Source organism: Amycolatopsis sp. lyj-23 (assembly GCF_046549135.1).
Classification (GTDB): domain Bacteria; phylum Actinomycetota; class Actinomycetes; order Mycobacteriales; family Pseudonocardiaceae; genus Amycolatopsis.
In genome coordinates this window covers 110,268-165,732 of sequence record NZ_JAJPWN010000003.1, presented here as the reverse complement: position 1 = coordinate 165,732, position 55,465 = coordinate 110,268, and the positions used below count along the sequence as shown (strand labels likewise).

General features: G+C 69.7%; 54 protein-coding genes, 4 tRNA genes and 2 pseudogenes (2 of these 60 only partly in view). 31 read left to right on the top strand and 29 right to left on the bottom strand.

Going from position 1 to position 55,465, the window contains the following annotated elements; genetic code table 11:
- A protein-coding gene (locus tag ACLJPY_RS06835) for an SAM-dependent methyltransferase (RefSeq protein ID WP_410587167.1) crosses the window boundary here: on the bottom strand, nt 1-558 show its 5' portion. It extends 285 nt beyond the left edge of the window; only the first 558 of its 843 coding nucleotides appear in the window; the start codon lies at nt 556-558; its stop codon lies off the left edge, out of view.
- 37 nt (nt 559-595) lie between these two features.
- Nucleotides 596-1,045: a MarR family winged helix-turn-helix transcriptional regulator gene (locus tag ACLJPY_RS06830; RefSeq protein WP_410587166.1), complete on the bottom strand. Its 450-nt coding sequence runs from the start codon at nt 1,043-1,045 to the stop codon at nt 596-598.
- A 150-nt stretch (nt 1,046-1,195) separates the two neighbouring features.
- Between ACLJPY_RS06830 and ACLJPY_RS06825 the strand changes: the two genes are divergently transcribed.
- Nucleotides 1,196-2,158 carry an alpha/beta hydrolase gene (locus tag ACLJPY_RS06825; protein WP_410587165.1) on the top strand — a complete coding sequence of 321 codons (963 nt, stop codon included), beginning with the start codon at nt 1,196-1,198 and terminating at the stop codon, nt 2,156-2,158.
- 144 nt (nt 2,159-2,302) lie between these two features.
- A complete protein-coding gene (locus ACLJPY_RS06820; RefSeq protein ID WP_410587164.1) occupies nt 2,303-3,511 on the top strand; it encodes an alpha/beta hydrolase in 1,209 nt (402 codons plus the stop codon).
- 6 nt (nt 3,512-3,517) lie between these two features.
- On the opposite strand, the gene ACLJPY_RS06815 is transcribed toward ACLJPY_RS06820, so the two are convergent.
- On the bottom strand, nt 3,518-4,378 hold the full coding sequence (locus ACLJPY_RS06815) for a hypothetical protein (RefSeq protein ID WP_410587163.1): 861 nt from the start codon (nt 4,376-4,378) through the stop codon (nt 3,518-3,520).
- 190 nt (nt 4,379-4,568) lie between these two features.
- Between ACLJPY_RS06815 and ACLJPY_RS06810 the strand changes: the two genes are divergently transcribed.
- Nucleotides 4,569-5,258: a DUF4383 domain-containing protein gene (locus tag ACLJPY_RS06810; RefSeq protein ID WP_410587162.1), complete on the top strand. Its 690-nt coding sequence runs from the start codon at nt 4,569-4,571 to the stop codon at nt 5,256-5,258.
- Nucleotides 5,259-5,265: 7 nt separating this feature from the next.
- On the opposite strand, the gene ACLJPY_RS06805 is transcribed toward ACLJPY_RS06810, so the two are convergent.
- Nucleotides 5,266-6,270: an SCO0930 family lipoprotein gene (locus tag ACLJPY_RS06805; protein ID WP_410587161.1), complete on the bottom strand. Its 1,005-nt coding sequence runs from the start codon at nt 6,268-6,270 to the stop codon at nt 5,266-5,268.
- Between the two features lie 475 nt (nt 6,271-6,745).
- A complete protein-coding gene (pcaB, locus tag ACLJPY_RS06800) occupies nt 6,746-8,167 on the bottom strand; it encodes a 3-carboxy-cis,cis-muconate cycloisomerase (RefSeq protein WP_410587160.1) in 1,422 nt (473 codons plus the stop codon).
- 50 nt (nt 8,168-8,217) lie between these two features.
- On the opposite strand from pcaB, the pseudogene ACLJPY_RS06795 reads away from it, so the two are divergent.
- A pseudogene (locus tag ACLJPY_RS06795) lies at nt 8,218-8,403 on the top strand (TMEM175 family protein); the annotation flags it as partial.
- Between the two features lie 8 nt (nt 8,404-8,411).
- On the opposite strand, the gene ACLJPY_RS06790 reads toward ACLJPY_RS06795, so the two are convergent.
- Together ACLJPY_RS06790 and ACLJPY_RS06785 are read right to left on the bottom strand one after the other, a co-directional pair.
- Nucleotides 8,412-8,837 carry a hypothetical protein gene (locus tag ACLJPY_RS06790; RefSeq protein ID WP_410587159.1) on the bottom strand — a complete coding sequence of 142 codons (426 nt, stop codon included), beginning with the start codon at nt 8,835-8,837 and terminating at the stop codon, nt 8,412-8,414.
- A 43-nt stretch (nt 8,838-8,880) separates the two neighbouring features.
- Entirely contained in the window at nt 8,881-9,423 is a 543-nt protein-coding gene (locus ACLJPY_RS06785; RefSeq protein ID WP_410587158.1) for a DinB family protein, read from the bottom strand.
- Between the two features lie 214 nt (nt 9,424-9,637).
- Between ACLJPY_RS06785 and ACLJPY_RS06780 the strand changes: the two genes are divergently transcribed.
- Both ACLJPY_RS06780 and ACLJPY_RS06775 read left to right on the top strand, forming a co-directional pair.
- The gene (locus ACLJPY_RS06780; RefSeq protein ID WP_410587157.1) at nt 9,638-10,486 is read left to right on the top strand and encodes a hypothetical protein; all 849 of its coding nucleotides are present in this window, start codon (nt 9,638-9,640) and stop codon (nt 10,484-10,486) included.
- Nucleotides 10,487-10,837: 351 nt separating this feature from the next.
- Nucleotides 10,838-10,910, top strand: a tRNA-Lys gene (locus ACLJPY_RS06775).
- Between the two features lie 81 nt (nt 10,911-10,991).
- Here the strand turns inward: ACLJPY_RS06775 and ACLJPY_RS06770 are convergent.
- Nucleotides 10,992-11,417: a contact-dependent growth inhibition system immunity protein gene (locus tag ACLJPY_RS06770; protein WP_410587156.1), complete on the bottom strand. Its 426-nt coding sequence runs from the start codon at nt 11,415-11,417 to the stop codon at nt 10,992-10,994.
- Between the two features lie 109 nt (nt 11,418-11,526).
- A complete protein-coding gene (locus tag ACLJPY_RS06765; RefSeq protein ID WP_410587155.1) occupies nt 11,527-11,871 on the bottom strand; it encodes a hypothetical protein in 345 nt (114 codons plus the stop codon).
- 431 nt (nt 11,872-12,302) lie between these two features.
- On the opposite strand from ACLJPY_RS06765, the gene ACLJPY_RS06760 reads away from it, so the two are divergent.
- From ACLJPY_RS06760 to ACLJPY_RS06745, 4 genes are all read left to right on the top strand, one after another.
- Nucleotides 12,303-13,088 carry a hypothetical protein gene (locus tag ACLJPY_RS06760; RefSeq protein WP_410587154.1) on the top strand — a complete coding sequence of 262 codons (786 nt, stop codon included), beginning with the start codon at nt 12,303-12,305 and terminating at the stop codon, nt 13,086-13,088.
- A gap of 157 nt (nt 13,089-13,245) precedes the next feature.
- A complete protein-coding gene (locus ACLJPY_RS06755; RefSeq protein ID WP_410587153.1) occupies nt 13,246-14,070 on the top strand; it encodes a hypothetical protein in 825 nt (274 codons plus the stop codon).
- Between the two features lie 103 nt (nt 14,071-14,173).
- Entirely contained in the window at nt 14,174-14,683 is a 510-nt protein-coding gene (locus ACLJPY_RS06750; protein WP_410587152.1) for a SixA phosphatase family protein, read from the top strand.
- 100 nt (nt 14,684-14,783) lie between these two features.
- Nucleotides 14,784-16,085, top strand: a complete 1,302-nt coding sequence (locus ACLJPY_RS06745) for an alginate lyase family protein (protein WP_410587151.1) — start codon at nt 14,784-14,786, stop codon at nt 16,083-16,085.
- 46 nt (nt 16,086-16,131) lie between these two features.
- Here the strand turns inward: ACLJPY_RS06745 and ACLJPY_RS06740 are convergent, their stop codons facing one another.
- The 3 genes from ACLJPY_RS06740 to ACLJPY_RS06730 form a co-directional block, all read right to left on the bottom strand.
- Nucleotides 16,132-16,848 carry a S1 family peptidase gene (locus tag ACLJPY_RS06740; RefSeq protein ID WP_410587150.1) on the bottom strand — a complete coding sequence of 239 codons (717 nt, stop codon included), beginning with the start codon at nt 16,846-16,848 and terminating at the stop codon, nt 16,132-16,134.
- Between the two features lie 167 nt (nt 16,849-17,015).
- Nucleotides 17,016-17,402: a hypothetical protein gene (locus tag ACLJPY_RS06735; RefSeq protein WP_410587608.1), complete on the bottom strand. Its 387-nt coding sequence runs from the start codon at nt 17,400-17,402 to the stop codon at nt 17,016-17,018.
- Nucleotides 17,403-17,424: 22 nt separating this feature from the next.
- Nucleotides 17,425-17,790, bottom strand: a complete 366-nt coding sequence (locus ACLJPY_RS06730) for a hypothetical protein (RefSeq protein ID WP_410587149.1) — start codon at nt 17,788-17,790, stop codon at nt 17,425-17,427.
- Between the two features lie 442 nt (nt 17,791-18,232).
- Here ACLJPY_RS06730 and lanKC point away from each other — a divergent pair, with 442 nt between their 5' ends.
- Entirely contained in the window at nt 18,233-20,800 is a 2,568-nt protein-coding gene (lanKC, locus tag ACLJPY_RS06725; RefSeq protein ID WP_410587148.1) for a class III lanthionine synthetase LanKC, read from the top strand.
- A gap of 638 nt (nt 20,801-21,438) precedes the next feature.
- On the opposite strand, the gene ACLJPY_RS06720 is transcribed toward lanKC, so the two are convergent.
- Both ACLJPY_RS06720 and ACLJPY_RS06715 read right to left on the bottom strand, forming a co-directional pair.
- Nucleotides 21,439-21,852, bottom strand: coding sequence for an acyl-CoA thioesterase (locus ACLJPY_RS06720; RefSeq protein ID WP_410587147.1), 414 nt, complete (start codon nt 21,850-21,852; stop codon nt 21,439-21,441).
- Nucleotides 21,846-23,126: a hydroxyacid-oxoacid transhydrogenase gene (locus ACLJPY_RS06715; protein WP_410587146.1), complete on the bottom strand. Its 1,281-nt coding sequence runs from the start codon at nt 23,124-23,126 to the stop codon at nt 21,846-21,848. The genes ACLJPY_RS06720 and ACLJPY_RS06715 overlap by 7 nt, the downstream gene beginning before the upstream one ends.
- A 135-nt stretch (nt 23,127-23,261) precedes the next feature.
- Between ACLJPY_RS06715 and ACLJPY_RS06710 the strand changes: the two genes are divergently transcribed.
- The 10 genes from ACLJPY_RS06710 to ACLJPY_RS06665 all read left to right on the top strand — a co-directional run bounded on the left by ACLJPY_RS06710 (nt 23,262) and on the right by ACLJPY_RS06665 (nt 34,682).
- On the top strand, nt 23,262-24,920 hold the full coding sequence (locus ACLJPY_RS06710) for a thiamine pyrophosphate-dependent enzyme (RefSeq protein WP_410587607.1): 1,659 nt from the start codon (nt 23,262-23,264) through the stop codon (nt 24,918-24,920).
- A 170-nt stretch (nt 24,921-25,090) separates the two neighbouring features.
- A complete protein-coding gene (locus ACLJPY_RS06705) occupies nt 25,091-25,306 on the top strand; it encodes a hypothetical protein (protein WP_410587145.1) in 216 nt (71 codons plus the stop codon).
- A gap of 207 nt (nt 25,307-25,513) precedes the next feature.
- Entirely contained in the window at nt 25,514-25,717 is a 204-nt protein-coding gene (locus tag ACLJPY_RS06700) for a cold-shock protein (protein ID WP_013222289.1), read from the top strand.
- 64 nt (nt 25,718-25,781) lie between these two features.
- On the top strand, nt 25,782-26,006 hold the full coding sequence (locus tag ACLJPY_RS06695; RefSeq protein ID WP_410587144.1) for a heavy-metal-associated domain-containing protein: 225 nt from the start codon (nt 25,782-25,784) through the stop codon (nt 26,004-26,006).
- Between the two features lie 193 nt (nt 26,007-26,199).
- Nucleotides 26,200-27,234 (top strand): ATP-NAD kinase family protein, encoded by a 1,035-nt coding sequence (locus ACLJPY_RS06690; RefSeq protein ID WP_410587143.1) that lies wholly within the window; start codon nt 26,200-26,202, stop codon nt 27,232-27,234.
- Nucleotides 27,231-27,974 carry a thiamine pyrophosphate-dependent enzyme gene (locus ACLJPY_RS06685; RefSeq protein WP_410587142.1) on the top strand — a complete coding sequence of 248 codons (744 nt, stop codon included), beginning with the start codon at nt 27,231-27,233 and terminating at the stop codon, nt 27,972-27,974. Before ACLJPY_RS06690 ends, ACLJPY_RS06685 begins: the two co-directional genes overlap by 4 nt.
- 95 nt (nt 27,975-28,069) lie before the next feature.
- Complete coding sequence (locus ACLJPY_RS06680; protein WP_410587141.1) at nt 28,070-29,332, top strand: GAF domain-containing protein; 1,263 nt, start codon at nt 28,070-28,072, stop codon at nt 29,330-29,332.
- 277 nt (nt 29,333-29,609) lie between these two features.
- Nucleotides 29,610-31,028, top strand: coding sequence for a hypothetical protein (locus ACLJPY_RS06675; RefSeq protein WP_410587140.1), 1,419 nt, complete (start codon nt 29,610-29,612; stop codon nt 31,026-31,028).
- Nucleotides 31,025-31,999, top strand: coding sequence for a glutamate ABC transporter substrate-binding protein (locus tag ACLJPY_RS06670; RefSeq protein ID WP_410587139.1), 975 nt, complete (start codon nt 31,025-31,027; stop codon nt 31,997-31,999). The genes ACLJPY_RS06675 and ACLJPY_RS06670 overlap by 4 nt, the downstream gene beginning before the upstream one ends.
- 55 nt (nt 32,000-32,054) lie before the next feature.
- Entirely contained in the window at nt 32,055-34,682 is a 2,628-nt protein-coding gene (locus ACLJPY_RS06665; RefSeq protein WP_410587138.1) for a tetratricopeptide repeat protein, read from the top strand.
- A 47-nt stretch (nt 34,683-34,729) separates the two neighbouring features.
- Here ACLJPY_RS06665 and ACLJPY_RS06660 read toward each other — a convergent pair whose 3' ends face one another.
- The gene (locus ACLJPY_RS06660) at nt 34,730-35,323 is read right to left on the bottom strand and encodes a PaaI family thioesterase (protein ID WP_410587137.1); all 594 of its coding nucleotides are present in this window, start codon (nt 35,321-35,323) and stop codon (nt 34,730-34,732) included.
- A gap of 201 nt (nt 35,324-35,524) precedes the next feature.
- Here ACLJPY_RS06660 and ACLJPY_RS06655 point away from each other — a divergent pair, with 201 nt between their 5' ends.
- Nucleotides 35,525-36,892, top strand: coding sequence for an MFS transporter (locus ACLJPY_RS06655; RefSeq protein WP_410587136.1), 1,368 nt, complete (start codon nt 35,525-35,527; stop codon nt 36,890-36,892).
- A gap of 68 nt (nt 36,893-36,960) precedes the next feature.
- On the opposite strand, the gene ACLJPY_RS06650 is transcribed toward ACLJPY_RS06655, so the two are convergent.
- The 4 genes from ACLJPY_RS06650 to ACLJPY_RS06635 all read right to left on the bottom strand — a co-directional run bounded on the left by ACLJPY_RS06650 (nt 36,961) and on the right by ACLJPY_RS06635 (nt 39,688).
- The gene (locus ACLJPY_RS06650; protein ID WP_410587606.1) at nt 36,961-37,440 is read right to left on the bottom strand and encodes a hypothetical protein; all 480 of its coding nucleotides are present in this window, start codon (nt 37,438-37,440) and stop codon (nt 36,961-36,963) included.
- Between the two features lie 5 nt (nt 37,441-37,445).
- Nucleotides 37,446-38,000: a SigE family RNA polymerase sigma factor gene (locus ACLJPY_RS06645; RefSeq protein ID WP_410587135.1), complete on the bottom strand. Its 555-nt coding sequence runs from the start codon at nt 37,998-38,000 to the stop codon at nt 37,446-37,448.
- A 4-nt stretch (nt 38,001-38,004) separates the two neighbouring features.
- Entirely contained in the window at nt 38,005-38,310 is a 306-nt protein-coding gene (locus tag ACLJPY_RS06640) for a hypothetical protein (protein WP_410587134.1), read from the bottom strand.
- Nucleotides 38,311-38,476: 166 nt separating this feature from the next.
- Nucleotides 38,477-39,688, bottom strand: a complete 1,212-nt coding sequence (locus tag ACLJPY_RS06635; RefSeq protein ID WP_410587133.1) for a L,D-transpeptidase — start codon at nt 39,686-39,688, stop codon at nt 38,477-38,479.
- A 456-nt stretch (nt 39,689-40,144) separates the two neighbouring features.
- Here ACLJPY_RS06635 and ACLJPY_RS06630 point away from each other — a divergent pair, with 456 nt between their 5' ends.
- Complete coding sequence (locus tag ACLJPY_RS06630; protein WP_003097368.1) at nt 40,145-40,348, top strand: cold-shock protein; 204 nt, start codon at nt 40,145-40,147, stop codon at nt 40,346-40,348.
- A gap of 134 nt (nt 40,349-40,482) precedes the next feature.
- Here the strand turns inward: ACLJPY_RS06630 and ACLJPY_RS06625 are convergent, their stop codons facing one another.
- On the bottom strand, nt 40,483-40,926 hold the full coding sequence (locus ACLJPY_RS06625) for a hypothetical protein (RefSeq protein ID WP_410587132.1): 444 nt from the start codon (nt 40,924-40,926) through the stop codon (nt 40,483-40,485).
- Nucleotides 40,927-41,731: 805 nt separating this feature from the next.
- Between ACLJPY_RS06625 and ACLJPY_RS06620 the strand changes: the two genes are divergently transcribed.
- The 5 genes from ACLJPY_RS06620 to ACLJPY_RS06600 all read left to right on the top strand — a co-directional run bounded on the left by ACLJPY_RS06620 (nt 41,732) and on the right by ACLJPY_RS06600 (nt 43,302).
- Nucleotides 41,732-41,986, top strand: a complete 255-nt coding sequence (locus tag ACLJPY_RS06620) for a hypothetical protein (protein WP_003097372.1) — start codon at nt 41,732-41,734, stop codon at nt 41,984-41,986.
- A gap of 149 nt (nt 41,987-42,135) precedes the next feature.
- On the top strand, nt 42,136-42,930 hold the full coding sequence (locus ACLJPY_RS06615) for an SCO6745 family protein (protein ID WP_410587131.1): 795 nt from the start codon (nt 42,136-42,138) through the stop codon (nt 42,928-42,930).
- A gap of 99 nt (nt 42,931-43,029) precedes the next feature.
- A tRNA-Glu gene (locus tag ACLJPY_RS06610) sits at nt 43,030-43,102 on the top strand.
- A gap of 21 nt (nt 43,103-43,123) precedes the next feature.
- Nucleotides 43,124-43,197: transfer RNA gene (locus ACLJPY_RS06605), tRNA-Asp, on the top strand.
- A 31-nt stretch (nt 43,198-43,228) separates the two neighbouring features.
- A tRNA-Phe gene (locus ACLJPY_RS06600) sits at nt 43,229-43,302 on the top strand.
- Nucleotides 43,303-43,486: 184 nt separating this feature from the next.
- On the opposite strand, the pseudogene ACLJPY_RS06595 reads toward ACLJPY_RS06600, so the two are convergent.
- From ACLJPY_RS06595 to ACLJPY_RS06560, 8 genes and pseudogenes are all read right to left on the bottom strand, one after another.
- Nucleotides 43,487-43,594: pseudogene (locus ACLJPY_RS06595) on the bottom strand (tyrosine-type recombinase/integrase); the annotation flags it as partial.
- Between the two features lie 48 nt (nt 43,595-43,642).
- Entirely contained in the window at nt 43,643-43,819 is a 177-nt protein-coding gene (locus ACLJPY_RS06590) for a hypothetical protein (RefSeq protein ID WP_410587130.1), read from the bottom strand.
- A 23-nt stretch (nt 43,820-43,842) separates the two neighbouring features.
- Entirely contained in the window at nt 43,843-44,703 is an 861-nt protein-coding gene (locus tag ACLJPY_RS06585; RefSeq protein ID WP_410587605.1) for an IS5 family transposase, read from the bottom strand.
- 163 nt (nt 44,704-44,866) lie between these two features.
- Nucleotides 44,867-45,484, bottom strand: a complete 618-nt coding sequence (locus ACLJPY_RS06580; RefSeq protein WP_410587604.1) for a hypothetical protein — start codon at nt 45,482-45,484, stop codon at nt 44,867-44,869.
- 17 nt (nt 45,485-45,501) lie between these two features.
- Entirely contained in the window at nt 45,502-45,750 is a 249-nt protein-coding gene (locus tag ACLJPY_RS06575; RefSeq protein ID WP_410587129.1) for a hypothetical protein, read from the bottom strand.
- Nucleotides 45,751-46,410: 660 nt separating this feature from the next.
- Nucleotides 46,411-46,542: a hypothetical protein gene (locus ACLJPY_RS06570; RefSeq protein ID WP_410587128.1), complete on the bottom strand. Its 132-nt coding sequence runs from the start codon at nt 46,540-46,542 to the stop codon at nt 46,411-46,413.
- A 632-nt stretch (nt 46,543-47,174) separates the two neighbouring features.
- Nucleotides 47,175-47,552 carry a hypothetical protein gene (locus ACLJPY_RS06565; protein ID WP_410587127.1) on the bottom strand — a complete coding sequence of 126 codons (378 nt, stop codon included), beginning with the start codon at nt 47,550-47,552 and terminating at the stop codon, nt 47,175-47,177.
- The gene (locus ACLJPY_RS06560; protein ID WP_410587126.1) at nt 47,545-51,111 is read right to left on the bottom strand and encodes a tetratricopeptide repeat protein; all 3,567 of its coding nucleotides are present in this window, start codon (nt 51,109-51,111) and stop codon (nt 47,545-47,547) included. The genes ACLJPY_RS06565 and ACLJPY_RS06560 overlap by 8 nt, the downstream gene beginning before the upstream one ends.
- Nucleotides 51,112-51,732: 621 nt before the next feature.
- Between ACLJPY_RS06560 and ACLJPY_RS06555 the strand changes: the two genes are divergently transcribed.
- The 3 genes from ACLJPY_RS06555 to ACLJPY_RS06545 all read left to right on the top strand — a co-directional run bounded on the left by ACLJPY_RS06555 (nt 51,733) and on the right by ACLJPY_RS06545 (nt 53,597).
- Complete coding sequence (locus ACLJPY_RS06555; protein ID WP_410587125.1) at nt 51,733-52,302, top strand: class I SAM-dependent methyltransferase; 570 nt, start codon at nt 51,733-51,735, stop codon at nt 52,300-52,302.
- A 119-nt stretch (nt 52,303-52,421) separates the two neighbouring features.
- Nucleotides 52,422-52,772: a YciI family protein gene (locus tag ACLJPY_RS06550; protein WP_410587124.1), complete on the top strand. Its 351-nt coding sequence runs from the start codon at nt 52,422-52,424 to the stop codon at nt 52,770-52,772.
- Nucleotides 52,773-52,805: 33 nt separating this feature from the next.
- The gene (locus ACLJPY_RS06545; RefSeq protein WP_410587123.1) at nt 52,806-53,597 is read left to right on the top strand and encodes an arylamine N-acetyltransferase family protein; all 792 of its coding nucleotides are present in this window, start codon (nt 52,806-52,808) and stop codon (nt 53,595-53,597) included.
- Here the strand turns inward: ACLJPY_RS06545 and ACLJPY_RS06540 are convergent.
- On the bottom strand, nt 53,591-55,465 hold the 3' portion of the coding sequence (locus ACLJPY_RS06540) for an EAL domain-containing protein (RefSeq protein WP_410587122.1). It continues 447 nt past the right edge of the window; 1,875 of the gene's 2,322 nt are visible here — the last part of the coding sequence; its start codon lies off the right edge, out of view; its stop codon occupies nt 53,591-53,593. The two genes, ACLJPY_RS06545 and ACLJPY_RS06540, sit on opposite strands and share 7 nt — an antisense overlap.

Here is a 55,465-nt window from a genome sequence, read left to right as displayed (position 1 = left end):
CTCGCGGTAGAAGGCGAGCAGCTCGTCCGGGTTCTGCTCGTCCTTGACGAAGTGCATGACCGCGTTGATCACCAGCGCGACCGGCTCGCGCACGTTGATGATCGCCGAGGCCCGCACCCGCTCCCAGAGGTCGTCCGGCTGCAGGAAGTCCGCGGCAATCGCGTGGTGGCGCTCCGGGTCGGCGGTGTCGGCGAGCAGCAGCGTCGAGTGGGCCAGCGCGATCGGCTCGTTGTCGATGTAGAGCACCCGCGTGTCCAGCTCGGGCCGTGCCTCGTCGGCGACCTCGTGCACGTTGCCCGCGGTCGGGAGACCGGACCCGACGTCGACGAACTGCCGGATGCCTTCGCGCACGCACTGCCGGACCGCGCGGCCGAGGAACTGACGGCTGGTCAGGCAGTAGTCGCCGATGAGCGGCAGCCGCGCGCGGACCTTCTCGGCGAACTCGCGGTCGATGGCGTAGTGCGTGTCCCCGCCGATGAAGTAGTCGTAGATCCGCGCGGCCGACGGCCGGTCGAGACTGCTTTCGACGGCCTTGAGCGCGTCGTCGTGGTTGATCATGGCCACCCCTTCGGCGCCCATGCTGCCACGGGCGCGATCACGCCGGGGCCAACGCCTCCCGATAGGCGTTCACGGACTCCGTCAACCGGTCCAGCTCGGCGCGCATCCGGGCGAGCCCGGCTTCGTCCAGGTTCATCGCCGCGCCGATCACGTCGGGAACGCCCTCGGCCTGCTGGTGCAGCGCCTTCCCGGCGTCGGTCAGGCTGACCCGCACCGAGCGCTCGTCGTCGGCCTGCCGGTTCCGGACGACCAGGCCCGCGGTCTGCAGCCGCTTGAGCAGCGGCGAAAGCGTGCCGGAGTCGAGGTTCAGCTCGGTGCCGAGCTCCTTCACCAGCCGGTGGTCCTGCTCCCAGAGCGCCAGCATGACGAGGTACTGGGGGTAGGTCAGGTCGAGGTCTTCCAGGACGGCCCGGTACAGCGACGTCACCGCGCGCGACGCCGAGTACAGCCCGAAGCAGAGCTGGTCGTCCAGTCGCAGCGATGCCATGGCGCCTCCCTCTTCTCGTAACTCTCCATGATCCCCGACTCGGCTCCGGCCGGCAACTTAAGTGCCCTGAATCTCATTGGGCTCAAATAAGTTGTGCACAACTGAGTTGCGAGCTACCTTCAAGGCATCAGCCACCCCGAGGAGGACGACATGACCGCCAACCCGCACAACCTGGCCCTCGAACCGGCCGCCCAGGCGTTCGCGGAGGCCACCGACCAGCCGCCGTACCTGTTCCAGCTCGCCCCGGAAGAAGGTCGCAAGGCCGTCGACGGCGTCCAGGACGGCGAAGTCACCATGGCCGCCGCCGAGATCGAGGTGCTGACCGTCCCGGGCGGCCCGAACGGCGACGTCGAGACGCGGATCGTGCGCCCGGCCGGGGTATCCGGTCCGCTGCCGGTGATCGTTTACATCCACGGCGCCGGCTGGGTGTTCGGCGACTTCCACACCCACGAGCGGCTGGTGCGGGAGCTGGCCGCCGGCGTCGGTGCCGCCGTCGTCTTCCCCGAGTACAGCCGCTCGCCCGAGGCGCGCTACCCGATCGCCATCGAGGAGAACTACGCGGTGGCGAAGTGGGTCGCGCAGCACGGCGCGGAGAAGGGCCTCGACACCTCGCGCATCGCGATCGCCGGCGACTCGGTCGGCGGGAACATGACCGCGGCGCTGACCATCCTGGCCAAGCAGCGCGGCGACGTCACCTTCAAGCAGCAGGTGCTCTTCTACCCGGTCACCGACGCGAACTTCGACACCGAGTCGTACCTGGAGTTCGCCGAGGGCTACTTCCTCGGCCGCGAAGGCATGAAGTGGTTCTGGGACCAGTACACGACCGACCCCGCCCAGCGCGCGGAGATCACGGCGTCGCCGCTGCGCGCGTCGCTCGACGAGCTCGCCGGGCTGCCGCCGGCCCTCGTGATCACCGGCGAAGCCGACGTGCTCCGCGACGAAGGTGAGGCGTACGCGGCGAAGCTGCGTCAGGCCGGCGTTCCGGTCACCGCCGTCCGGTACCAGGGGATCATCCACGACTTCGTGATGGTCAACGCGCTCCGCGAGACCCACGCCGCCGAGGCCGCGATCACGCAGGCCGTCACGGTGCTTTCGCGGGCGCTGGCGAAGTAGTTGAGAGAACGCTGAGTGCGTGACGCGTTGCGGCCCTGAGACGGAGGTCACAGGGCCGCAACGTGCATGGGGGCTCAAACGTGATATATACGCGAGTCCCGCGATCCGGGCGCGCACTTCTGCCCGCTCGGAAGGACCCTTGCCATGCACCTCAGCAGCATCCGGCTCGACTCGCCGATCACGATCGTCATCGTGGTCGTCGTGACGCTGCTGGCGATCATCGCCATCCCGCTGTTCTGGGAGCGGTGGAAGCGGAAGCTGTTGTGGCGCACGGTCACCATCCTCTGCGCGGTCGTCTCGATCGTCGTCACCACCGGCCTGGCCGGGAACATGATCGGCGGGTTCTTCCCCACGCTCGGCTCGCTGCTCGGCACCGGCGTCTACGCGGCCGACAGCATCGACGCCGAGACGACCCAGAACGGCGAGAACCTCGAAGTCGTCCGCGACGTCGGCGCGGCGCACGCCAAGGACGGCAAGGGAACCGTCGTCCACATGAAGGTGACCGGACGGCGCACCAAGCTCACCCGCGACGTGACGGTGTACCTCCCGCCGCAGTACTTCGACGCGGCGTACAAGAACCTGCGGTTCCCGGCCGTCGAGTGGATCCCGAACTACCCGTCCGGGCCCGAGGTCGTCACCGACGGGTACAAGCTCCCGGACCAGCTCGACGCGGCGATCGCCAAGCGCGTGCTGCCGCCGGTCGTGGTGATCATGCCGGACCCGACGGGGGTGCCGAAGATCGGGCACGACACCGAGTGCGTCGACGAGGTCAACGGCACCGCGAACGACACGTACCTGACCGCGGACCTGCGGGAGTGGGCTCTGCAGAAGCTCGGCGTCGCGGCGGACCGCAAGGCCTGGACCTTCGCGGGCTGGTCGTCCGGCGGCTACTGCGCGATGAACCTGGTGACCCGGCACCCGCAGTGGTACGGCCAGGCGGTCAGCGTCAGCGGGTACGACCGTGCCCAGGTGGACGCCGAGACGGAGAACCTCTACAAGGGCCGTCAGGACGTCGACGACGCCAACAACGTCGGCATCACCGTCCGCCTCCACCCGTCCCCGGTGGACATCCTGGCCATCTGGGGCGAGAAGGAGAAGTTCGAGGGCGCGGCGGCCGACCTGATCCGCACCGCCGTCCGGCCGCCGGTGCGCTTCCAGTCGTGGCGCGTCGCGGACGCGGGCCACAACATGAACACCTTCAAGTCCCAGATCCCCGAGATCCTCGCCTGGATCGGGGCGCACACGGTGCCGCCGGCCCTGCCGGGGCGGCAGGTCGAGACCACCGGCGGGGTGCAGCCGTGGCCGCTGCCGCGTTCGGGCGCGCCGGGCGCCCTCGTCGACATCGACCAGTGACCGCGGTCAGCCGAGCAGCTTGGCGACGACTTCCGTGACCCGCCTCGCCGCGGCCGGGTAACCGACCGACTCGGGGTGTTCGGTCAGCACCACCACGATGCGCTGGCCGACCACGCCGGTGGTGTGCAGCGTGCGCGTCGGCCGACGGCACGCCCAGCCCTGCTTCACCGCCCACGGCCGCCCGCCGGCGGCGTCCGGGATGCCGAAGTACTGCCGGAACCCGTCCGAGCCGCGCTCGGTCGCGCCGCGCAGCGCGGTCAGGATCGCGGTGGACTTGTGGTCCAGCAGGTAGCGGTAGATCTTCACGACGTCCGACGCGGTGGTGCGCGTGTCGCCCCAGCGGCCGGGATCCGCCGGCGGCCGGGTGCCGGCCAGGCCCAGCTTCGCGGCCCAGCGCGTGACGATCGACGTCCCGCCGTAGGCCGTCCAGAAGCGGCTCGCGAGGTCGTCGTCGCTGCGGGACAGCATTCGTTGCACGTCCGCCACCGGACCGTCCTGCTCGAGCACGGAAAGCGCGATCAGCAGCTTCACGAGCGACGCGGAGGTGTACCCGCGGTCCGCCCCCACGGAGACGGTCGTCTCCCGGCGGTCCCGGTCGTAGACGACGGCGCTGACTTTGCCGTCGCGCACGATCTCGGCGAGCGCGGCGGCATCCACCTCGGGCGTCGTGGCGGGCGTCTCGGTCGGCGTCTCGGTCGGTGTCGGTGTCGGTGTTGCCGGGGTTTCCGGCGCCGGAGCCGTCGTGGCGATTTGCGTCACTGCGAGGGGTTGGGGCGTTGCGGCGATGCCGTGCCCCGCCGTCACCACCACCGCGCCGATCGCCCCCAGGCACAGCCCCACCAGGAAGGTGCCGCTCAGCTTGCGCATGCCGTGGATTGCCGGGAAGGCCGCGCGCTGTTCGCCCGAACGGGCCACTTTGTGGGGTAGGTCTCGCCGGAGGGCCGATCCCGGAACGCGGAGGGGCCCTGCGGGCAAGCACCATCGTTTCACCGACCGTGGTCGTGGGGTACTCCAGCGCGGTGACGATCGTCACCACCCGCTGGGAAGGACTGGAGTCATGGTTCACGCGAAAGGCGCCCGCATCCGGGTCCGGGGCCTGCAGCCGGCGCAGGTACTGGCCGGACTGGCCGGGATCGCGTTCCTCGTCGTCGGCATCATCGGATTAACAAGGACCGGCTTCGGCAACTTCGCCGGGCACCACGACGCCGGGTTCTGGCGGTTCTCCGCGAACCCGCTCATGAGCCTGGTCCGCGTCGTGACCGGTGTCCTTGGCCTGCTGCTGGCGTTCGGCTCGGGCCGCGCCCGGACGTTCGGCTGGCTGCTGTTCATCGGCTACGGCCTGCTGTTCGTGTGGGGCCTGATGATCGACGGCCTCATTTCGACCAACCCCTTCGCCAACGCCGGCAACCCGATGGACCTCGGCCGCGCCGACACGTGGCTGCACCTCGGTGTCGCCGCGCTCGGTCTGCTGATCGCGGTCCTGCCGGCCCGCCGCACCATCCTGCTGCCCGAGGACGAGACGACCGAAGAGCCGGCGGTGGCCGAGCAGCGCACCGAGGTCATCGACCGCGGCCCCCGCACTGACGTCGACCGCACTGAGGTCATCGACCGCGGCCGCCGCACCGACGTCCACCGCACCGACGAGGTCGTCGAGGAGCCGCGGCGCCGGTCGTTCCTGCGTCGTGACCGCACGGAGCGAGGCCCGGAGGTCACTCGCGAAGAGCGTCCGCCGGGCCTCGCCCACTAGCAGGAGTTCAGTAGGTGGTGCCGGTGCCACCCGAGTTGTCGTTGCTGCTCCCAGTACCGCTGTTGGCCGCCGGAGCCTGACTGGCGGTGCTGGGAGTGGTGCCGACCTTGCAGCCGTTGGGCTCGATGACGAACCAGGTGCCGTTGACGCCCATGCCGTTCGCGTCGCCCGGCTTCAGGTCCTTCGAGAAGTTGTAGACGGGCCAGCCGCCGATGGTCACCTGCTCGGTGCCGTCCTGGCGCTTGATGCTGCCGAGCAGCTTCGAGTCGATGCCCTGCAGTTCGACCTTGCCGTTGCCCGACAGGACCGGCGGCCAGGTCTTGGCGCAGTCACCGTTGCAGGCGGACGTCTTGGCCTTCTTGGTGTCCTTCTGGAAGAGGTAGAGCGTCATGCCGTTCTGGTCGACGATCGCGTCACCGAGGCCGTCGATCTTGCTGGCGCTGAGCTTGACGACACCGGCCTCGGAGCCTGCCGCAGCGGCCTGCCCGGCCTTGCCACCCTTGGCGTTCGCCGCGTACCAGGCACCGCCGACGCCCTGGCCGGTCGCGTCGCCGGGCTTGGTGTCCTTGGCGTAGCGGTAGAGCGCCCACCCGCCGACGGTGATCTGTTCGGTCCCGTCGGAGCGCGTCACCTTCCCGACCACGCTCTTGTCGACCCCTTGGACTTGGACGTCCCCGGTGGCCAGCAACGGCGGCCAGGCCTTGGCGCAGTCACCGTCGCAGTTGGACTTCGGCGGCTTGGCGGTGTCCTTGTCGAAGCGGTAGAGGGTCATCCCGTTCTGGTCGGTGAGCACCTGCCCGATGTCGGCGACGTCCGCGACGACGAGTTTGCTTTCGTTCGACGCCGGTGCGGCGTTCCCGACCTGCCCGTTGGCGGCCTGACCGCCCCCGGTGCCCCCGGCCGCCGCAGGAGCGACAACCGGCTGGGCAGTCTCGGCACCCGAGCAAGCGGTGAGCACTGCCAGCCCGGCTGCCGCCGCGGCGACGGAGACGGCGATGCGCGTGCGAAGCATGGAAGTTCTCCTTGTGTCCGTTGGGTTTTCCCGCCGCTCGGTGCGGCTGCCTGATACCCACTACACGGACCCCCGCCGGGGGCGGTTCAAAAAACTTTCCCCAACCTCGTCGAGCCCGTCGGCCAGCGCCAACGGGCCGCGGCTCAGCGGCGCTCGCGCGAGTTGGCAGGTCGCCGAGCCGCGACGACGGGCTACGGCTCGCTGTGCTCGCGGCCGGGCTGTCAGCGTCGGCGGGCCCCGGCTCGCTGTGCTCGCGGCCGGGCTGCCGGGTCGTGCTCGCGGCGGAGTTGCCAGTGCGCCAGGCCGCGGCTCAGCCGCGCCCGTGCGAATTCCCAAGGCCGCCGGGCCGCGGTTCAGCCGTGCTTGCGGCCGGGTTGCCAGCGCCGCCAGGGTCGCGCGTCCGAGTTCCCGCAGGGCATCGCCCGGACGTTCCGTCAGCACGCCGCCCAGACCGGCGCACCACGCTCCCCGGCCGCTACTCCCGAGCGTCGCCAGCCGCCGGGCCGCCGGTCCCGAGAGCGCGGTCGACCAGCGCGGCGGCCGCGCCGGTGTATGCGGCGGGGTCGAGCAGCTCGTCCAGCGCGGCCGGCGTCAGCACGCCCGTGACGGCGGGCAGCTCGTCCAGCACCTCCCGGAGCGACCGGTCCTCCTGTACCGCCCGCCGGGACGCCTCACCCAGCAGTTCCTTGGCCTTCGCCTTGCCGAGCAGCGGCGCGAGCACGGCGGACAGCCGCTCGGAGACGATCAGCCCGTGCGTCGCCCCCAGGTTCGCCCGCATCCGCCCGGGCTCCGCGGTGAGCCCGCGCGCCAGCTCGGCGGCCGTGTGCGCGGCGCCGCCGGTCAGCCGCAGGCACTCGCGGACCAGCTGCCACTCGGCGTGCCACACCCCGGCCGAGCGTTCGTCCTCGGCCAGCATCGACTGCGTGACCCCCGCGGCCAGCACGGGCACCTGCAGCGCCGCCGACCGGATCAGCGTCGCGAGCACCGGGTTCCGCTTGTGCGGCATCGCCGAGGAACCGCCCCGCCCGTCGGCGGCCGGTTCGGCGACCTCGCCCAGCTCGGTCCGGCTGAGCGTCTCGACGTCGACGGCCAGCTTCCCCAGCGCCCCCGCGGTGAACGCGAGCGCGCCGGCGAGGTCGGCCACCGGCGTCCGCACCGAGTGCCACGGCAGCACGGGTGCCGCCAGCCCGGTCTCCTCGGCGAACGCCGCGGTCAGCCGTGCCACGTAGCCGCCCACGTCCCGGCCCGCCGGCTCGTCGGCGAGGCGCGCATACTCGACGTACGCCGCCAGCGTCCCGGCCGCACCACCCAGCGAAACCGGCAGCCCGCCGTCGAGCACGCGCCGGATGCGGACGGCCGCGTCCAGCACCAGCTGCCGCCAGCCCGCGGCCTTCAGCCCGAACGTCGTCGGCACCGCGTGTGCGGTCAGCGTCCGCCCGGCCATGGTCGTGTCCCGGTGCGCGCGGGCCAGCCCGGCCAGCGCCTCGGCGGTGGCGTCGAGGTCGTCGGCGAGCGGACGCAGCGTGCGGGCGGCGACCAGCATCATCGCGGTGTCGAAGATGTCCTGGCTGGTCGAGCCGCGGTGCACGTACTCGGCGGCACCCGGCGCGAGCTCGCCGACGGCCGACGTCAGCGCCTTCACCAGGCCGACCACCGGGTTCGCGGTCGCCCGCGACCCGCGCGCCAGCTCGACGACGTCTATTCGCGCGCTGCCCGCGGCCGCCGTGATCGCTTCCGCGGCCTCCGGCGGCACCGTCCCGAGCCGCGCCTGCGCCCTCGCGAGCGCCGCCTCGGCGTCGAGCATCGCGCGCAGCCAGGCCTCGTCTCCGGTCGACGCTTCGGCCGGCGTACCGGCCCGTACCGGGGACAAGAGTCCGGAATCGGGGTCGACGGTCATGCCGTCAGCATCGCACGCGCGCGACCTCGGCGACGGCCGCGTCGCCGCGTCTGGCACGCTCACCGGCCACGACCAGCGCCCTGTCTGAGGCGGACACCGCCGGTGACGAACCCCGGGGAATCGCCGCCGAGCGGCTGACCTTTTTCTCGGACGCCGTCGTCGCCATCGCGATCACGCTGCTCGCGCTCGAGCTGCCGCTGCCGGAGGGCGCCACCAGCGCCGAACTGCTGCGGTCACTCGGTCATCACCAGTCCGAATACCTCTCCTTCCTGATCAGCTTCATCGTCATGGGGGCCACTGGCGCGCCCACCACCGCCTGTTCAGCTACGTCACCACGCTCGGCGGCGGCCTCGGCCGGCTCACCTTCGGCTGGCTCCTGATGCAGGTGATAATGCCGTTCGCCATGAAGGTGATCGCCGAAGACGGAGCGTTCGAATTCCGCTTCGTCTTCTACGCCGCCGTGCAGGTCGTCGCGTTGACGCTGTTCCTCCTCATGGCCTGGGAGATCCAGCGGAACCACCTGTACCGCGCGGACACTCCGCCGGAGCTCTTCGGCGCGGTCCACCGCGGGATCGGCACGATGATCGCCGCCTTCGCCCTCTCGATCCCGGTCGCTTTCTTCACGCGCTGGGCCTACGAGTGCTGGATCGTCGTCCCGCTCGTGGTCCACCTCCTTTCCCGCTTCCGCCGCCGGACGGCCGGCGCCTCAGCCGTCATTCGCCGGTTGCGCCGTCGATCCGTTCGCGGATCAGGTCGGCCTGGCCGATGTGGCGCGCGTACTCGCCGATCATGCGCAGCATCAGCCAGCGCAGGGTGAACGGTTCGCCGGTGCTGCGGCGGGTGCCGGTCTGCTCCAGCGAGCTGGCCGCGACGATCTCGCGGGAGCGCGCGCATTCGGCGTGCCACAACGAAAACGCCTCGTCGACATCGCCGCCCAGATCCGTGAAGTCCTGCTCCGGGTCGTCGTCGGAGTAGTAGAGGTTCGGCACGTCTTCGCCGGTGAACTGGATGCGGAACCACCAGCGTTCGCAGCCGGTGAGGTGCCGCAGCAGCCCGTGCAGGGTCAATGTGGACGGTGGTACCGAGCGTTCGGACAGCTGCGCCGGGTCCAGACCGGCGCACTTCAGCTCGAAGGTGCGCCGGTAGTAGTCGAGGCTCTCGGTGAGCGCGCGGCGCTCGTCCGCGACCGGCGCCGGGTCGGTTCTGGGGGCGGTCAGGCGGGGTGGAGCCGCCACCGGGGTGGTGTGTTCGGTCATGCGCGGAGCGTGCCACAGGGGTCTGACAATTTCGGGTCGCTCCGGCGGTCGGTGACCGGGCAACTGCCGCGAAAACCCCAGTTCAAGCACGGTTTGGCGAACCCGGTAACGAATCTTGGAGTGCGCCGATCTGATCTTCGTCACCCCTGCTGCGCACGCCAGTTTCACCGGTCGGAGCGGCACCCCCTCGGTTCGGAACCAGGAGATCACGAACATGCAGCGAACCGGACGAAGAACCGCTGTTCTGGCCGCGCTGACGACGGCGGTCCTGTGCGCGGCACCGGCCGTCGCATCCGCGGCGCCGCCCGCGAGCACGATCGACGTCAGCGCGACCACCGTGCGCGCGGGCACCACGATCACGGTCACGGAGCAGCTGACCAACCCGACGGACTTCACGGTCACGGGCGCGAAGGCGGCGCTGTACGTGAAGGAGAAGCCGATCGCCGACGTGGTGGACCTGGTCTCCTGCACCGGGGCGATCGCACCGTGCGCGCCGTACCTGAGCAGCTTCCGCGGCGGCGTCGGCGACCTGAACGGCGGCGAAAGCCGCACGGTGACGTTCACCCTGCGCGTCAAGGACGACGTCGCGCCGGGCCAGTTCACGCTCCAGCACCAGTTCGCCGGCGACAACTACGCGTTCGGCGTGGAGGACGGCCCGGTCGTCACGATCGCCCCGCCGGACGAGGCCGACGTCAAGGTGGCGCTAACGGCCACCCCGCGCATCGGTTTGGCCGCCCGGGTCGACTACGTGGTCAAGGTGTCGAACACGGGCCCGGCCACCGCGACCGGCGTCCGCGTGACGGCGAACCCCGGCGCGGGCCGCACGGTCGTCTCGACGACGGGCTGCACCCACGCGGGCGCGGCGCTGACGTGCGCAATCGGCACCCTGGCCCCGGGCGCGTCGGCCACGGCGAAGTTCTCGTCGGAGGGCGGCTTCTTCGCATGGGGCGCGTTCACGGCCACGGCCGAGCGAGCGGCGAGCACGCCGGCCGACCCGGAAGCGGCCAACGACAAGGCGTCGAAGAAGTGCACGGCGTACACGGGCCTGCTCGTCCAGTGCTGACGCGGTGACGCGCAGGGTCCACGGGCCCGCGCGTCACGTTCAAAGCGCGAAGGCCGCCGACCGCGCACGTGGTCGGCGGCCTCCTCGACGGTCTGCTCCGTCGTGTCCAGGACGTGCCGTTCGAGCTCGCCGAGCGCCTTGAAGGCGGCGTACATGCCCTTCAGCGGCTCGACGTCGGTGAGTTGGGACGTGTCGCGGTCCCGCGGGCGAGAGTGACATCAAGGCTCGGCCGGAGCACTACGTAGTAAAAGTCCAGACCGTCCCGCTTCGCAGCGTCCCGGAAGGGTGCGAGCGCCTCAGCCGCACCCGGCGTGCGTGAGGCAGGCGGGGACCTGGCTAGACTGGGGGCGCGGGCCGTTAGCTCAATTGGTAGAGCTGCGGACTTTTAATCCGTAGGTTCTGGGTTCGAGCCCCAGGCGGCCCACTACGATCAGGTGTCTGAACTGCGGAAACGTTCGATCTGGCGATCGTCCGTAGGTCCGTCGGCTTCCAGCCGTCCGGGATATCAGCCGCGGAACGCGTTGATCTGCTGCCGGATGGTGTCGTGTGGGGCGTCGTGATCGTCAAGGTTGGCAAGAACTTCAAGAGCTCTGATCACGGCTGAAGCGCGGCTTCGTTGGTCAGGGTGCTGCTGCCAGTACGGCTCAGGGACTTTCAGCACCGCGGTGAGCAGGTCGCCGGGGTAGAGGTCGCCTTCGGCGAGTGGGTTCTGCTCAAGGTGGTTCAGCGCGATGGGGACGAGTACGGCAAGGCTCTCTTGCTGGAGTAGCAGGATGCGGAGGTCCTCGACGTCTATGGCGCCGATCGGTTTGTGCCGTAGTTCGTAGACAATCTTGATCAGCCGAGTCGCGTCGGCTGGTGGGTTGCCCCAGCGTCGGTTCTCGATCTGCTCGAGGCTGAACGATTCGTCGACGTCATGGCCGGTCCCCATGGCTCCTCGTGCCAGCTGTCGTGTTGTGCCCGGGCGGCCCACTCGAGAGACCGTCGAGGCCCGTGCGGGTGGCGGGTATCCGTGCGATGCCCGCCACCCGGCGCGTGGGTCAGTTGCCCTGGCTGGTGCCGCCGTCGGAGACCGCGCTGGACGCGCAGTTGTACGGGCTTTCGCCCTCGGCGGCGCTGTCGCCCGGCGACAGGATCGGCACGCCGATGCCGTTGAGCGAGTCGTGGATCGGGACCTGGACGCCGAGGACGTTGACGTCGTTGCCGCAGATGCCCGGAGTGACGTTCACGTTGTGCAGGACGTCGGTGTTGCCGAGGTTGACCAGACCGATCTGGTCGTTGTGGTCACCGCCGTCGTAGCCGGGGGTGTCGGCGGAGGCGATCCCGCCGGTGAGGAACGCGCCGGCGGCGAGAGCAGCGGTGATCAGACCGACCTTCTTGATCATGGAGATCTCCTCGGGGGTGAGAACGAAACAGGGTTTCGACGACGGTGGTCGACCGCATCTGGACGGCGTCGTCGGTGGGGAGGGTGCACGCCGCGATCCCGATTCACGCCCAAGACCCCCGATCGTGTGTTCCGGCCTCCACGAAATCCACGGTTGTTGTAGCTATATCGGGTGAATTGCCGACGCGGCATTCGAGGGAGAGCCCGCATGATCTCATGGCCAGGTTTCCGCTGGTCGACGACGTAGCGGTCGTGCGTGAACCAGCCGGAATTCGCCCGATTCGGCGAGAAGAGCGGGGTATTGCGGCACCGGGGAATGGGGGAGTGGTTATGGTGGAGCGGCCGAGTGGCGTGATCGCCGACGGCACCACAAGGAATCGGTGAACAGGCGGGATCGCGAGCGTGACGAGTCGTACGGGGCGGGAAGACGGCATGGTCAATGCCGGTCGAGCCCTGATTCGTGCGCTGATCGTGATCGGTGGCGCTGCTGCCGTCTCCGCGGTCGCGTGGCTGATGGCTACGGCGTCAGCCAGCACTCTCACCGACGCCGTGGATGAGCCGATCGCGTCAGGCGTTCAAGCTGTCGTATCGGCCACGGGCGGCCCGACGTCGTCCGTGCTGCCGCACAGCGACGCGGCAGAGCGGATCGACGAGGCGGCGACGCCTGTCCTGGCTCATGTGCGCAGCCTCTCCGAAGCTGCTGGCACGAGCCGCCTGACCGACGTGCTGGACACTCACGCGATTCGCACGGTGACGGCGGTTCCTGCCACCGTTCTGACACTCGGACACCTGACCGATCTGGCGGGGATCTTGGCGCCGGTCGGCAGTCCCCTTGAGTACGTCGGCAAGACGCCTGTCGCTTCCGCCACCACGGAGCCGAACGACTTCCTGCCTGCATCGGCAAAGACCGATCCGCGGGGCACGTCAGCCGGCTCCGCCGTAGCGACCCTGCGTCACGCGGCCACGACGTCGACCGGCGTTCAGGCGCACGCTGACCTCGGGCCTGACTCCGGTGCGGGCGAGGATGGCGGGCGGTCGGGCTTGCAGGGATGTGCGGTCCCGGCCGGGGCCGGATTCGCCGCCGGGCACGATCGCGGCTGCGGCGATGTGGTGCAGCCTCGTCCCGAGGCTCGCCTGCAGTCCTCGCGCTGCTGGAACCGCGTGCTGAGCCACGCCGTGACAGCGGCGGAAATCCAGCCCGGCGTCACGCCGGACTGACGAACCTCTTCTTCGGACCACGTCGGTATTTCGCCGACGCTCGTAGGGCTTGCCAGCGTGATCTCGCTGGTAAAGATCATCTTTTCTGCATTCCGGCGACACCATCAACGGTCTCCGGGAATCATCTATCGCCTTTTTATCGATCGAAGGAGTTTTCATGCGTATCCAGACGAAGCGAATCCTGCAGGTCGCGCTGGCCAGCGGCGGGCTGCTCGCGGTCGGCTCCGGCGTCGCCTCCGCCGAATCCATCGTGCCCGGTGTTTCCGACGCCGTCCTCGGGGGGCTCACCACGAACCCCGGAATGCACAACTTCGCCGACGCCGTCAACGGCGTCACCGCGGCCCTGCAGCCTGGTCAGGCCGTTTCCGAGGTCGTGCCCGCCGCGCAGCAGCGTCCCGCGCCGGCCGCCGGCGCTTCCGTCCTCGGGCCGATCCTGCACGCGGTGCCGCTGCACCTGCTGCAGCAGGGCGTCGCACCCAGCGCCCAGACCGACGGCGACCAGCCCGAACACGACCTCAACGCGCCGCTGGGCAGCGAGCTTTCGGCCACCGAGCTGCCTGCCCTGCCGGCCACCCTGCCGCTGACGGCCGACGCGCAGCAGGAGCGGTCCGCGGTCGCGCCGGTCGGCGACCGGTTGCCGCTGCACGCCGTCGTCTCCCCCGAGTCCGTCGTCCCCGCGGGCACCCGGGTCACCGGTCTGCAGGACGCGGCGGCGCCGGTCAGCAACCGGGGTACGAACGCGCCGGCCGGGCTTCCGCTGGTGGGTAGCCTGTTGCCGGCCACCGGCGGGCTTCTCCCGATGCACGCGCCGACGCTGACCGGGGTGCCCGACCTGACCCAGCTGCTGTCGCTGGGCGGGCTGACGCAGCTGGCCGGGAGCACGCCGCTGACCCAGGGTGGGCTTCCCACCACCGGAGTGCCGCTGGCCGAGCACGGCCCCGCGTCGCCCGCGGAATCGGCGACCGCACTCACGAACGAGTAACAGCACAGCGTTTCCACACTCGGGGCCGGAAGCACACTGCTTCCGGCCCCGAGTGGCGTCTGCAGCCGCGTCGGAAGGCGCCTTCGCCATTAGGGTAGCGGGCATGGACGGGACCAGGTGGCTCATCGTTGTCCGGCACGCCAAGTCGGACTGGTCGGACGACCTGCCTGACCACGAGCGGCCCCTCGCGCCGCGCGGCCTTCGTGACGCGCCCCGGCTCGGCCGGTGGCTGGCGGAGGAGGGGCACGTTCCCGAGCTGGTCGTCTGCTCCACCGCACGTCGCACCCGCGAAACGTGGGCGCGCGTCAGCGACGAACTCCCGGCGCCGCCGCCCGTCGAGTACGACGACGATCTCTACGGCGCCGACGTTCCCGAGTTCCTGAACGCCGCCCGCCGGACGCCGCCCGGCGTCACCACGCTCGCGCTCGTCAGCCACGAGCCCGGGGTCAGCGACCTGACCCTGCACTTCGCCGGTCATGGCGAGGACACCCGGCAGGTCCAGACCAAGTTCCCGACCGGCGCCGCGGCGGTGCTTGCGACCACGGATTCCTGGGACGACCTTCGCACCGCGCGGCTCGTCGCCTTCTTCCAGCCGCGCGACTTCGCCGGCTGACGACTTGGTGGCCTGAACCAGGCATTGCTTCGCCCGCGTTCACGTGCGTACTCTCCATTCACTCACAGGTTTTCTGTTCATATTTGTGAATGGAGCGGACATGGTTTTCCGCCACACCGTCGTGGCCGCGCTCGCCGCCGTCGGCCTCGTCGCTTCTCTTGCCACGCCGGCCGAGGCCGCGTCGCTACCCAGCGGCTGCACCGTCCCGGTCCTCGGGCCGGTGTGTGCGCCGCAGACCGCCGTACTCGACGGCGATCAGCTGCTTCGCACGAAGTTCGCCGCGCTCGTCGGCGAGAAGACGTCCCGTACCGCGTTGAACAACCTGCTCGCCGCCGCGAAAACCGACCTCACGGCGGGGCCGTGGAGCGTCACGTCGAAGAAACAGGTCCCGCCCAGCGGGGACAAGCACGACTACCTCAGCTTGGCGCCCTATTGGTGGCCGACCACGCAGCCGACCGCCGAAAACCCGTGGGGCTGTCCGTTCGTGCAGCGTGACGGCCAGCGCAACCCGATCGTCGACGAGATCACCGACCACGCCTACCGCGGCGAGGCGTTCGCGGCGATCTACCGGCTCGCGCTCGCCTGGTACTACACCGGCGACGCGCGGTACGCCCGGCGCGCGGCGCTCGACCTGCGTACGTGGTTCCTCGACACGGCCACGAAGATGAATCCGAACATGAACTTCGCCCAGGGCATCCCGTGCAAGGTGGACGGCCGCGGCATCGGCATCATCGAGTTCTCCTACACGCTCAGCCAGGTCGTCGACGCCACCGCGATCCTGGCCACCGGCGCGCCCGGGTGGACGAAGACCGACCAGGCCGGCATGACCGGCTGGTACGCGCAGTTCCTCGATTGGCTGCGCACCAGCAAGAACGGAACCGACGAGGCCAAGGCCCAGAACAACCACGGCAGCTTCTACGACATGCTCGCCGCCTCGCTCGCCCTGGGCACGGGGCAGCGGGAGCTGGCCGCGACCATCGCGCGCGACGCCGGTCCCGGCCGGATCGCGCCGCAGATCCAGGTCGGCGGCCTGCAGCCGCAGGAGGCAAGTCGGACCCGCAGCTGGCACTACTCGGCGTTCAACCTGGTCGCGCTGACCCGGCTCGCGCAGATCGGCAAGCACGTCGGCGTCGACCTCTGGCACTACACAGCGCCGAGCGGGGCGACGCTGTTCGCCGCGGTCGACTTCCTGATCCCCGGTGCCACGCAGGGGCCGTCCGCTTGGTCGTATCCCGAGCTGGACTTCCGGCCGTACGCCGCGCTGGACGTCCTGCACGCGGCGGCCGACGCGGGTGACCGCGCCGCGCGGACGGCCTTGCCGCGGGTGCCGGTGGAGCCGGGCGGAGACCTCTACCCGGTGCGGCCCGCCGCCGAACAGCTCGACGACATTTCGACGTCCTGACGGAAACGGGCCCGGCCGTTCGTGGCCGGGCCCGTTCCGGTGGGAATCAGACGCCTGCGACCTGCGAAATCCAGCTGCGATAACGCGTGATGTTCGTGTAGGCGGTGTTGTTCGACCGGTCGCTGGTCGAGGCGACGCCGACCTGGCGGCCGGAAGCGAACATCGGGCCGCCGGAGTCGCCGCCGGCGGTGATGCCGTTGACGCGGTTCGCGCACACGGCGACGCCGCCGGTGTAGTCGCTGCAGCTGATCGAGTTCACCCGGACGGTCGCGACCTTCAGGTACCGCGACTGGCAGTTGATCTCGGAACCGCACTGGCTGGTCGCGCCCCAGCCGTAGACGGAGACGTTCTGGCCGACCGAGACGTCACCGACGTTGCCGAGCGGCGAGTAGGTGGCGTTCACCGAGGTGGTGAGGCGGACGATCGCCAGATCGGCCGAGCCGGGGTAGCGCGTGATGGTGGAGCCGGTGGCCGTCGTGCCGCCGCTGGACTGGTCGAGGCTGCCGATGCGGAAGGTGTAGGTGCCGACGCTGCTGACGCAGTGCTTGGCGGTGAGGATGTACTGCGGGGCGATGATCGTCGCGGTGCAGTTCTGCTGGCCGTTGACGAACAGCCGGGCCGCCCAGGGGCCGCTGGTGGCGGTGCTGCCGCCGATGATCGACGGCTGGGCTTGCGGGGTGCTGTCGGCGGCCGCCGGACCGCCGAGGCCGACGACGGCCAGTGCGGTGCTCGCGGCCAGCAGGACGAACTTGCCGATTTTCACGCTCACTCCTTTTCACGCGGCGGGAGAACCGCGTGGGAAGCCGGTGGGGACCGAACTCGAAGATTGTCCGAGTTCATGGCGAATGTCCGGAACCGACGAAAGTCGCCGGACGGTTCCGTATTTATCTCCCGGAGTGGGCTACGTGCAGTTTCCGTACTGTTCCGCGGTCAGCCGGCCGCGCGTGCGGCGGCGACCTTTGCCGGCGCGGTCTTCCGCAGCCAGTACAGCCCGATGACCGGCAGGACGAGCGGGATGAAGAGGTACCCCTCGCCATAGACGGACCAGACGGTCGGGTGCCGGAACGCGCCGGCGTCGACGAGGCTCAGCGTGCCGATGGTCAGCACGCCGAGCAGTTCGATCGAGCAGGCGACGAGGGCCACGCGCCACCAGCCGTCACCGCGGCGGGCCAGCGCGATGGTCGCGACGATGTAGACGACGGCGGCGAACGCCGAGAGCAAGTAGGCGAGCGGAGCTTCGTGGAACTTCGTGCTGATCTGGACGCCGGCCCGCGACGTCGCGGCCAGCGCGAAGATCGCGTACACGGCGACGAGCACCCGGCCGGGGCCGCTGGCCGTCCTACGCTGTTGCTCCACTCCACACCTCGTTCAGTCGCAGCACCATCACGGGGATGGCCAGGCAGGCGATACCGAGCACGGCGGTGCTCGACCGGCTCCGCTCGGCCAGCGCCCAGGCGGCGCCGACGGGCAGCACGACCAGGCAGCCGATCAGGTAGGCCAGGTACGTGGCCAGGCTGCCGGGCCGCTCACCGCCGGCGAGCAGGACGATCCCGATCACCAGCTGCACGACCAGCAGCAGTTCGATGACCGCGAGCGCGACGAGGAGCGGGTTGTCCGGAAGCCGGTTGCGAGCCGACTGGACGAAGCTCCAGAGCGCGACGACCGTGGCAGCCACGGCGACCGTCACGGCGAATCCGAAGATCACCCGTTCCTCCTTCCGGTCCGCCGGTCGTCAACTTACTCCGTGGTACCGCCGGGCCTGCCCGCCGAGGTGGCACGAGCGTGGCGCGGACCACGGTGGTGGTTCCGCGTGGCCAAAGCGACTTACCTGAATGGCGTCGATCAGGAAAATTGATCACGGGTCCGGCCTTGATGACGTTCTGCCAATTCGCCGCACTTTTCAGGCGGTTTTACTGGTGGACCTGCGGGAATCTGGGAGCGATCTTCGGGTTGCAACACTATGGTGTGGTAGTCGGACTGGACAAAATCACCCTGAGTTCGTCTACTGAGCGGCAGGTGTTCTTTTCGCCTACCTCGGATAGCCCAGTTGAACCGCCGGGTTGGCGGATTGGCCTGAAGCTGCTCGACGTGGGGGAATATTCTTCGTCCGGGGCCGTGTGTCCTGGGCTCGCATGGAGGGGACTCGGATGGACCTGCGCTACGAAGCGTTTTGCTTCGCCGACCCGTTGTTCTACGACGAACAGCAGGAGAATGCCGAGTCGGCCGAAGATTTCGTCGCGGCGCTCCCAGCGCCGTCCCCGGACTGGACCGCCACCGACCGCGGAGTCTGGCGCACGATGTGCCCCGAAGGCCGTGTTGTTCCGGCCCAGGGCTGGCAGATCCACGTTTCCGCCGGACTGGACAATGCGGTCCGGGTGCTCACGCAGGTGAGTGAATGGTGTGCCGAACACCAGATCGCCTATCGGCACGTGCGCTCGCGAGTGGCGTTGCTGACGTGGAATTCGAAATACGCTTCGGACATCGACGGGCTCCCATTGGCGACCATTCACCCGGTCGACCACATCGACCTCGAAGCCGCACTCACGGCCCTGTCAGCGCGGCTCGAAGGTGAGCACGGATCCGGTATTCCGAGCGCCTTGCGCTACGGCGACGGGCCTCTCTACGTGCGCTACGGCGGATTGGCCGACCAGTGGGTCGAACACAACGGCGACCGAGTTCCGGCGATCCGCAAGCCGGACGGAAGACTGGTGCCCGAGAAGCGGGAGCCGATCTTCTCGGTGCCGGACTGGGTGAAGATCCCTCCGTGTTTGCAAAGCAGCATGGCGGCAGCGCGCCGGGCAGGCGCCCAGGCGCAGTCCCCCTACCGGTTGGTGAAGCCACTGCACGTCTCGAACGGCGGTGGCACCTACCTTGCCGACCCCAAGGCGGGCGGTGATCAGGTCGTCTTGCGGGAGGCCCGTCCACACTCCGGTCTTGATGAGGCAGGGAACGACGCCGTCGGGCGGCTCCGTCGCGAGCACGAGGTGCTCGACCGGCTCAGCGGCACCCCCGGAGTGCCGCAGGTCGTTGACCGGTTCACCTCTGCTGATCGCCACTACCTGGCCGTGGAGCAGCTGCCGGGGATTCCGCTGGCCGACTGGCTGGCCCGCAACTACCCGCGGACCAGGCGCAGCACGACGCCCGCCGAGCGCGCGGCGTATGCGCGACGAGCCCTGGGCATCGTCGCGGGAGCGGAGGAGGTGATCGCGGAAGTCCACGCTCGTGGCATCGTCGTGGGTGAGCTGCATCCGCTGAACATCCTGATCGACGAGGACAACCACGACCAGATTTCGCTGATCGACTTCGGGTCGGCGTTCGGCGCCGAGTCCGGCGACCGCCCGACACCGGGCACGCCCGGCTTCCGCGCGCCCGCCGACCGCGTTGGCTTCGACGTCGACGAGTACGCGGTCGCAGCCCTGCGGTTGTGGCTGTTCCTACCGCTCACGCCACTGGTAGCGCTCGTTCCGGCGAAGCTGCGTCCGATCGCCGACTTCGTCGAACGCAGGTTCGCGCTGCCCGAGGGGTATGCCGACGCCGCAGTCACGGTGCTGGCTCCGCGTGATGACCCCGCGGAGCCGGTACCGGTCCACACTGAGCTCGACCACGGCAAACCGGACTGGCCGCTGGTCCGCAAGCAGATCACCGAGGTGATCCTCTCCGGCGCGACCCCCGCACGCCAGGACCGGCTTTTCCCCGGTGACATCGAGCAGTTCCGTGTCGGCGGAGCCTGTTTCGGAGTCGGGGCCGCCGGCGTGCTGCACGCCTTGGACGTCGCCGGCGCTGGTCGCTTTCCGGAGCACGAACGCTGGCTGCTCGAAGCGGTCCGGCGTGATCCGCCGAACCGGCCGGGTTTCTACGACGGCAGCGCCGGTATCGCGTACGTGCTGGAGAACTTCGGGTACCGCGATGTGGCGGGCAGGCTGCTGACGTCGTCCGCGAGACTCGTCGAGCAGACCACCGACCACTCGCTGGAGAGCGGCCTGGCCGGCATCGGGCTTACCCTGCTGCACTTCGCGACCGTCCGCCACGACAACGAGTTCGGGCGCCAAGCGCTGAGCACGGCCGTCCGGCTGGCCGAGGCGCTGGAGACCGCGGCACCGCCGGGGCCCTCCGCTCGCGCCGGCTTGCTGTCCGGCTGGTCCGGGCCGGCGCTGCTGTTCGTCCGGCTCTTCGAGCGCACCGGCGAGCCGGCCTGGCTTTCCTTCGCCGACCAGGCGCTGTGCCGCGACCTTGAAGAATGCATCGAGGCCGACGACGGCTCGCTGCAGGTCCGCGACGGCGCGACGCGCACGTTGCCCTACGCCGGGGTCGGCAGCGCCGGGATCCTCCTGGTCGCCGAACAGCTGGCGCGGCACCGCCCGGACGCGGAGGCCTGCGAGAACCTTCCTGCGCTGCGCGAGTCGTGCCTGGGCGAGTTCGTCGCCCACGCGGGTCTGCTCAACGGTCGGTGTGGACTCGCGGTGGCGCTGGCCGCGAATGCGGATGCGACGCCGCGCGACCGCGAGGCGATCGATGAGCACTTGGCGTGGCTTGGCTGGTATGCCGTGCCGTACAAAGGCGGCCTCGCGTTTCCGGGCCACTGGCTACTGCGACTCTCCATGGACGTCAAGACCGGTAGCGCGGGCATCCTCCTTTCTCTCGCTGCTCTCCTTGACGGCAAGGAGGCGCTGCCCTTCCTGGGCGACGTGCAGCCTGCAACGGCGACCGGTCGCTGACCGGGACCGCTACTACAGCCGTGAAAGCCACCGCCGCCCAGTACCGGGCGGCGGCTCTCTGCGGTGGAGGTGCGGGCCGTCGGCGAGGCGCCTTCGGGCGACGGGGCCGCGACCTCCACGTCTTGCTGCGGTGGTGCGGTCGCCGGCGGAACGTCTTCCGACGGCGACCGCACTCTTCACCAGATCGCATGCGGGCGGTGGCACGTCCGCCCCCGGGGCGTCTGCCGGGAGCGGACGCGCGACCACTTGTTCGGCCCACTTGGTGTTCGGGTGCCGTGACCGTCGCAGGGACGCCTGCCCGCTACGGTCCGGGACCACTCTTGAGCTGTCGGCTCACCACTCTGCCGCCGCAACCGGACTGACGCCTAGGTCGCCATCCGTGTTACTGGCCGATCCGGCGAGGCAACAGCTCATCCACTGTGGACCTCTCTGATGTGCCTCCAGGTTATCTCCGTCGAAGGGGCGGGGAACCCCTTGATGTGAATCTGTGGACAACTCGGCGATCTTCGGGGCGCCTGTGGACAACTCCGGTCGATCGGCCGAAGTTGTCGGTGGTGTCGTGCATGATCGGAGGCGCAGGAAACACAGCCCGGATCGGGCGCCGTCGAAGAAAGGAGGTGGGACGTCGGCGGTGCACGTCATCCGGGCTGCAGTGCCTCAAGCGCCTCGCGCAGCTTGCCGGAGACCGGGGTCGGCCGGCGGGACTCGCGGTCGACGAAGACGTGCACGAAGTGCCCTTCCGCGACCAAAGTCTCGTCGGCTGCGTACATCCCTATCTCGTAGCGGACGCTGGACTTGCCGAGGTGAGCCACCCGCAACCCGACCTTCAACGCACCAGGGAAGGACACCGATGAGTGATACCCGCAATGCGACTCGACGCACAGCCCGATCACCGCCCCGGTTTCGATGTCGAGGCCGCCCTGCTCGATGAGCCACGTGTTGATCACGGTGTCCATCAGCGAGTAGTGGACGACGTTGTTCACGTGCCCGTAGACGTCGTTGTCCTTCCAGCGCAACGGCACCGTCTGCCAGTGCGGGTACCCGTTCACCACAGCGACACCGACTCGCGCAGGATGCCCGACAGGTCCTCCGCGGACGCCTCGCGCGGTGCGGTGGCCAGCAACCGCTGCTGCTTGAGGGTTCCCTCGACCAGGGAGTCCACATCGGACTCCGTGTAGCCGACGGCGCCGATGCCGTCCGGGATGCCGATGCGGCGCATCAGGTCGGTCAGCACCGCGGGCAGGTGGTCGGCGAAGTCGCCGGGCCACTCGAAGTCGGGCGCCAGCAGGCGGGCGACGCGTAGGTGGCGGTCCGGTGCCGCGTCGAAGGTGAAGCGGAACGCCGCGGGCGCGGTCAGCGAGACAGCCATTCCGTGCGGGACCATGGGTTCTTCGCCCGGGTAGCCGTCCGGGTGGAAATCCCTGACCTGGCCGGCGATCGGGTAGGCGTTCGCGTGCGGGATGTGCACGCCGGCGTTGCCGAAGCCGAGGCCGGCGAACGTGGCGGCCAGGGCCATGGCCTCGCGGGCCTTGAGGTCGGAACCGTCGCGCACGGCAGCCGGGAGGGCCCACGACAGCAGGCGGAGCGACTGCTCGGCGAACATGTCGGCCAGCGGGTTCGACCCGCAGTACGGCACGCGCTGCTCCGGGCGCTTGCGCTCGAAGTCGGTGTACGGCTTGGCCGTGTAGCTCTCGGCGGCGTGGCAGAGGATGTCCATGCCGCTGGCGGCCGTCACGCCGGGTGGCTGGCTGACGGTGAGCCGCGGGTCGACGACGGCCAGGGTCGGGCGCAGCCTCAGGTGGCTGATCCCGCTCTTGACGCGCAGCGACAACACGTCCAGGACGCAGACCGTGGTGCTCTCGGAACCCGTGCCGGTGGTGGTGGGCACCGCGACCAGCGGCTTCAGCGGGCGGTCCGGTGCGCGGCCGCCGCCGACGGGGGCGTTGACGTAGTCCATCAGGTCGCCGTCGTTGCTCGTCAGGAGGTTCGCTGCCTTGGCGGTGTCGATGGCGGACCCGCCGCCGACCGCTACGAAGGCGTCGTACGGGCCCGTTCCGCGGGCGAAGTCGACCGCCTTCTGCATGCTGACATCGGTGGGCTCGACGTGCACGCCGTCGAAGATCTCGGTCTCGATGCCGTAGCCCGCGATGCCGTCGGCGATGCGGCGGGGCCAGCCCGTCGCGGCCACCTGGGGATCCGTCACGACGAGCACGCGGTGCGCGCCGTACTGGGTCAGGTCGTAGCCGATCTCGTCGCTGGCGCCGGTACCGTACTTCAACGCCGGTGCGCCGTAGGTAAAAACAGTTTCATGTTCGGTTGCGGCCAAGTCGGTGGTCCTCGCTCCCTTGATCGGCTAGCAGTCGGTCAAAGCGGACATTCGGCGTATCCTTGTCCGGTTTCGGTGAAGATCACTTGACTGCACTGAACGGTGCCCGCCTAAGCTCTCCTCATTAGATACCAACTGGGAGCGACCGTCGCCCAGACGGCCGTGCGGATCCTGACCGAGGCGCGTGTCCGCCGCGTGTACGCGGTGGTCGGTGAGTCGTTCCTGGAACTGCTCGACGCCCTGCAACGTGAGCGCGAGATCACGCTGGTCTCGGCGCGCCACGACGCGGGCGCGGCGTTCATGGCGGAGGCCGAGGGGAAGCTCACCGAACGTCCCGCCGTGCTGCTCGCCAGCCGGGGGCCGAGCGCGGCGAGCCTGGCCATCGGCGTCCAAACGGCCTACCAGGACGAGACGCCGATGGTCGTGCTGCTGGAGACGCCGCCGACCGAGCCGGTGCCGCTGTCGTCGGGAGAGCTGCCGACCTCGGACCTCACGGCCATGTTCGAGTCGATCGCCAAGTCGACAGTGCGGGTGACCGATCCGGACGGGCTGCCGGGGTTGCTCGCGCACGCGCTGACGACGTCGCAGGAAGGCCGGCCGGGGCCGGTCGTCCTCGGCGTGCCCTGCGACATCTGGGGGATGCCCTACGACGCGGCGAAGCCGATGGCGCGGGTGCGGCCGCCGGCGTCCGGGACGCTGGGCCGTTCGGCGGACGCCGTGGCGCAGCTGGTGGACGAGGCCAAGTACCCGGTGGTCATCGTCGGCGGGCGGGCTCGGTCGGCGCGGGACGAACTGATCGCCGTCGCCGATGAGCTCGCGCTGCCCGTCTACAACGCCTTCCGGCGGCAGGACGCCTTCCCCGAAAACCACGCCCGCTACGCCGGTCACCTCGGGCTCGGCATCCCGGCCCGGCAGCTGGACGCCCTCGAGCGCGCCGACCTGGTGCTCGCGCTCGGCACCCAGCTCGACGAGGTCACCACCCAGGCCTACCGCTACCCGACCCCGCAGCAGACGCTGGTCATGGTCGGCACCGGCATCGACGTCAGCCCGAAGCGGCGGGGGCTGACCTTCCGCGTCGACTCGGAGGTCGAGCCGTTCCTGCGGGAGCTGCGGGAGGTGGCGTCGCCGCGGACGAGGCGGGCTTCGGCGGCGAACGCGGCCGTCCACACCTTCATGACCCCGCCCGACACCAGCGGGAACACGCGGGTGCACCCCGTCGACGTCGTCCGGGCGCTGCGGAAGCTGGCGCCCGAAGACACCATCGTGACCAGCGACGCGGGTAACTTCGCACAGTTCATGCACCGCTACTGGTGCTTCACGGCGCCGCGCAGCCAGCTCGGTCCGAGCAACGCCGCCATGGGGTACGCCGTGCCGGCCGCCGTGGCGGCGAAACTGGCCGAGCCGCGGCGGACCGTCGTGGCCATGGCCGGGGACGCCGGGACGCTCATGACCGGCCAGGAGATCGAAACGGCCGTCCGCTACCGGGCGCCGGTGATGGTGGTCGTCTTCCAGAACGGCGTCCACGGCGCGCTCGCGATGCACCAAGCCCGCACGTACGGGCGGCTGACCGGCGTCTCCATCCCGTTGACCGACTTCGCGTCGTGGGCGCGTGGGCTGGGCGCGGCCGGGTACACCGTGGACGATCGTGAAGAGCTCGAGCCCATCATTGCCAGCGCGCTGGTGCGGCAGCGGCCGTGCGTCATCGACGTGCGCACCGACCCCGACGTCGTGACCCCGGACGTGCGGCTTTCGGCCCTGCTCGGGCAGGCGCGTCCGCAACCCCCCGCCCAGTAACGGTTTTGCTGGGTTTCGTTCCGGAAAATCCGGGAATGTCTTGTGGTAGCAGTGCGTTGCCTCGGGTAGCCTGACGGTGTTCCGGTGGTGGTTCGCCGCTGAACCTTCCCGGCCGGGTCCCGGCGGGAGACAACCGGTTTCTGTCGGTGCCGCATGGCACCATCACGGTCATGACCCGCGCCGAAGCGGGCAGGGAACGAGGGGAGTTCGACGTGACCGATCACCAGCACGCATCCGAAGCAGCGCGGAAGTCCTCCGGCGTCGTGCCGGTGCTGTTCAGCGCCAGTGCCGAGGCTCACGACGACGCCGTGGTCGCCGGCGAGCACGACACCGCGTGGCGTTCGCCGTTCGCGAGCGAGGGGCTGCGCCCGGCGAGTGGCGAATAGCTCACCCCGCCCGGGTGAAGACCGCTTGTCCGCCCTGGTCGCGATGTGCTTTACTGGTTGTGGTCTCGGTTTTTGTGTTCGTGATGACTCACGCTCGCAGGAATACAGCGGGCGTAGTGTCTCCTCACCGAGGAAGCAAACCGTCCGTGTGCTGACCCGGGTCGCCGAAGTGGCTTCCTGTTTTTGGTGTTACACATGGAGATTTTGATGACTCAGGGCACTGTGAAGTGGTTCAACTCCGAGAAGGGGTTCGGCTTCATCACCCCCGACAACGGTGGCGGCGACGTCTTCGTTCACTACAGCGAGATCCAGGGCAACGGCTTCAAGAGCCTGGAAGAGAACGCTCGCGTCGAGTTCGAGATCGGCCAGGGCCAGAAGGGTCCGCAGGCCACGTCGGTCACCGTGATCTGACTTTGATCTTGGGAAAGGGCCGTCACCCGTTCGGGGTGGCGGCCCTTTTCGTAGGCTGCGCACCATGATCGAGCACGTATACACCGTTTCCGGCATGAGCTGCGGGCACTGCGCCCAGTCGGTGACCGAAGAACTCACCGCGCTGCCCGGGGTGACCGAAGTGGACGTCGACGTCGCCGCTCGCCGGGTGCTCGTGCGAGCCGGAGCCGCGCTGGCCGAGGACGACGTGCGGGCTGCCGTCGCGGAGGCGGGTTACACCTACGAGGGCGTCGCCGACCTCGTGTCGTAGCCGGTCGCACGGTCCAGTTGGTTTTTCCCTCCCGCTGGTTCCAGCTTGGACAGTCCACTGAAGATCACCAGGTGAGACACCGGTGTGAGCTGCGTCGCTACGGCTGCGCAACCGCACTGCAACGCCCTGCAACCCTTCCGCTCCGCGCGATCGCGGAGTCTCCTGTTCTCCGGTCAGGAGAACGGGAGGTCAGGTGGGCGAAACGGTGGCGGGGATCGTTGCGAACCCCGCATCCGGGCGGGACATCCGCCGGCTGGTCGCGCAGGCGTCGGTGTTCCCCACCGCGGAAAAGGCGAACATGGTCCAGCGGCTGCTGGCCGCGTTCGCCGTGACCGGACTCGACCGCGCCCTCGTCTCGACCGATCTCGGCGGGATCTCCGCCGCGGTCCTGCGTGCCCTCGGCCGGGGCGGCTCCTGGCCGAAGGTCGACTTCTGCGAGGACGATCCCCTCACCGGCACGGCTGCCGACACGACGAACGCGGTGCGGCGGATGGTCGAGGCCGGCGCCGGTGTCATCGTCGTCCTCGGCGGGGACGGGACCGCCCGGGTCGCCGCCGCGGCCTGCGAAGACGTGCCGCTGCTCGCGCTCTCCACCGGCACCAACAACGCCTTCCCGCAGGTGCGGGAGGCGACCGTCGCCGGACTGGCCGCCGGGCTGATCGCCACCGGGCAGATCGATCCCGACCTCGTCACCCACCGCGTCAACGTGCTCGAAGTCGTCACGAAGGCACGCCGCGAGATCGCGCTCGTCGACGTCTGCGTGTCGCTGAGCAGGCATATCGGGGCGCGGGCGCTGTGGGATCCGTCCTCGCTCACCGAGCTCTACTGCACCTTAGCCGAACCGGACGGTATCGGCCTCTCGAGCGTTCCAGGGCAGCTCTGTCCCAGCCCCCGGTCGAGCCCGGACGGCGTCGCGCTGCAACTCGGCCCGGTCGGGGAGACGCCGTACGTCGTGCACGCGCCGATCGCGCCCGGGCTCGTGCGGCCGGTCGGCGTGCGCGGCTGGGGGTTGCTGCGGCCCGGCGTGCGCGTCGAACTCGCCGCGGCCGGCGGGGTCATCGCGCTCGACGGCGAGCGGGAACTCGAGCTGAAGACCGGGGAGAGCGCGTTCGTCGAGCTCAAGCCGGAAGGACCGTGGGTCGTCGACGTCCGGGCCGCGATGGCCGAGGCGGCACGGAAAGGGCTGTTGCGCACGGAAACCGATCTGGGGAAGGAGCGCCGGAGATGACGGACGCCCTCCGGGGTGCGTACCGCGTGATGCGGACCATCCGCGCCGTCGAAGAGCGAGTACGCGCGGCCGGCGACCACCCGTACGGCGGCGAGGAGGCCTTGGCCGCGGGCGTCTGCCTCCACCTCGACCGGCGCGACGCGATCGCCGGTGTCCACCGCCGGCACGGCGAGCGCATCGCCAAGGGCGCCGACGTCCGGGCCGTCCTCGCCGGGATCGGCGAACCGCGGCCGGCCGCGACGGACACGCTCGGCGGTGTCCCGCTGCTCATCTGCGGAGCCGCCGTCGCCGCGAAACAGCAGGAAACCGGCGGCGTCGGGGTGGCCTTCCTCGGCGACGGCCCGGGGACGACGCTGGAGGCGCTGAACCTCGCGTCGGCCTGGCACCTGCCCGCCATCTTCGTCACGGAGAACACCGGTTACGCCGATCGGGTGGCCGGGCTCGGCGTACCGGGGGTCGTCGTCGACGGATCCGACTTCTTCGCCGTGCACGAAGCAGCGGGAGAGGCGGTCGGCCGGGCCCGCCGCGGCGGTGGGCCGACGCTGATCGAAGCCGGCTTCCCGAGGCACGCCGACGACTGCCTGCAGCGGTTCCGCGCCCGCGTCACCGACACCGGTGAGCTGCGAGAACAGGTCCTCGACGCCATCGACGCCGAAGTCGCCGAGCTCATCGAAACCTCGGTCTCCGCGCCGAAACCCGCCGCCGGCGAGCCGGCGATCGACGTCTACGTCTCCTACTGAGCGGACGAACACCGGGACCGACCGCGACGTGCGCCACCTACCGATCATCCGGCCGAAACGGCAGACTCCGGGGAGGTACAGCACAAGGAGCGGCGTTGGGGCAGCGAGACCTCGAGGCGGCGTTGCCGGCGGGGGTGGATCCCCGGCGGCACGCCCGTGTCCTCGCGCAGGTGCACGAAGCGGCCCTGAACGGCCAGGCGCTGCCCAGCCGGCTGCGGCCGGTCATCGGCGCGTCCTGGCAACGCATGCGCCGCCTCGGCATGGACCCCGACAGCCGGGCCGCCGCGCCCGTCCTGACGTTCGAGCAGCTGGAAGCACGCCGCCGCGCCAGCGGGCTGGCCGAGGCGCTGCCGGTCCTGCGCGGCGGCCTGATCAGCCTCGCCGAGCAGGCCGCGCACATCATGGTGATCGCCGACGCCGGTGGCGCCGTCCTCTGGCGTGACGGCAGCGCCGCGGTCCGCCGCCGCGCCGACCGGCTCGGGTTCGTCGAAGGCGTCGACTGGCAGGAGGAGTCCGTCGGCACCAACGCGATCGGCACCGCGCTCGTCGCGCGCAGCCCGGTGCAGATCTACTCCGCCGAGCACTACGTCCGGGCCCAGCACTCCTGGACGTGCGCGGCCGCGCCGCTGCACGACCCGCGCGACGGCAGGCTGCTCGGCGTCGTCGACCTCTCCGGGCCGGCCTCGACCGTCCACGCGACGACGTTGGCGCTGGTCGACGCCGTGACGCGGCTCGCCGAGGCCCAGCTCCGCACCACCCACCTCGCCGAGCTGGAACGGCTTCGCGGCTTCGCCGTCCCGGTCCTCGCGAAGGTAAGCGAGCGGGCGATGGTCGTGGACGAACACGGCTGGGTCGCGGCGGCCGCCGGGCTCCCGCCGGTCGACCGGGTCGCGCTGCCCGCCGGGCTCGGACCCGGCCGGGTCTGGCTGCCGTCGTACGGCGGCTGCTCGGCCGAGCCCGTCCCCGGCGGCTGGCTGCTCCGGCTGACCGGGAACGAGGCCGCCCCGCCCACCCGCGTCGTGCTCGACGTCCGGTCGCCGCGCGAGCCCGAGCTCACCGTGGCCGGCGCGGCCGGGACCTGGACGCACCGGCTCAGCCCGCGCCACGCCGAGGTGCTGTACGTCCTGGCCAGCCACCGCGACGGCCGGTCGGCGTCGGAGCTCTCGGCCGACCTGTTCGGCGACGCCGGGCGCACGGTCACCGTCCGCGCCGAGATGTCCCGGCTGCGACGGCACTTCGGTGGCCTCCTCGGCGCCAAGCCGTACCGTTTCGCCGACGACGTCGAGGTGGTGGTCCGGCGGCCGCCGGACCCCGACGCCGTGCTCCCGCACTCGCTCGCCCCGGCCATCCGAGGCTGACGTCCCCGAAAGGCGCCGCCGGCCGGACTGTCTGATGTGGACGGTCCAAGCCCCCTGGTGTTCACCCGGTCAGGTGACGGACGGCTTGCCTGGAGGCCCGGACCTGATCAACGGTGTGCCCAGGACCACATCCGCCCAGATCACGTGCTGATGACAGCGGGCGGTGCCGGTGGCTGCGCACGCGGCGACTCGGCTACCTTCTGCGAGTACGGCTCACAGCGATGTTTCGGGGGCTCCGGGTGGCGATGCCCCGGATGGCAGGGGGAGGAATTCGGGGATGACCAGCACTGCGACGGCCCCGGGGCCGGCGGCGCCCGCGCCCGGACCCCCACCGTCGCCACCGGACGGCCGTGACCGCGCCGGGGGCCGCAGCGGCCTGCTGGGCCTGCTCGACCTGCCCGGACAGGGCGTCCGCGCGGTCATCCGGTCCGCCGCGACCACACCCGGCAGGCTCACCGTGATCGCCGTCGGGCTGGTGCTGCTTTCCCTGGTCTCCGGGCTGGCCGCCACGCTTTCGGTGCAGAGCCGCGACGACACGATCAGCGGCGTCATCGACCGCCGCGAGCCCCTCGCCGCCGCGGCGCAGCAGGTCTACCGCTCGCTCTCGGACGCCGACGCGACCGCCGCGAGCGCGTTCCTCTCCATCGGCACCGAGCCCCCCGAACTCCGCCAGCGCTACGAGCGCGACATCGCCGAAGCCGGCGCCGCGCTCGCCAAGGCCGCGTCCGACGCCTCGGACGTCGCCGGCGCGGCCGGCCCGGTCGACGTCCTCAACCAGTCGCTGCCCGTCTACACCGGGCTCGTCGAAACGGCACGGGCGAACAACCGGCTCGGCTACCCGGTCGGCGCGTCCTACCTGCGCGAGGCGTCCGAGCTGATGCGGGCGAAGATCCTCCCCGCCGCGCAGGACCTCTACCGCGTCGACACCGAGCGGCTGGTCGGGGAGCAGGACAGCGCCACCGGCTTCCCCTGGCTCGCCACGATCCTCGTGGTCGCCCTGCTGGCCGCGCTGATCGCGGCCCAGGTCTACCTGACCCGGCGCACCAACCGGCTGCTCAACGTCGGGCTCATCGTCGCGACGGCCGCCGTCGTCGTCTCGCTGCTGTGGGGCGCGGTCGCGCTGGTCGTGCAGGGCAGCCTGGTCGGCAGCGGCCAGGGCGACGGCTCGCACCGCGTCGACGTGCTGGTCCGGGCGCGGATCGCCGCGCTGCAGGCCCGCGCCGACGAGACGCTGACGCTGGTCGCCCGCGGCGACGGCGCGGCGTACGAGAAGGACTTCGGCACCAACGCCGCCCGGCTCGTCGGCCCGGACGGCCAGGGCGGCCTGCTCGGCGAAGCCCGCGGGCTGATCAAGGACGGCGCCGGCGTCGCGAAGGTCGCCGACGCGGAGAAGGCCGCGAAGGACTGGCTCAAGGCGCACAAGGAAGTCCGCGCCCAGGACGACGCCGGCCAGTACCAGGAGGCCGTCGACTTCGCCGTGCTCGAAGACAAGGCCGACGGCTCGGCGCCGGCGTTCCGGCAGCTCGACGACAGCCTCCAGGCCGCCATCGACGTCGGCAGGCAGGAGTTCCTCGACGACACCCACAACGGCGACCGCGCGCTGACGCTCCTCGCGCCCGGCCTCGCCGTGCTGGCCGTGGTGGCCGCCGCGGGTGCCGCCATGGGAATCCGGGAGCGACTGAGGGAGTACCGGTGAACAGGCGGGGCATCACGGTCCGGGCGGGTGTGCTGGCGGTCGTCGCGCTGCTGGCGGCGTCCTGCGGCAGCGCCGGGAAACCGGTCGACCCGGCCCCGGTCGGCGACGCGGCCTGGCCGCAGCCCGCGCACGTCGGCGGGCCGGACGCGACCGCGGGCGGTGGCAGCGACACCAGCTGCAACCCGCTGGCCAGCCTGGCGCCGGACAAGGGCACCGCGATCCCCAGCGGCTCGACCATGGCGAAGATCAAGGAACGCGGCAAGCTCATCGCCGGCGTCGACCAGACGACCTACCTGTTCGGCTTCCGCAACCCCACCTCCGGCAACCTCGAGGGCTTCGACATCGACCTCGTCAACGAGATCGCCCGCTCGATCTTCGGCTCGCCCGAAGGCCGCGTCCAGTTCCGCGCGATCACCTCGTCGCAGCGCCAGGACGTGCTGGTGCAGCACCAGGTCGACATCGTGGTCCGGACCTACAGCATCACCTGCGCGCGCAAGAAGGACGTCCAGTTCTCCTCCGTGTACTACGTCGCCGGCCAGCGGCTGCTGGTCACGAAGGAGTCGAAGGCGACGAAGCTGGCCGACCTGAGCGGCAAGAAGGTGTGCGCGGCGAAGAAGTCGACGTCGCTGGCGAAGATCGCGACGGACCCGGCGAAGCCGGTGGCGGTCTCGGTGGACAACTGGTCGGACTGCCTGGTGATGCTCCAGCAGGGCCAGGTCCAGGCGGTTTCGACCGACGACACCATCCTCGCCGGGATGGCCGCGCAGGACCCGACGCTGCAGGTGGTCGGCGACCAGTTCACGCAGGAGAACTACGGCATCGGCGTGCCGAAGGACAACGAAGACATGGTCAAGTTCGTCAACGCCGTGCTGGACCAGATCCGCACCAGCGGCTCCTGGCAGAACAGCTACCACCGCTGGGTGGAGCCGTCGCTGGGGCCGGCTTCGCCGCCGCAGCCGCAGTACCAGTGACCCGGTCGCGACTAGGATCGATTCCCGTACGTCGTCGGGGATCTGGGAGGTAGCAGTGTCGGAGGAGCCGCGCCGTCCTCGGCACGCCGCGCCGGACGACGAGCCGAAGCCGGTGGCCACGCCGAGCTGGCAGCCACCGCCACCGGTGCGGTGGGAGACGCCGGAGCCGTCGATCTCGGGCCGCCTCGACGACGGCGACCTCTCCGGTGGGCAGGCACCCCTGCGCCGGCCGCCGACGCCGCCGCGCGGGCAGCCGTCCGCGGCCCGCCCGCCGGTCGCCGGTGCCGAAGACCCGACCCGGCCGCCGGGCAGCATCACGCCCGTCGCGCCGCCGACGCAGGCCCTCCGCCCGGACCCCGGTGCGCCGCAGCCGACGAGCGTCCTCGCCTCGCCGGCCCCCGAGACGCAGAGCATCATGCCGCCGACCCCGCGGCCGGACACCGGCCCCGGCGACCCGCTGCCGGACCCGGGCACCGAAAGCGTCCTGCCCGAGCGCTCCAGCGAAGGGCGGCACCCGGGAACCGGCACCGGAACGGGGACCGGCAGCGGCTCGGACTCCCGGTCCGGCGCGTTCCCCGGCACTTCGCGGCGGACGTCGTCGCGCACGTCCCGGTCCCGGCGCGGCCGCCTCGGCGCCGGGCTGGTCGAGGTCCCGCCGGTGCCCGCGCGCGACCCCGCGTCCGCGGTGCTGACGAACCCGGTGGTGTCGGAGGAAAAGCGGTTCTGCGGCAGCTGCAACGCCAAGGTCGGCCGCGGCAAGGACGGCGAACCCGGTTCGCCGGAAGGGAAGTGCGAGAACTGCGGTGCGCCGTTCTCCTTCGTCCCGAAGCTGCAGCCGCACGAGCTCGTCGGCGGCCAGTACGAGGTGCTCGGCGCGATCGCCTACGGCGGTCTCGGTTGGATCTACCTGGCGCAGGACCACAACGTCAGCGACCGCTGGGTCGTCCTCAAAGGACTGATCGACACCGGGGACGCGACGGCGATGGCGGCCGCCGCCAACGAACAGCGGTTCCTCGCCGAGGTCGAGCACCCGAACATCGTCAAGATCCACAACTTCGTCCAGCACCCGGACGCGCACAGCGGCACGACCACCGGCTACATCGTCATGGAGTACGTCGGCGGCCAGTCGCTGCGGCAGCTCGCGCTGGCGCACCACCGGGAAAGCCGCCGCCCGGAGCCACTGCCGATCGGCCAGGTCATCGCCTACGGGCTGGAGATCCTGCCCGCGCTCGGCTACCTGCACAGCCAGGGCCTGCTCTACTGCGACCTCAAGCCGGACAACGTCATCCAGACCAACGAGCAGCTGAAGCTGATCGACCTCGGCGCGGTCCGCCGCACCGACGACTACGAGAGCCCGCTGTTCTTCACCACCGGCTACAGCGCACCGGAACTGCCGACGCAGGGCGCGTCGGTGGCGTCGGACCTGTTCACCGTGGGCCGCACGTTGGCCGTGCTCAGCTTCGAGTTCACCGGCTACACCACCAAGTTCAAGACCACCCTGCCCGGCCCCGACACGGTCCCGCTGTTCGCGCTCTTCGGTTCGTACTACCGGTTCCTGCGCCGCGCGACGCACGCGGACCCCGACCGCCGGTTCCTCTCCGCCGAGGAGATGGCCGACCAGCTCACCGGCGTGCTGCGCGAAATCATGGCGCTCGGCACCGGCAAGCCGCGGCCCGGCGCGTCCACCGTGTTCGGCCCGGAGAGCCGCACGTTCGGCGTCCAGCTGGTGGTGCCCGAAGCCGGCGCGAGCGTGCCGCTGCCCGGCGCGGACGAGGTCGTCGCCGGCCTGCCGATCCCGCAGGTCGACACGGACGACCCGGCGGCGGGCGTGCTCGCCACCACGACCGCGCTCGACCCCCGGGCCGCCATCGAGGCGCTGGCCGGCGCACCGCGGGAGTCGATCGAGGTCCGGCTGCGGATCGTCCGGGCCCGGATCGAGCTGGGCGAGTTCGCGGAAGCTCAGCGGCAGCTGCAGGCGGCGCAGTACCTCGCGATCAAGAACGGCTACCCGCACGACTGGCGGATCGACTGGTACCGCGGCCTGATCGAACTCGCGGGCGGCCGTTCGCGGGTGGCGCACGTCGCCTTCGAAGCGGTGTACGACGACCTGCCGGGCGAAATCGCCCCGAAGCTCGCGCTGGGCATCAGCGCCGAAGGCGTCGGCGACTACTTCGCCGCCGCGCGGTTCTACGAGCTGGTCTGGCGCACCGACCGCAACTACGTCAGCGCCGCGTTCGGCCTCGCCCGCGTGTACCTGGCGCAGGGCGCGCGGTCGAGCGCGGTCGAGGTGCTCGAAACCGTGCCGCCGTCCTCGACGCACTACGTGGACGCGCAGGTCGCCGCCATCAAGATCAAGACGACGGTCACCAAGGCCAACGGCCGTGAGACGCCGGTCACCGAACACGACCTGCTCGACGCGTCGGCCCGGCTGGAGCGGCTCCGGCTCGACGTCGAACGCCAGACGCGCCTGTCCGCGGGCGTGCTCGAAGCCGCGCACGAGTGGCTCAAGGAAGGCAAGCCGACGCCGGGTGCGCGCGTGCTCGGGTGCTCGCTCGAGGAACGCGAACTGCGGTTCGGCCTCGAGCGCTGCTACCGGGCCCTGGCGCGGCTGGCGGGCACGCTCGAGCAGCGCATCGAGCTGGTCGACCGGGCCAACGCCATCCGCCCCCGCACCCTCACCTGAGCCCGAAAGCGGGCACTTTCACGTGAAAGTGCCCGCTTCGGCGGTGCTCAGGGGTTGATCTCCCAGTCGCGTTCGCTGCGCTCGCGCTGGTTCTTCTCGTGCTGCGCGGCCAGCTTCTCCAGCGCCTGCGGGTCGCCGTGCGTGCTGAAGTGCTCGAAACCGACGACGACGAACAACGCCCGCGCGCTGACCGCGATCGGGCCGTCTTCGGCGTCGAGGCGCCCGTCCGCGCTGACGTAGATCTTGCGGCCCGCGACGCCGTTCAGCCGGGCCTCGATGAACAGCGTCGAACCGACCGGCACCGGACGGCGGAAGTCCGTTTCGAGCTTGCCGGTCACCGCCGGGCGGCGCATGAGGTTGCCGACCGTCGAACCCAGCGCCTCGTCGAACCCGCAGGCCAGCAGTCCGCCGTGGGCGAGCCCGGGCGCGCCCTGGTGGGCCGCGGTGACGGTGAACCGCGAGTGCACGACCTGGCCCTCGCCGACGGTCGAACGCAGGTGCAGCCCGGCGTCGGCCTCGTCGCCGCAGCCGAAGCACTCCGCGAAGTGCACGCCGAGCTCGGTGCCCGGCGCCGGCGCCTTCGGGTGCGGGACCGCGGGCTCCACCGCCACCGGCGGCCAGGGCTGAGAAACACGACTCATGCGCTGACGTTAACCGGCCGGTAGGCGGCGGCCGCGCGCGACCCGGGACGTCGGCGGGCCACCCACGTCGCTCGGTAGCCGGAAAGTTCCCCACCGTAGCCGATTCCCGGCTCAGGCTGCCGACCTGCGACGACCGGTCAACACTGGGCTGATGAGCTCGAACGGCCCAATGGGCACTGCACGGAGGAGGTCGTCGCCGGCATGAGCGAAGCAGCTACGACGGGCAAGCCGTCAGCGGACGAGAGAACCGTCAAGCGCGCTGTGTGGGCGTCGGCCATGGGAAACGCCACCGAGTGGTACGACTACGGCGTCTTCACCTCGGGCGCGATCGCCGCCAGCATCGGCTCGCTGTTCTTCCCCGGTGAGGGCAACGCGGTCCTGAAGTCGCTGGCGCTGCTCGCGGTCGGGTTCATCGTCCGGCCGTTCGGCGGGGCGTTCTTCGGTCCGCTCGGCGACAAGCTCGGCCGCAAGCGCGTCCTCGCCATCACCATCCTGCTGATGTCCGGCTGCACCTTCCTGGTCGGCGTCCTGCCGACGTACTCCGGCAGCTACAGCATGGGCATCGCGGCGCCGATCGCGATCCTGCTGCTGCGGATCATCCAGGGCTTCTCCACCGGCGGCGAGTACGGCGGCGCGGCGACGTTCATCGCCGAGTACTCCCCGACGAAGCGCCGCGGCTTCTTCGGCAGCTTCCTCGAACTCGGCACGCTCGCCGGCTACGTGCTCGGCAACCTCGTGGTGCTGTCGGTGACGCTGTCCCTGTCGCCCGAGCAGGTCGGCGCCTGGGGCTGGCGGATCCCGTTCTTCGTCGCGCTGCCGCTCGGCCTGATCGGGTTGTACCTGCGGAACAAGCTCGAGGACACCCCCGAGTTCCGCCGGATGGAAGCCGCGGGCGAAGCGCCGAAGAAGGCGCCGCTCAAGGAGATCTTCGTCCGCAACTGGCGGATGATCCTCAACCTGATCGGCATCGTGCTGCTGCTGAACGTCGCGGACTACCTGCTGCTGACCACGATGCCGACGTACTTCACCGACACGTTGAAGATCAACGACAACACCTCGACGCTGATCATCATCGCGGTCGAGGTCATCCAGATGGCGATCATCGTCCCGCTCGGCGCGCTGTCCGACCGGATCGGCCGGAAACCGCTGCTGCTCACCGCGGCCATCGGGTTCCTGGTGCTGAGCTGGCCCTGCCTGAAACTGATGCAGTCCGGCAGCATCCTGTGGCTGTTCGTCGGGTTCCTGATCGTGGCGATCCTCTTGGTCTTCATGCTCGCGGTGATCGGCTCGACGTTCCCGGCGATGTTCCCGACGCGGGTGCGCTACGGCTCGTTCGCGATCGGCTACAACATCTCGACGTCGCTGTTCGGCGGAACCTGCGGGGTCATCGTGACGGCGTTGATCAAGAGCACCGGCAACGAGGACTGGCCGGCGTACTACCTGATGGCGGCGGCGCTGATCGCGATCCTGCCCATCATCAAGATCCCGGAGACGTCGCAGGTGCCGATGGAGCAGATCGACACCGAGGACAACACCGGCCGGCTGGCCTCCGCAACCGCACCGCGCTGAGCCGGGTGGTTCCCGGAAAGCCGGGTGCCCCGTCCGGACCACCGGACGGGGCACCCGTGCGTCCACGGCTAGCGGGTGGAAGTCGCCCTCGGCTCGTCCGGCCGGCTCGCGGCCGGGATCGAGGTGGGCGTGGTCATCGGCGTCGAGCGGGAGGTCTCCCGGGGACCCGCCGACGGCAGCTGGGGAGCCGACGTCCGCGGGGGGCGTGACCGGGACTGGTCCGGCTCGGCCGACGGTCGCGCCGGGGCGATCGACGTCGCCGGCACCGGCAGCTGGGTGGGGGAGGGGGGCGTGGTGCCGATCGTGGACAGCCCCGGCCCGGCCGGCTGCACCGGTTCCGGCGGCCCGGCCCGGTGGCCGGCCAGGAAACCGGCCACCGCCAGGACGACCGCCGTCGCGGTCGACGTGCCCGCGACAGCGAAGCGCTTGCGTCGTCGCCGGACCCGGCCGCCGCGCTCGATCACGTCGGCAGCTGCCAGCCGCATCGGCGGCTGCGGGCCGCCGGCCGCGCCGGTCAGGAACGCGCGGACGTCGTCTTCGGGGTCCATGTTCGTCACCTCCTCTCCTCGGACGCGCTGAAGGTCAGCGCACCGTGGTGCGGGCCGAGCCGCTTGCGCAGCGTGGCCAGGCCGCGGGAGGCCTGGCTCTTCACCGTGCCGGTGCTGCAGCCGAGGGCCCGCGCCGTGTCCTCGACGCTCAGGTCCTCGAAGTACCGCAGCACCAGCACGGCGCGCTGCTTCGGCGCCAGTACGGCCAGTGCTTGCCGGACCAGGGCGTCCTGGTCGCTCGCGGCGGGCTCCGCCGGGAGCTCCGGCGGAGCGTCGGTGAGCCGCTCCCGTTTCCACCTGCTGCGCCGGTGCTCGGCGAGGAACGTGCGCAGGACGACCTTGCGCGCGTAGGCGTCCAGCGCGTCGTGCCGCGACAGCCTCGGCCAGGCGAGGTAGAGCTTGAGCAGCGCGGCCTGCGTGAGGTCCTCGGCCTGGTGCCAGTCCCCGCAGAGCAGGAAGGCGGTCGAGCGCAGGCTGTGCGCGCGCTCGCCGAAGTACCGGGCGAACTCGCCGTCCCACGGCGAGCCCGGCCCGGTCGACGGACGGGAGCGGGAGATCACCTGGTTACCGGGTCTCCCACACGGCAGGCAGGTGCAGGTCACCGGTCGGCCCGGCCGGGACGGCGCGGGGGACGCGCGGGGCCTGCCCGGTGCGCGGCGCGGTCGTCTCGCGCGGCGCGGGGGTCGCGGACGGCCGCGCCGGCCGGCTGGTGGCCGGGACCGGCGCCACGGTCGGCTCGCCGGGCCGGGTGGCCTGGGTCGGGCTGGGGGCGGCCGGCGCCTGCGCCTCCGAAGCCAGCGCGATGCCACCGGTCAGGGCGCCACCGGCGAGCACGAGCGCGCCGAGGGTCAGGGCGATGCGGATACGCAAGACAGCTCCTCATTCTCGCGGGCGCGGCCGTGATCGCCGCGCCTCTGCCCGTACTCATGCGGCGGGTGATCACCGGGGTTGCACCGGATTTCGCGGGCTCCCCGGAAAGCACGAACGGCCGGGAAGCCCGCGGTGGGCTTCCCGGCCGCCCGGTGTTCGGTGCTGGTCAGCCGGCGAGCGCCGACAGCTTCTGCCAGCTCGCCCAGTCGTAGGTCCAGTCGCTGTAGTCGCCGTCCTTCGCGCTCAGCGTCTGCGTGCTGCCGGTGATCTCGACCGGGTCGCCGGTGAGCACGCCGTCGTAGTACTCCTTGGCGCGGGCGGGCGAGAGGTTCAGGCAGCCGTGCGAGATGTTCTTCTTGCCCTGCGCCCAGACGGACGCGGCCAGGCCGTGGATGAACTCGCCGTTGTTGGAGATCCGGACCGCCCACGGCACCACGACGTTCTCGTAGTGGTACTTCGGGTTGCTCATCGCGTAGGTGGCCTGCTTGCCCATGACGACGTGCACGCCGCTGTGGGTGACGCGGCCCGGGTCCGAGTCGAGGCCGTAGCTCACCGGGTAGTCCGCGATCTGCTGGCCGTCGCGGATCACCTGCATGGTGTGCTCGGTGGTGTTGCCCTTGACGATCTGCGAGCGGCCGATGGCGAAGCTGGCCGAGACGTCCTGCTTGCCGTACACGCCGTCGCCGATCTTGACGCCGTAGATCTTGGCGTTCACCTTCACCTGCGTGTTGGGCTTGAAGTACTCCTTCGGCCGCCAGTGCACGCTGGTGTCGCCGTCCAGCCAGGCCCACGAGCCCTCGGTCTTCGGCGTGGTCTCGACCGACAGCGCCTTCTCGACGGAGGCCTTGTCCGTGACGCGGCTCGGGAAGCTCAGCGCGATCGGCATCGCGATGCCGTACGTCTGGCCGTCACCGACGTTGAGGCTGGCCGACATCTGGCGCCGCGGCTTGACGGTGGTGAACGAGCCGCCGACGGCGACGTTCTTGCCGTCGGCGCCCTGCACCTGGCCGGACCAGGTGTAGGTCTTGCCGTAGCCGAGCTGCTCGGTGGTGTTCCAGCTCTTCTTGTCCGCCGACGTCTGCCCCTGGACCTGCTTGCCGTCCGGGTTGGTCAGCGTGACCGACATGATCGTGCCGTCGGCGACCTGGACCCCGACCGGCTCGCCGGGCGCGACGTCCTGGGCACCACCCGCCGGCGTCACCGTCAGCTTCGCGGGCTGCGCGGTCGGTGCGGGCGAGCTGGTCGGGCCCCCGCCGGACGAACCGCTCGCCGAGACCGTCGGTTCGCTGCTGCACGCCCCCAGTGTCAGCACGGCGACCAAGCCCAGTGCCACCGCAGCGCCCCGGCGCCGCGTGGAGATCCTCACCGTCACACCCATACCCCTTTGCCCCTTTTGGTGCCTCACTCTTCGAGACGCCCCGCGGGCCGAGTACGTTGAGCAACCTTGACGTGACGAGCGTCACAATAGTGAGCCGAAGCTTTCACGGAGGGGGCACGGCCGACTCCGAGCCGTATCCGGTGATCACGGTACTGCTGTGCTGCGCCGGACTGGCCGCCGGCGGTGCCGGAACGGGCTGCGAGCGCTGCGACGTTCCGGTGACCTTGGTGCGCAGAGCGGGTTTTCGCCTCGATCACGGGGTTCAACTTTGGCCAGATCCCGGTAGTCTGCTCTCAGGCCGTCGTTTTGCGTGTTAGTGGCTTCACACTCGCGGAACTTCTGACGCGAGCCATGGAGCCGACCCGCTCTTGACTCGACTCGTTGGAACCGCCCGGGACGGTCGGGGTGCCGCTTCGGTGGCATTCGAAGCGGATCTGTGTAACGAGGAGTACAGCGGTGGCGCAAGGCACTGTGAAGTGGTTCAACGCGGAGAAGGGCTTCGGCTTCATCGCGCAGGACGGCGGCGAAGGCGACGTGTTCGTGCACTACTCGGAGATCGAGGGCCGCGGTTTCCGCACCCTCGAGGAGAACCAGCGAGTGGAATTCGAGGTCGGCCAGGGCCAGAAGGGTCCGCAGGCCCAGAAGGTCCGCGCGATCTGAAACTGAGGCTGAAGAAGCCTCGCAGGCCCTTTTGCGCGTCTTAAGGCCTGAGTGAAGGGCCCCCGGCGATCTCGCCGGGGGCCCTTTCTCGTCGGGTCTGGGTGGCGCGCTCCGCCTCGGCGGGGCGCTGCGGCTCAGCGGCGCGCGACGGCCGGCGCGTCGAAGGCGTCGGCGGCGAAGTGGAACTCGTCGGTGAGGTCGCTGAGTTCGGCGGCGCCGGCCTGCTGGCGCTGGTCCTGCGCGGAGGAGGCCTGGCCCTCCCAGTTGAGCCGCTCGAGGATCCATTCCTGGGCGAGGGCCTGGGGGGAGATCTGCCGATCGGCGGCGATGTCCTTGAGCTGCTGGCTGGCGACGAGGCTCATCCGCAGCTGGTAGACCTGCGCTTCGCCGAACCGCTTGCCGGACCCGGTGCTTTCGAGGTCGTTCTCCGGAGCCAGCGCGGCGAGGTAGGACGTGAGCTCAGTGTCCTCGACAACACCGTCGCCCGCGGGCTTCGCGGCACCACGATGACGCCCGGAAGACGCGACGGCTTTCAGGTTCGTGCGGCTGCTCAAGCGGCCAAGGGAGGGAAGAGGCACGAACGCCACGATAACGTTTGCATCTCGCCACACAAACCACTGTGAGCTACAACACGCCCCCAATCTCCCCCAATAAGCCCAACCCCCACCCATCCAGCCCAACCCCCCACAACAGAAAGCAACCCCCCGCTAACCCCCCGAGTCGATCACGGCCCCAACAACCCGCCCCACGCGAAAAGCCCGCGCCGACAGCAAGGAGACCGCAAGGCGAAGCCGACCCGGATCCCACCCAGGCAGCGCCCCGATCTCAACGCAACGGAGGCGCGAGGCGAAGCCGAGCAGGAAAGGGCCCCGCCTCACGCGAGGTACACCGGGCAGCTTCCCCACTTGCCGCACACCACTCGCCAGGGCGCGCAGCGCCCGAAGCGAAAACGTCACCACGCTGGAAGCCGAGCATGAGGCACCGTGGGGGGTCCGGGGGGCTCGGCCCCCCGGGTCAGCACGCCGAAATGAAGAGCCCGCGGAGGGCGAAGCCCGAGCAGGGCAAAGAAATGGAGGACCCCCGCGCCAGGGGGAGGAACGCGGGGGTCGGAGGGGATCTCCACAGGCGCTGACCGGGGGTGTGTCAGCGCTTCGATTGTTGCACGAGTTGGGTGGTTGGGCGAGTGCGGAGCGGGAAATTTCCCCGTGTGGTGTCACTTTGCCGTGGGGGTGACGTTCGTTCGGGTGGGGTTCTTCTCCTGGGTTGCCGATTGCGCTGCGTTGAGCGGAGCGTGGCCTCAGGTTCACTCTCCGGGGGGCTGTGTGTGGTGGCCGGTGCTGGTTAGCCTCGCGGCCAAGTTGTTGTGAGCCGTGTGGAGGGGCTATGAGCGGGTCTGTTGAAGTGCGGCAGTTCCTCCTTCGGTACGAAGGTGCCGATGGGGGGAGTGCGCCGTTTGCCGGTGCGTTGCCGGCGCAGCGGAGCGGGGCGGCCGATGCGCAGCGGGTGTCGGATGATCAGGTCCGGCGGGCTCGGCTGGCGGTGGCGCACGGTGCGCTGGGGGTCGAGGACTGTGTTCAGTTGCTGGAGATGCTGGGTCTGAACCTGGATGAGGACGGGCAGGCGCCGGTTCAGCGTTGAGCGGGCGGGCCCGGTGGGTTCCGCTGGGCCCGGCTCGTGATATTTCCGCAGGTTGTGCCGCTTTCTCGGCAATAGTTGCCGGTCAGTTCCCGGTTGGTTGACGCCCGTTTCGTAACAGTGTTACGGTTCCGATGTCGAAAGGGGCGGACGTGACGACGATCGAGGGTGCGGCGGGTCTGGCCCACCGGATCAGGCCGGTGGTGCAGGTGCTGGGCGGGAAGTTCATGACGTCGCCGGAGCTGGCCGCGGTCGAGGCGGAAGCCGGGCTGCCGCCGCGTTCGCTGTACGTGCGGGGGCGGTCGGCGGTGCTCGGGGACGTCCCGCCGAAGGTGGCCGCGGAGCTGTTCGGCATCTTCCCGCACTGGCTGTTCGAGTTCGTCCTGCCGGCGGCGACGGCGGCCCTCGACGCGGCCGCCGCGGTCCGTGCCTACGCCGAGTCATCGGCTCGGTGGTCGCGCGTCAGTCTTTCGGCCGTACCGGAGCCCGGCCGCTTGGCCGAGCTGCTGTTCCGCGTGGTGGACGCCGCGGACGCCAGCGGGCTGGCGCTCTTCGCGGGGTGGAAGAACGCCGAACGCCCGCCGGGGGACGTCGAACGCCTCGGGTTCGCGCTGATGGTCTTCCGCGAGCTGCGCGGCGGGCTCCACTTCGCGGCCTTGCGCGCACTGGGACTGTCGGTGCCGGAGGCGGTGATCGCGGACCCGGAGGGCGGCCGCGCGCGCCTGTTGCGCACGGCGTGGCCCGAGGACGCGGCCGACGAGCTGATCGCGGCAGCGGAGCGCAAGCCGGACCTGCGCGCCCGTTGGCGGCGCGCCGAGGCGTTGACCGACGAGCGCATCGGCGAACTGCTGGCGTCGGCGCTGCTCGAACCGGAGCAGGCGGAGCTCGCTCGCCGGTTGGCGGATCTGGCGGAGTTTGCGCAGGTCCGAGCCTCGCCGGAGGCTTAAGGAACCCCCTGTGCAAAGGGGTGGCGGCGTGCCCTATGCTTGTAATCGCTCCCAGGGGAACCTGAGAGCGCGGTCGGTCGGTCACCCGAAACCGGCCGGGCTCCCATCGTTCAGCGGCCTAGGACTCCGCCCTTTCAAGGCGGCAACGCGGGTTCGAATCCCGTTGGGAGTACGCAGTACTGTAGTAAAGCAAGGCCCTGTGGCGCAGTTGGTTAGCGCGTCGCCCTGTCACGGCGAAGGTCGCGGGTTCGAGTCCCGTCAGGGTCGCAAGATCGTTCGGCTCCTTGCCGGCGTTCCCGGCCAGGTAGCTCAGTTGGTACGAGCGTCCGCCTGAAAAGCGGAAGGTCGCCGGTTCGACCCCGGCCCTGGCCACACCATCTACCTGTGCAAACAGCCCCCACCGAACCCGGTGGGGGCTGTTTCGTCTGTCCTCCGTCTCAGTCTCCGTCTCAATCGCCCTTCTTGCGCTTGCCCTTCGCCTTGCGCTCGGGCATCTACAAAACTCGTTCAGCTGGTCCGCGATGTCCCGGCGGAGCCCGCCGGTCATGTGCTGGTACCACTTCGCCATGGTGCTGTTCGACCAGCCCATGAACTCCATCACAGCCCGTTCCGGCACCCCGAGCACGAGCAGCACGGTCGCCGCGGTGTGCCGCGCGTCGTGCAACCGGGGCTTCCCGCCCCCCGGCCTCTTCGAGCAGCGCCTTCCACTCGTCTAGGTCCCGACGGGGTCGAGCGGCTTCCCGTTCGGCTGGGTGAACATCCACTCGCCCCCGTGCCACTCGGACCCCGCGTGCTCCCGCTCCTTGGCCTGCTGTTCCTCGTGCGTCACCAGCAGGTCGTAGAGCCGGCTCGGCAGCACGATGCCCCGGCGGCCCGCCGACGACTTCACGTCAACCTCGAATAGAGCCTGTTTCAATGTCGTAGCCACTTGTTGATCGCCGCTATGTGCCCAGTTGCCTCGTAGCGAACGGCGAGTTTGTCGAACCGTGTGGCCACGGCGCGGTTGCGTTCGAGCCGGTTGATGCCGCACGCGACCGCGTGTCGTTGCTTGTAGATCTCTGGGTCGAATGCCGGTGGCCGGCCACCGGCCCGGCCGCGGTTGCGGCGATGCTGGACCGGATCAGAGGGCTGGGGAATCGTGCACGCGATCCCGCGTCGCCGCAGATAGGCCCGGTTGGCGCGGGAACTGTCGGCCTTGTCCGCCAGGCCACGATCCGGCCGGGTCCGAGTACGCCCACCACCAATCCGGGCGACCCGGACCTTGGCCAGCACCGCCTCGAACTGCGGGGAATCACCCCGCTGACCGGCGGTCACCAGCAACGACAATGGCTTCTGGCCTTGCTCGGTGGCCAGGTGCAGCTTGGTCGTGAAGCCTCCCCGCGACCGGCCCAGCGCGTGGTCGGCCGGCTCGGGCTTGCCGACACCGCCTGGCGGTTCTTTTTGCAGAGCACCGTCGATGCGGGCGCCCGCGGCGTGCTGGTGAGCCCGGTTGATCGTGGAATCCTCCCAGGTGATTAGCCCGGCGGCGTCGGCCCGAGTCTGCAGCCCGGCCAGGATCAGCGCCCACACACCGGCGCGCTGCCAGCGCCGGAACAGGCCGTAGACGGTTTGCCAGCAGCCATACACCGGTGGGACGTCACGCCACGGTGAACCGACACGAACCCGCCAGCGGATACCGTCCAGGAGCTGGCGTCTACTCCACAGTGGTGGGCGGCCGGGCTTCTTGCCGACGGGCAGCAGCGGTTCCAGGATCGCCCACTGCGCGTCGGTCAGATCGGCTCGCCCCGTCGCCGCTAGGCTGGGCACGAGGTCTCCGGTGTTCTTGATCAGCTTGGTCGTTGATCGGTCTACCGGAGACCTCGTCTATCTGATCCAAGACACGCCGCACCCACCACGCCGACCAGAAGCTCCGCTGGTCAGCACATCGAAACAGGCTCTAGGCCGCCGCCGTGCCGCTGCGGGCACCACCCCGCGTGGCTCGCACAGTCCGGCGGACACGGCTTCCGGTGATGCCGTTTGCAGTCCTCGGGGCAGGACCGCACCTTGTGGTACTTCGCGCCGCACTTGTGCGGGTTGTCGCACCCGTGCTGCCACGTCTGGCGCTGCAGTTGCTTGGCGCTCCGCAATGCCGGGTGCTCCCGATCGAGCCGCGACCATTCAGCCCGATGGTTTCTCCTTGCCGCGTGCCGAGCGCGAGTACGAACCGGACACCGTTTCGCCGCGCGAGCGCGGTCACCAGGAGCCGCCCGATCTCGTTCGCCTCGAACGGCTCGATCTTGTGTTCTTCGACGCGCGGCGCCTTTGCGAGCTCCACCAGATTGCCGGTGATGTGCTCGCGGAGAAGGGCTTCGCCGAACGCAGTCCGTGCGGTGCGGTGCACTTGGTGCGCCGTTGCTGCTTTGAGCCCGGACTTGAGCATCTTCGCGTACAGCTTCTTGAAGTGCTCCGGCTTGATCTTGTCGACGCGGTGCGCGCCCAGATTCGGAATGAGGTGCTTGTTCACCTCGGTGCGGTACGCGTTCCCGGCCTTGTAGCGGACGGACGGAAGCGCGATGTTTTCGAGCCAGTGAGTCAGCCAATTTTCGACCGTCCACGAGCGACGGCTTTCTTAACTTTGCCCGCGCCGCGCTGCTTTTCAAGCGTGCGAACGGCTTCGATGACCTCAGCCTCGGTCTTGCGCTCGACGTGGCGCCGGTCAGGCTTGCCGTCGTCGCGGATCCCCATGGTGACGCGACCGTGCCATTTCCCGTCCTTTCCAAGGTAGATAGAGCTGGCACCGTTCGGTGCGCGTGTGCCCTCGGGTCGTTTCTTGCGTGGCATCGGTATTCTTTTCGATCAGGCGGCGTGCTGGGCCGCGGTGAGCTTGGCGATGTAGTCGGTAATTGCGGTGTAGGGAACGCGCCGGAGGCGGCCGACTTGAACGGTTTCGATGTGGTCGGCACCGAAGGTCGTGGCGATGGAGCGGCCGACGGAATCTATTCCTTTGCGGTTGCTACTGAGCGCCAACTTTGCCCTTCGTGCCGCGTTGGGCTCAGCTCATAGGCACGACATCGCGGAACTCCGCGCTGGCGCTGACCGAGCTTGGGTTCTTGCGCACGAGTCCCGCTATGACGAGGTGGTGGCTCTGCTGGAAGTGCTTCTGCCGAGGTTGGAGACGTCATCGACTGGGCCCAATTCCATTGAGTTGTACGCGCTTCTTGCGCGGAGTTAACACGCTTGCGCGTCGTCGTTGGCGAAGCTGCGACAATTTGACGCTGCGTGGGTTGCGGCGGACCGCGCTGTTTCCGATGCCGGACGCGCAGGTGACCCGCTGCTATGGCGGAAGGCGCGTTCCTGCTGGCGCTGGTCTTCCTCGGGCTCGCCAGTTCGACCAGGCTGAGCACATCGCAAGTACCGCTAGTCAGGCTTTAGAGAGTCTGATCGCACAGGGGGTTCCGGAAGCCCTGAGTGTGTACGGGGCACTCATCTTGCAACTTGCGGTCATAGCTGCGCAGACGGAGAGGGCGGAAGATGCGGCAGTTCCTTGATCGCGCTCAGGGAATAGCGAACAAACTCGGTGTCGATCGAAATGACTACCACACCGAGTTTGGCCCGACCAATGTTCAGCTTCACGAGGTGGCGGTAGCCGTCGTTCTGGGTGACGCTGGCGAGGCGATTCGACGGGCCGAGGCGGGTTGACGCGTCTGAGCTGTCGCCAGAACGCCGTGGCCGGCTACTCATCGATGTGGCGCGAGCTTGAACACAGCGGCGAAACGTGGAACGTGCGCTTGCGGCCCTTGAAGACGCAGAGGACATCACTCCTGAGCAGGTGCACAGCCATCGCCTTGTGCGCGCCCTGGTGAACGACCTACTTCGAATGGCGCCCGAATCGGAGAAGGCGCGAGCGCTTCCGCCGTCTCCGTGACGACGTCCTAACCTAGACCCAACTCAGCACTGCCCTAGAAGGACCCGGTCAGGAATGACGCACTGACCGGGTCCTTTCGTACTGGCCTGGGCCTGGCACGCGTCTGTCATGCAGGTGAAGGTACCCAGGTGCGTGCCGGGATCCCGTGTCGCCGGTCAGTGTGAAGGGATCACCACATTGCCAGTCGCGGGCTCACCGACAACAGGTGATCTATCGAGACGACATGTTCCAAATTCACCGTGCGACTGATCGTGGCGACGGCGATCGAACTTCCGGAAATGCCGGCGGAGCGGACTTGCGTGTGTGGATTCTGCCCCATGGTGCACACGCTAGCTAGCGGTTAGTGCTGCCCATCGCTGTGGTTGAGAATCTCTTCGACGATGATTTCGATCGCTCGGTCTTGGTCGGTGCGTGAGATTTGCTCAGCAGGCGGCAGTTCGACGCGTACTCGTCGAGTGACCGCGTCGTGCTTAGGCTGCAAGGTTTTGGTTCGCAGGTCCTTGTAGATAGTCCAGGCGAGGGTGGCCGTGCTTACAATTAAGGAACCTAGTGTGACCGGATCGAAGTATTGGTCCGGCTTCGGTTGCGCATCGCGTGCGTGCAGGGCTGCCGCTACGTCGGCTTCGAGGCGTTGCCGATCACCCGATGCGAGTCGGCGTGCTGCGGCGTGTGCTGCGTGTTCGACCGGTCCACCGATTGCAGGCGTCTGCTTACTCATCGTTTTCCTTCGTTGCGTCACTGTTCTTAATGAACTTCATTACCTGTGGCGGCGGCGGTGCTCCAGTCACGCCGATCCAGACTTCCTCCAAGGTCTGCAAGCCGAGGTGCGCTGTCAACCGAGTCAGCCGCCCACGATCGGAGCTTGATGCAGGATGCGGAAGCTCGTCGGATGCTGTCATGCATCGGACTGTCCACTCAAGTGCCTCGCGCGTTTTTCCCTGCGTTTCGGCGAGAATCCCCAGCATCCTGCAAGACTTCACTATCCCGGGCCGATCACCCAGCTCCTCTTTGATGGTGAGGGATTGGCGGTACCACTGCTCGGCCTCGTCCAACCGCCCCCGAGCATGCGCCAACGTGCCGAGCTGGTGGTAAGAGGTGCTTGCGCCGGCCCGATCGCCTAACTCCTCGTCGATGGTGAGGGATTGGCGGTACCACTGCTCGGCCTCGTCCAACCGCCCCCGAGCATGCGCCAACGTGCCGAGCTGGTGGTAAGAGGTGCTTGCGCCGGGCCGATCGCCTAACTCCTCTCTGATGGTGAGGGATTCGCGGTACCACTGCTCGGCCTCGTCCAACCGCCCCCGCAACTGCGCCACGATACCGAGCTGATGGGACGAGACGCTCATTCTGGGCCGATCACCCGATTCTTCCATAATGGTGAGGGATTGGCGGAACCACTGCTCGGCCTCGTCCAATCGCCCCCGCTCCTCCGCCACCCTGCCGAGCTGGTGATATGACATAGCCATGCCGGGCCGGTCACCCAACTCCTCTCTGATGGTGAGGGATTCGCGGTACCACTGCTCGGCCTCGTCCAACCGCACCCGGAACTGCGCTACCATGCCGAGCTGTTGGCTGGCGGTTGCCAGATTATGACGTTGCTGCTTCGAGTCCGGCTGTGCCAACAGCATCTCGCGAATCTTGACATAGCTGGCCTCAGCGGCATCCAGCTGATTCGCGCGATGTAGGCGATTGGCTTGCGCGCCGACCATGAACAGCCAGAGTGCTCCCGCGGGTTGGTGGAGCGGTGGCGGATTCCCGTTTGCGTCCTCCAGGGCAAGCTGGGCTCGGTCGACCCAACCACGGGCTTCGACGGTCAATCCACTGCGAGCCCAGAACTGTTCTAGAGGCTGCACAATGGCCTGGGCCTTAGACCAATGGTGGTGATGCAACGCAAACCCAAAGAAGTGTCCCAACATCCGCCGCTGAAGGCCAATGACCTGGTACGCCAATGCGGCATCACCTGAACTGATCTGCTGGTTCAGCCAGATTCCGAGCTGACTGTATGCCGCGAGCAGCGCGTGTTCGGCGGCGGCGCGGTCCACTGAATAGTTGCCGGGGTGCTCGGCGTGCCACTGCTGAGCCAGGTAGGCCGGCAGTGCCGGGTGAAGGCCGTACATGCCCCCGCCCCATGCGGTCAGCAGTCCCACCGCGGCCCCCTGGTCCATAACGGAAGCCCAGCCGTCAGCGTCGATTCCGCGGAAACGGTCGGGAACACACTCGGCACTGGAGAACCAGCCGAGCACGTCAACGTCGGCGACGCCGATACACAGGCTGAGCACCACCAGTAGCCGGCGTGCGGTGGGGTCGAGGTGGGTGATGGAGTAGGTGATGCTCGCCGCCAAGGACGTGGTGCGACCATCGTCGCCACTGTCAGGCAGAGGGTGAGTGCCGCGCAGGCCGTCCAGAAGGATGTCCGGATCGGTGGTGTCCAGGTGTGGCAGCAGCAACCGCATGCTTAGCGGGTGCCCGTCCAGCCAATCCAGCAACTCGGCGAACGCACGAGCCGCTCGCCGCGGGGCCGCCGCCGGGAAGGGATGCAGCACCTGATCGGCGTACTGTACGGCCTCGTCGCGGGTAAGGCCCCCCAGCTGGATGCGGCGCAGCTCGCCCAGCCAGGACTCCGGAGCGCGGCTGGTGACTAATACTGCACTGCGACTGCCGGTGGCGACAGTGTGAAGAAAATCTCGGAGTTCGTCCCGTGCCGCCTCGTCCAGGAGTGGGGTCGCTGAGGTGGGGTCAGGCATCGAGCATACTGACTCAAAGTTGTCCCACACCACAAGCACCCGGCGCTCCCGCAGCAACTGGTGGACCAGAGCCCTGCGGTCGGGCGGATCCTGACGAGCGAAGTCCGTGCCAAACACCTGCAGGCCGATCGCCGAGATCACTCCGTCGAGCCCGAACGAGGCCACGCCGGGCTCGAAGGAATGCCAGATCACCCATTCGGGATGCTCCACTCCGCTGGTGTCACGCCACCACCGTCCGAACGCCTTTGCCAGCTCGGACTTCCCGGTTCCGCCCGGGCCGTGCACGATCACCACCCGCTGGGTTTGAGCGGCGACCTCCAAGGTGTAGAACCATTCGTCTCGCCCGACGAACTCGCCCACCGGGGCGAGCGCGTCCCGCTCGCCGTCTGTGCCGGAGGCGCGCAGGGCGTCCAGCGCGGCGTCCAAAGTCACCCCACCAGGCGTGGCGGGGACGGTCTTCAGGTTGGGGAAGTGCACCTCGCGGCGCCAGTAGTGCACCGGGATGACCCAGTCCGCGAGTGGCAAATCACCCTTTGGACAGGGACGTTCCGGTCGGCGGGCCATCCGGGCACGACCGGCCAGAACCGCACCGGTGACCGTGTCGCCAGCGAACAACCGCTCGTAGAAGGCGGTCATGAACTCGGCTGCGGCCACGGCGTACACGCTGTAGGCCATCGCCACCACGGCCGACGCACCGCCGGCCAGCAGCCGGGTCGCGACCGCGGCCTCCAACTGCTTGCCGACCGCGCCGGACTGGCAGGCGTTAAGAACGACCACTGGCACCTGAGCCTCAGCCAACACCTGCCCGATCCGCGCTGCCGGCACCTGGTCGGCACCACCCTCGGGCTTTTCGAATACCAGCACACCTTCGCCCGCCGGCTGACCGAAGCTCAACGGCACGCTCGCGCTGGCTCCGGCTCGGGTACCAGCCATCACGCCGTGACCGTCGAAGTGCACGATCTGAAACGGTTTCCCCGCGACGCGGGCCGCTTGCAACGTCTCGACCAATGCCTCCAGCGTCGGCGGGCGTAGCACCACCAAGTCGACCTGGCCTCTCACCGCCTCCAGCCGGCGCAGCAGCGGACGGGCAATCATCTGGTAGCCGACGTCGTCGGTGCCGCGTGGGCGGGAGATCACCATCAACACCCGCAGTCGTGCACCGCCGACGGCGAAGGTCTGCCCCTGCGGCGCGCTCGGCAGGCTACGGCTGATGCCCAGCCCGTCCAGTACGACCGGCGCGGGCCGATCAGGGTCGCGCAGCAGCTCCCAGGGCAGCCCCAGCCAAGCCGGCGCCGCCGACCGCAGGACGATCTCCGTCGCGCCAGGCTGCACAGAACACTCACGAATGGCGATATAGGCGTCGCGCGCCGGACCCGACCCGAATAAGGCGGAGAACATCGCCTTGCCCCACTCTGGGAGCCGTTGGGCGATCCGGCTGCCGCGGTCCTCGTAGACCCCGTAGGGTGCTCGAAGGTAATCCTCCAGATACCACCGCAGATCTTCATGGTGATCCGCATCCAGCGGCCACGTCAGCACAGCGGGCTCGCTAGCTGAACGGGGGAGCTCATGGGCCCTCCAGATGGAGACCGACGTACGTCCCTCTACGTCAACATCGACCAGTAGCCGGTCCACCACGATGACATCAGAGCTCCTCTCGCAGCCTCCAGTCGCCAGTAACCCACACAGCGTTACGCCGAACTCCACATCGATATACAGTGGCGGGGGTCACGCAAACGCGCTCTCATGCCGCAGACGAGGCGTTCGGGAACGCCTCGGCAGTCAGGAGAACGGCGCGATGTCCTGTTCTACTTCTGGCGCTGCCGCGGTTGGTCCCACGCCTAGCAACGCGGTGGTCCTTCGGCGATGGCAAACGACTCTCCGGACGTGCTCGCTTGGGGTGACCAGTTGGACCGCGGGCCGTCTCAGTCTCCGTCTCAGTTCATGCCCGTTCAGACTGTGGCTGCTGTTCCAGGGGTTCCCTGACCAGGGCTTCGGCACCAGGATGAACTCGACTGAACGGTCTTGCCGAGATCTGAAAGCGGAAGGTCGCCGGTTCGACCCCGGCCCTGGCCACGTTCGAAGAAGCCGTCTTGACTCCGGTCAAGGCGGCTTTCTTGTGTGCGCGGAAATGTCGGTGGTGACCGGCACCATGACACGGTGACGAACATCTGGGACGCCGAAGCCGCCTCCTTCGACGAACAGCCCGACCACGGCCTGCGAGACCCCGCGGTGCGGGCCGCTTGGGTGGAGCTCCTGCTGCCGCTGATGCCACCGCCTCCCGCCGCCGTCGCCGATCTCGGGTGTGGGACCGGGAGTCTTGCCGTGCTGCTCGCCGAGGCCGGGCACGTCGTGCACGGTGTGGATTCCTCGCGCGGGATGCTCGCCGTCGCGCGGGGCAAAGGGGCCGGTGTCGACTTCCGCGAAGGCGATGCCGCGGATCCGCCCTGCGAGCCCGGTGCCTACGACGTCGTCCTCGTGCGGCACGTGCTGTGGGCCATGGCCGATCCGGCCGCCGCGGTCGGGGCCTGGGTGCGGCTGCTCAAGCCCGGTGGACGGCTGGTGCTCGTCGAAGGCCGGTGGTTCACCGGCGCCGGGATCGCCGCCGCGGAGTGCGAACGGCTGGTACTGGCCCACCGGGAAACCGCGGCGGTGACCCGGCTCGACGACCCCGCCCTGTGGGGCGGGCCGATCGAGGACGAGCGGTACGTGCTCGTCAGCCGGAGCTGAGCCTAGTACCGCTAGGCCGAACGAGTGAACCGCCGACACCCGTGTCCGGTGCAGCGAAACCGTTCCGACCACCCCGCGAAGGCAGCCACCGGAGGCCGCCACCGTCACGGGAGCCGAACATGCGTTACCTCCTCACCCTCCACATGGACCCCACCCTCTGGGCCACCCTCACCGACGACCAGAAGACCGCCGTCTTCGAAGGGCACGGGGACTTCATCAAGCTCGTCACCGAGTCCGGGGAAATGGTCGAGACCAAGGCGCTCGCCGAACCCGACGCGACCACGACCGTCCAGGTCCGCAACGGTGTGGTGCAGACGAAAACCGGCGGCTTCGTCGACTCCGGCGTCTTCCTCTGCGGCTACTACGTCGTCGACGTCGAGAGCGAAGCGCGGGCCGTCGAGCTGGCCGCGAAGATCCCCGACGCCCAGTACACCGCCGTCGAGGTGCGGGCGGTCGTCCACGAAGGTTGACCTCCAGCTAGGTCGAAGGTCCATCCTGCTTCCATGACCACACCTGGGGAATGGGGTATCGGCGCCGTCGACCTCGACGCCTACCTCGCGCGCGTCGGGCAACCCCGGCGGACGCCGTCCGCGGCCGCGCTGGCGGAACTCATGCGGGCGCACGCCCGCGCCATCCCGTTCGAGAACGTCGACGTCGTTCTCGGGCAGCACCAAGGGATTTCGCTCGACGTCGTGCACGCCAAGCTCGTCGGACGGCGGCGGGGCGGCTACTGCTACGAACAGAGTGGCCTCTTCGCCGCCGTCCTCGAACAGCTCGGCTACACCGTGCACCGGCTGTCCGCGCGCGTGCAACCGCGGCGGCCCGGGCCGTACACGCACATGACCCTCGTCGTCGACGTGGACGGCGGGCAGTACCTCGCCGATGTCGGGTTCGGGGCCGGGATCCTCGACCCCGTGCCGCTCGTCGACGGCCACGAAACCGACCAGGCCGGCTGGCCGCACCGCATCCGGCGCACCGGAGACTGGTGGACGCTGCAGAAGGGCGACGAGGACGTCCTCGAGTTCCGCCTCAACGAGATGCACCCCATCGACTACGAGGTCTACCACCACTACACGTCGACGCACCCGAAGTCGCCGTTCACCGGACGGCTGGTGGTCATGACGATCGAGCCCGGCGTCAGCCGCCGGCTGCTCGGCCGCGAACTCACCGTCGAAAAGCCCGGCAGCAGCAGCGAAACCACCACCGTCGCGCCCGGGGAACTCGACGCCACCCTCAAGGACCTCGGCATCGAACTGACCGCGGACGAACTGGAACGGCTGCAGCGGGTCTACTGACCGAACAACTCGGCCGCCGGCACCGGACGGCCGAGGTGGTAACCCTGCGCCTGGTCGCACCCGAGCCGGCGGAGCAGCTCGACCTGCTCCGCCGACTCGACGCCCTCGGCGATCACCGTCAGGTCCACCGCGTGCGCCATCGCGATGATGCTCGTGACGATCGCCTCCGCGTCCCGCGATCCGGCGATCCCCGTGATGAACGAGCGGTCGATCTTGAGCGTGTCCAGCGTCAGCCGGCGCAGCTGGGCGAGCGACGAATACCCGGTGCCGAAGTCGTCGATCGCCAGCAGCACGCCCAGCGAACGCAGGGCCGCCAGCACTTCCCCGGCCGCTTCCTGGTCGCGCATCAACGCGCTTTCGGTGACCTCCAGGCACAGCGCGTCCGCGGGCAGCCCGGTGCTCGCCAGCGCGTCCTCGACCGCCGGAACCAGGTGCGGGTCGTCGAGCTGCCGCGTCGACAGGTTGACCTTCAGCGTCAGGTCCAGGCCCTGGCGGACGCGGCGGGTGGCCAGCTCCCGGGTCGTCGCGCGCAGCATCTCCTTGCCGATCACGTTGATCAGGTCGCTTTCTTCGGCGAGCGGGATGAACTCCGCCGGCGAAATCGCGCCGTGCCGGGGGTGCGTCCACCGCAGCAGCGCCTCCACCGCGACCATCTCACCGGTCCGCAGGTCGACGACCGGCTGGTAGGCGGGCCAGAGCTGGCCGTCGTGGACGGCGGCGCGCAGGTCCTGCTCCATCCGCAGCCGCCGCTGCATCCGCTCGCGCAGGCCGACGTCGAAGAAGTGGTGGCGCCCGCGGCCGAGCGCTTTCGCTTGGTACATCGCGACATCCGCGTCGCGCAGCAGGTCTTCGGCGCTGCGGCGGTCGTCGCGGCCGACGAGCACGACACCGATGCTCGCGTCGAGGTGCAGCTGACGGCCCAGCACGCCGATCGGCTCGGCCAGCGCGGCCCGCAGGTGCTCGGCCAGCGCGCGGACCTCGGCCGGGTCGGTGACCTCGGCGGTGACGACGACGAACTCGTCGCCGCCCAGCCTGCCGACCAGGTCCTCGCGCCCGGATCCGCGGCGCAGGCGCTCCCCGACGATCCGCAGCACCTGGTCGCCGACCGAGTGCCCGAGCGAGTCGTTGATGACCTTGAACTTGTCCAGGTCGAGGAACAGCACGGTGACCGCACCCCGCTCGCGGACGTCGAGCCTGCCGAGCACCAGGGTCCGGTTCGCCAGCCGGGTCAGCGGATCGTGCGTGGCGTCGTACGCGAGCTGCGCGCTGATCGCCCGGGTCTCGGTGATGTCGGTGAACGACGTGACGACGGCCATCGCCGCCGGGTCGTCCGCGTCGAGCAGGCGCGAGGTCAGCGACACCCAGACGTCCCGGCCGTCCGGCCGGCGCAGGCGCACGACCAGCCCGTTGTGCGCGACCCCGGTCCGCCGCGTCTGCACCGACGGCAGTTCGTCGGGCGGGATCCACTGGCCGGACTCGGTGAACAGCGTCAGCGTGTGGCACGGGACGCCGATCAGGTCGGCTTCGGCGACGCCGAGGATCCGGCAGGCCGCCGGGTTCGCCGCTTCGATGAGCCCGGTGGCGCCCATCACGAGCACGCCTTCGTCGAGGGACGCGACGACCGTCCGGTAGTTCCGTTCGGCCCGCCGCCGCGCGGTTTCGTCGGCGCAGACCAGCACGTACCCGTCGTGCATCTCGGCGGCCGACACGCGGACCGCCAGTGGAGCGCCGTCGCGCCGCCGGTGCACCGCTTCCGCGACCCCACCGCCGCGCCGGATGGCCGGCAGGTCGAGCGGGGCGCCGACGAGCTCGCTCGCCCGCCGCCCGACGGCCTCGGCCGCGGTCCAGCCGTACACCGCCTCGGCGGC

What these genes read in the sequence shown, in the direction of transcription:
- ACLJPY_RS06620 (WP_003097372.1), top strand. Translation starts at nt 41,732, where the DNA reads ATGAGCGGGTCTGTTGAAGTGCGGCAGTTCCTCCTTCGGTACGAAGGT.
- ACLJPY_RS06765 (WP_410587155.1), bottom strand. Translation starts at nt 11,871, where the DNA reads ATGATCAAGAAGGTCGGTCTGATCACCGCTGCTCTCGCCGCCGGCGCG.
- lanKC (WP_410587148.1), top strand. Translation starts at nt 18,233, where the DNA reads ATGGACCTGCGCTACGAAGCGTTTTGCTTCGCCGACCCGTTGTTCTAC.
- ACLJPY_RS06745 (WP_410587151.1), top strand. Translation starts at nt 14,784, where the DNA reads ATGGTTTTCCGCCACACCGTCGTGGCCGCGCTCGCCGCCGTCGGCCTC.
- ACLJPY_RS06660 (WP_410587137.1), bottom strand. Translation starts at nt 35,323, where the DNA reads ATGAGTCGTGTTTCTCAGCCCTGGCCGCCGGTGGCGGTGGAGCCCGCG.
- ACLJPY_RS06635 (WP_410587133.1), bottom strand. Translation starts at nt 39,688, where the DNA reads ATGGGTGTGACGGTGAGGATCTCCACGCGGCGCCGGGGCGCTGCGGTG.
- ACLJPY_RS06675 (WP_410587140.1), top strand. Translation starts at nt 29,610, where the DNA reads ATGACCAGCACTGCGACGGCCCCGGGGCCGGCGGCGCCCGCGCCCGGA.
- ACLJPY_RS06685 (WP_410587142.1), top strand. Translation starts at nt 27,231, where the DNA reads ATGACGGACGCCCTCCGGGGTGCGTACCGCGTGATGCGGACCATCCGC.
- ACLJPY_RS06825 (WP_410587165.1), top strand. Translation starts at nt 1,196, where the DNA reads ATGACCGCCAACCCGCACAACCTGGCCCTCGAACCGGCCGCCCAGGCG.
- ACLJPY_RS06565 (WP_410587127.1), bottom strand. Translation starts at nt 47,552, where the DNA reads ATGAGTAAGCAGACGCCTGCAATCGGTGGACCGGTCGAACACGCAGCA.
- pcaB (WP_410587160.1), bottom strand. Translation starts at nt 8,167, where the DNA reads ATGACCGTCGACCCCGATTCCGGACTCTTGTCCCCGGTACGGGCCGGT.
- ACLJPY_RS06785 (WP_410587158.1), bottom strand. Translation starts at nt 9,423, where the DNA reads ATGACCGAACACACCACCCCGGTGGCGGCTCCACCCCGCCTGACCGCC.
- ACLJPY_RS06830 (WP_410587166.1), bottom strand. Translation starts at nt 1,045, where the DNA reads ATGGCATCGCTGCGACTGGACGACCAGCTCTGCTTCGGGCTGTACTCG.
- ACLJPY_RS06780 (WP_410587157.1), top strand. Translation starts at nt 9,638, where the DNA reads ATGCAGCGAACCGGACGAAGAACCGCTGTTCTGGCCGCGCTGACGACG.
- ACLJPY_RS06700 (WP_013222289.1), top strand. Translation starts at nt 25,514, where the DNA reads ATGACTCAGGGCACTGTGAAGTGGTTCAACTCCGAGAAGGGGTTCGGC.
- ACLJPY_RS06770 (WP_410587156.1), bottom strand. Translation starts at nt 11,417, where the DNA reads ATGGGGACCGGCCATGACGTCGACGAATCGTTCAGCCTCGAGCAGATC.
- ACLJPY_RS06760 (WP_410587154.1), top strand. Translation starts at nt 12,303, where the DNA reads ATGGTCAATGCCGGTCGAGCCCTGATTCGTGCGCTGATCGTGATCGGT.
- ACLJPY_RS06810 (WP_410587162.1), top strand. Translation starts at nt 4,569, where the DNA reads ATGGTTCACGCGAAAGGCGCCCGCATCCGGGTCCGGGGCCTGCAGCCG.
- ACLJPY_RS06695 (WP_410587144.1), top strand. Translation starts at nt 25,782, where the DNA reads ATGATCGAGCACGTATACACCGTTTCCGGCATGAGCTGCGGGCACTGC.
- ACLJPY_RS06805 (WP_410587161.1), bottom strand. Translation starts at nt 6,270, where the DNA reads ATGCTTCGCACGCGCATCGCCGTCTCCGTCGCCGCGGCGGCAGCCGGG.
- ACLJPY_RS06545 (WP_410587123.1), top strand. Translation starts at nt 52,806, where the DNA reads ATGACCACACCTGGGGAATGGGGTATCGGCGCCGTCGACCTCGACGCC.
- ACLJPY_RS06750 (WP_410587152.1), top strand. Translation starts at nt 14,174, where the DNA reads ATGGACGGGACCAGGTGGCTCATCGTTGTCCGGCACGCCAAGTCGGAC.
- ACLJPY_RS06655 (WP_410587136.1), top strand. Translation starts at nt 35,525, where the DNA reads ATGAGCGAAGCAGCTACGACGGGCAAGCCGTCAGCGGACGAGAGAACC.
- ACLJPY_RS06755 (WP_410587153.1), top strand. Translation starts at nt 13,246, where the DNA reads ATGCGTATCCAGACGAAGCGAATCCTGCAGGTCGCGCTGGCCAGCGGC.
- ACLJPY_RS06575 (WP_410587129.1), bottom strand. Translation starts at nt 45,750, where the DNA reads ATGCCACGCAAGAAACGACCCGAGGGCACACGCGCACCGAACGGTGCC.
- ACLJPY_RS06705 (WP_410587145.1), top strand. Translation starts at nt 25,091, where the DNA reads ATGACCCGCGCCGAAGCGGGCAGGGAACGAGGGGAGTTCGACGTGACC.
- ACLJPY_RS06815 (WP_410587163.1), bottom strand. Translation starts at nt 4,378, where the DNA reads ATGCGCAAGCTGAGCGGCACCTTCCTGGTGGGGCTGTGCCTGGGGGCG.
- ACLJPY_RS06820 (WP_410587164.1), top strand. Translation starts at nt 2,303, where the DNA reads ATGCACCTCAGCAGCATCCGGCTCGACTCGCCGATCACGATCGTCATC.
- ACLJPY_RS06650 (WP_410587606.1), bottom strand. Translation starts at nt 37,440, where the DNA reads ATGGACCCCGAAGACGACGTCCGCGCGTTCCTGACCGGCGCGGCCGGC.
- ACLJPY_RS06550 (WP_410587124.1), top strand. Translation starts at nt 52,422, where the DNA reads ATGCGTTACCTCCTCACCCTCCACATGGACCCCACCCTCTGGGCCACC.